The organism is Pseudomonas sp. AC252 (assembly GCF_979258105.1).
The window spans coordinates 5,481,561-5,536,629 of record NZ_OZ409837.1 but is presented as its reverse complement, the minus strand read 5'-3'; the positions used below and the strand labels follow the sequence as shown (position 1 = coordinate 5,536,629).

Below are 55,069 nucleotides of genomic sequence, written 5' to 3'. Positions count from 1 at the left end.
TTGCTCGCGAAGACGGCGGCACATCCAACATCTTTACCGACTGATTCACCGCTTTCGCGAGCAGGCTCACTCCTGCAATGTTCTGCGTTGACCATTGGTTTGGTGCTGCCACAAACCCCCAGTGGGAGCGGGCTTGCTCGCGAAGGCGGCGGCAAATCCAACATCTTTGCCGACTGATCCACCGCTTTCGCGAGCAAGCTCGCTCCCACAATGCTCTGTGTTGACCATTGGTTTGGTGCTGCCACAAACCCCCTGTGGGAGCGGGCTTGCTCGCGAAGACGGCGGCACATCCAACATCTTTACCGACTGATTCACCGCTTTCGCGAGCAAGCTCACTCCTGCAATGTTCTGCGTGGACCATTGGTTTGGTGCTGCCACAAATCCCCATTGAGACCGAGCTTGCTCGCGAAGGCGGCGGCACATCCAACATCTTTACCGACTGATCCACCGCTTTCGCGAGCAAGCTCGCTCCCACAATGCTCTGTGTTGACCATTGGTTTGGTGCTGCCACAAATCCCCATTGGGAGCGGGCTTGCTCGCGAAGGCGTCGGCACATCCAACATCTTTGCCGACTGATCCACCGCTTTCGCGAGCAAGCTCGCTCCCACAATGCTCTGTGTTGACCATTGGTTTGGTGCTGCCACAAACCCCCTGTGGGAGCGGGCTTGCTCGCGAAGGCGTCGGCACATCCAATATCTGTGTTGACTGATCCACCGCTTTCGCGAGCAAGCTCGCTCCCACAATTTTCGTGCTGACCATTGATTTGGTGGCGCCACAAATCCCCATTGAGACCGAGCTTGCTCGCGAAGGCGGCGGCACATCCCAACATCTTTGCCGACTGATCCACCGCTTTCGCGAGCAAGCTCACTCCTGCAATGTTCTGCGTTGACCATTGGTTTGGTGCTGCCACAAACCCCCAGTGGGAGCGGGCTTGCTCGCGAAGACGGCGGCACATCCAACATCTTTGCCGACTGATCCACCGCTTTCGCGAGCAAGCTGGTTCCCACAGATTGACTTCTGGTCTCAGTAGGGGCTGGCGGTAGGACGTACGATCAATTCGCTGACGTCGACATCTGCCGGTTGTTCAACGGCGTAGGCAATTGCACGGGCGATGGCTTCGGCGGGGATGGCGATTTTGCGGAAGGATTTCATCTCGGCGCGGCCACCTTCATCGGAGATGCTGTCGGCCAGTTCCGATTCGGTCACGCCCGGTGCGATGACGGTAACGCGGATATCGCCGCCGACTTCCTGGCGCAAGCCTTCGGAAATCGCCCGTACGGCGTATTTGGTCGCGCAGTACACCGCTGCGGTGGGGCTGACGGCGTAGGCGCCGATCGAGGCGATGTTGATGATCTGCCCGGCGCGCTGGCGCTGCATCAACGGCAGGCTGGCGGCGATGCCGTGGAGTACGCCACGGATGTTGACGTCGATCATGCGGTTCCACTCATCGACCTTCAGCGCGTCCAGCCGCGACAACGGCATGACCCCGGCGTTGTTGACCAGCACATCGACACGGCCGTAATGCTCCACGGCAAAATCGACGAAGCGCTGCACATCCTGCTGATCGGTGACGTCCAGTGCGCGGAACTGCGCATGGCCACCGGCGCTGTTGATCTCTTCGGCAATCACTGCCAGACGCTCGGTGCGCCGTGCGCCCAACACCACTTTGGCGCCACGTTCGGCGAGCAGGCGTGCGGTGGCTTCGCCGATGCCGCTGCTGGCGCCGGTAATCACGATCACTTTGTCTTGAATGTTCAGCATGATGTCGTCCTCTTCTGTGTGCCCGTGAGTGGGCTTGGAAGAAGATTAAGTGCGGGGGCTCATGGGCTATTAATCGATTCCTCCACGGGATTTGCCCAATTCTGCTGCATCGCTTTTCGACAGGTTTCAGGCCCCGCGTGGCGCGTCGCGGTAGGCGCTCGGAGTGACGCCAACTTCACGGCGGAACACTTGGGAAAAATGGCTGGGACTGGAGTAGCCAACCTCGAGGCCGATGTCGATCACGCTGCGTGCGGTCTCGAGCAACAGATGACGCGCGCGACTCATGCGCAGGCGGATGAAGTATTGCGAGGGCGATAAACCGGTGGCGCGCTTGAAGGTGCGGCTGAAGTGGTAGTCGCTCAGCCCGGCAATGTCGGCCAGGTGACTGAGGCTGAAATCCTCCGCGAGATTCGCATTCATGGCTTCGATCACCCGGCGCAGTTTGTAGGCGGGCAGGGCGCTGTCGCGGCGCGGGTTGCTGTCCGGGTCGAGATAGTGCCGCAGCAAATGGATCGCCAATGCCTGAGCCAGGCTGTGTACCAGCAGTGCACTGGGCTGGCGCTGTTCGGTCAGTTCGATGCGCAGTTGCTCAAGGATGAAGCTGACCTGCTCGTCACGCGCACCGGACACATCGACAAACGTCACTGCACCGGCCTGTTCGCCGAACGCTTCGCGCGCCGCTTGTTCGATCAGGCCCAGACCGAGGTAGAGGTGCATGACTTCGAAGACCTCGCAACCTTCGGTTTGCCAGCGCATTTCATAAGGTTCGCGGGTGTTGGTCAGGAAGAAATCGCCCGCCGTGACCTGGCTCGCCTGCCATTCTCCGCCCAACGAACGTTCTTCGACCCGGGCAGTGCCGGCCAATACCAGCACCAGCAGCGGTTCGGCCACGCACGGCACGCGGATCGGCTCAAGCAGGGTTTGATGGCGGAAGAGCTGCACCACCCCATCCTTGGTCTGCGGCCGCGGCGTGGTCGTTTCCGCAACACCGGGCAGATGCTCCGGCATGGCTTCGGCGGCGATGCGCGCGGGCTGGCTGATTGTCGGTGTAGCGGGGCTGGTAGAGGGCACAGGACGCTCCATCAAAAGCTTCGGCTGTGAATGATTTTGCAGGTTAGGGCGGGCGGGCAGGAAATTCCAGCGCAAAACTCCGACAGTCCCGGCAATCGCCCGAAAGCCCGGCGGCGGAGAGTGCGCGACAGTGAAGCCGTGTTTACGACCGCGCCATCAGGCGCAACACCGATTCGCTATCGAGGAGTTAAAACCATGACTGATTTCAACCACACCCTGCCACAAGAAGTCGCCGGTAAAGTTGCACTGGTCACTGGCGCGGCCAGTGGCATCGGCAAGGCGATTGCGCTGATGCTGCACGCTCGCGGCGCCAAGGTGATTGCCGAAGACCTCAACCCGGCTGTCGAAGAACTGGCTCGTCCCGATCTGGTGCCGCTGGTGGCGGACATCACCAAGGACGGCGCCGCCGAACGCGCAGTCGGCCTTGCCGTCGAGCAGTTCGGGCGCTTGGATATTCTGGTCAACAACGCCGGGATCATTATCAACAAAGCAGTGATCGACATGAGCCGCGACGACTGGGAAAAGATCCAGGCAGTGAATGCCACGGCCGCCTTCCTGCACTGCCGCGAAGCGGTCAAGGCGATGATCCCGAACAAGTCCGGCGCGATCGTCAATATCGCTTCCTATGCGTCGTACTTTGCCTTTCCGACCATTGCCGCCTACACCGCTTCCAAAGGCGCGCTGGCACAACTGACCCGTACGCTGGCCCTGGAAGTCATCGAGCACGGCATTCGCGTCAACGCCATCGGCGTCGGCGATGTGGTGACTAATATCCTCAATGACGTGGTCGAGGACGGCCCGGGCTTCCTCGCGCAGCACGGCGAAGCGGCGCCAATCGGTCGGGCGGCGCAGCCGGAAGAGATCGCCGAGATCGTGACCTTCCTGGCCTCCGAGCGCGCCAGTTTCATGGTCGGCTCGGTGGTCATGGCCGATGGCGGCATGACGGTAACAGCGGGCTGATAACGGTACAGCCATGGGCGCGCGCGATCGCGCGTCCATGGTTTTACTCCGGTCCAAGCGACGCAGAATCAGGCAAATCTGCAGCATCTTTGATCTAGTCGCCGCTGGGTAAAACTGGCTAATCTTCCTCCGCAGTTGACCGACCTTCGTCTGCTTTCGAGGCCCTTTGCATGGATAACCACGATGCTTCCATCCTCCACGACACGGCGGTGTATCGCGCCGAGCTGGTGCGCTTGCTCACCCAGCGCTTCGATGCGCCGGGCACCTACGAAACCGCGATTGCGCCGCTGCACGTGATCCGTCTCGATGGACCGTCCGAGCTGATCCACGTCGTGCATCGGCCGGCGCTGTGCCTGATCGTGCAGGGGCGCAAGGAAGTCGGGCTGGGTGACGAACGCTTCATCTACGACCCGCTGAATTATCTGGTGGTGTCAGTGACGATGCCGGTGTCTGGACGGGTGATCGAAGCCTCGCCCGAGGCGCCGTATTTTTGCGTACGGCTGGATTTCGATCCGGCGCAACTGACGCAACTGATAGCCGAATCGCCGCTGACCGGCATGCCACAGGACGTCGGTCGCGGGATGTTTCTCGACAAGATCGACGTGACCCTGCTCGACACCATGCTGCGTCTGGTGCGTCTGCTGGATAGCCCGCGCGACATCGGCATGCTCGCGCCGATGGCGTTGCGCGAGCTGTATTACCGTCTGCTGCGCGGCCAGCACGGGCATCTGCTGTATGAGATCGCCGTCAGCGATTCGCAGACCCACCGGGTCACGCGCGCCATCGACTGGCTGAACAGGAATTTCACCGAGCCATTGCGCATCGACGCGTTGGCGCAGGTGGCCAATCTGAGCAATTCGGCGCTGCATCACCGCTTCAAAGCCGTCACCGCGATGAGCCCGCTGCAATATCAAAAACAGCTGCGCCTGCAAGAGGCGCGGCGGCTGATCATCAATGAAGGGCTGGACGTGTCCAGCGCCTGTTACCGCGTCGGCTACGAAAGCGCTTCGCAGTTCAGCCGCGAATACAACCGCCAGTTCGGCTGCCCGCCGTCGAAGGAACTCAGCCGCCTGCGCCAGACCGGTTGATTACCGCGGGGGTCCCGCCCAGTCCTCACGAAACCCCAACAGAAAATCCACAAACGCCCGCACCCGCTGCGGCACATAGCGGCCGTGCGGGTAGAGCAGGGTGTAGGGGCGCGAACGTCCGGCGTACGGTTGCAGCACTTCAATCAGGCGTCCATCCGCCAGTTCCTGCTCGACGATGAAGCGGTAAGTCTGAAACAGCCCGGCGCCGTGCTTGGCCAGTGTCACACCGCCGAGCACATCGTCGGAACAGGAATAGCCACCGTCGGAAATCACTTCCAGGTCCCGGCCGTTTTCCTGAAACAACCAGGAAATCCGCCGCCCGCTGCTGGGCAATTCGAACTGGATGCACTCATGCGCGATGAGATCGTCGAGGGTCTGCGGCGTGCCGGCTCTATGCAGGTATTCGGGGGCGGCGACCACCACCAGGGCGGCGTCTTCCAGCAGGCGCGCGATCAGGGTCGAGTCCGGTTGTGCGCGCACGCGTATCGCCAGGTCGTAGCCCTCTTCAACGAAGTCGATATTGCGGTTGCCCAAGTGTACGTCGACCGTAACCTCGGGGTACAACGCGCGAAATTTCGGTAGCAGCGGCAGGATGCGGTGATGCCCGTAGGTGGTCGGCAGGCTGATGCGCAGTCGACCCGATGGCGAAGTCTGCGCGCCCATGACTTCCTGCTGCGCTTCAACCAGTTGCGTCAGCGCCTGGCTGCATTGTTCGAAGAAGCTCCGTCCGGCGTCGGTGAGGCGGATGCTGCGCGTGGTCCGCGCAAACAGACGTGAACCCAGGCGTTGCTCCAGACGCAGAATCGACCGGCTCACCGCTGCGGGCGTGACCCCGGCCAGTTGCGCGGCGGCGGTGAAGCTGCCGGCTTCGGCAGCCAGGCAGAACAGTTCGATACTGCCTAACTGCAAATCTTCAAAATGGCGTTTCATTGTGGCTCGCACCGAGGATCGACGGACGTTCATCCTCTGTGTACCACAACCAACGACGCCGCCGGTATCCACCGGCGGCGTTGCAGGGGTTCGATCAATGGCCGGCGCTCTGGCCACCGTCGACATGCAGGATCTCGCCAGTGACGAAATTTGCCCCGTCGAGGTAGAGGATCGCTTGCACGATGTCGTCGATTTCGCCCATGTGGCCGACCGGGTGCAGGCTGCCCAGCGCCTGATGGGTTTCCTCAGCGTGCATCGGCGTTTTGATGATGCCCGGCGACACGGCGTTGACCCGAATCCCGCGCTTGGCGTACTCGATGGCCAGGGATTTGGTCGCGGCGTTGATGCCGCCCTTGGTCAGCGACGCCAATACCGAAGGCACGCCATCGATTGCATGATCGACCAGGCTGGTGGTGACGCTGACGACGTGGCCGCTGCCGTGTTTTTCCATCTCGGCGATGGCCAGTTGCGAGATGTAGAAGAAGCCGCTCATGTTGGTCGCCACGACCTGGGCATAGTCCGCCCGGCTGTAAGCGGTGAACGGCTTGGCCAGAAAGATCCCGGCATTGTTGACCAGCGTATCGACGCGACCGAAGCGGGCAACAGCGGCGCGAATCACGCGCTCGGCGGTTTGCGGATCGGCAATATCGCCGGCGACGGTCAGGACATCCGGGTCGCTCGACTCTTTGATCGAGCGCGAGGTTGCGACCACTTGATGGCCAAGGGCGCGAAAGGCTTCGACCAGACCTGCGCCGATGCCTTGCGAGGCGCCGGTGATGACAACTACTTTTTTCGATGTGCTCATGATGAGTTCCTCTGTCGCTGGCCCGTCGGAATGGCGGGTGGCTGTTGGAGGAGACTTTAGGAAGTTGTGCCGAGTTGATAAATGGGGGCTGAGGTACATCATTTGTACTGTGGTGTATCTAATCAGAGCGGGCCTCGAATGATTGTCCCGTTTGAGTGGACGGTGAAACGCTTTTCAGCCGATTTATCCCTTTGCTGTGCGTCAGTAATCTGTACCCAACTTGAACGCAACAACAAAACTTCAAACTTGAAAAGGGACGTACACCATGACCACTCCAACCTACAACCGCCTGAACAAAGACGACGCTATCGTGCTGCTGGTTGACCACCAGACCGGTCTGATCTCGCTGGTGCAGGACTTCTCGCCGAACGAGTTCAAGAACAACGTGCTGGCGCTGGCGGATCTGGCCAAGTTCTTTGACCTGCCGACGATCCTCACCACCAGCTTCGAACAAGGCCCGAACGGCCCGCTGGTACCGGAGCTGAAAGAGATGTTCCCGGACGCGCCTTACATAGCTCGCCCAGGTCAGATCAACGCCTGGGACAACGAAGACTTCGTCAAGGCAATCAAGGCCACCGGGCGCAAGCAGATCATCATTGCCGGCGTGGTGACCGATGTGTGTGTAGCGTTCCCGACCCTGTCGGCACTGGCGGAAGGCTTTGATGTGTTCGTGGTCACTGATGCCTCCGGCACCTTCAACACCACCGTGCAGCAAGCCGCGTGGAGCCGCATGACTCAGGCTGGCGCGCAGATGATGAACTGGTTCTCGGTGGCCTGCGAGCTGCACCGCGACTGGCGCAACGACATCGAAGGCCTGGGCAACCTGCTGTCGCAGCGGATTCCCAACTACCGCAACCTGATGAACAGCTACTCGGCGCTGACGCAGCAGAAGTAAGTTCACCACCCACGAAAAAGCCTGCTTTTAACAGCAGGCTTGTTGTTTTTCCGACGGCTGCGGCCAACTTGGTTGCTCTGTAGCTTGACCCACCGCTTTCGCGAGCAGGCTCGCTCCCACAGTTGACCGTGTTTTCCTCAGGAGAAATGCAATTTCCTGTGGCAGCGAGCCTGCTCGCGAAGGCGGCGGCACAGTCACCCGAGCAAGTCGCTGATCCACTGCATCTCTTGCCTCAGCGCCCGAATTTTGTCCTCCGGCAACGTCTGTTGTGCTCGCGCAAACTGCCCCAACGTCTTCTGCCGCTGCTTCAGCCTGCGTTGCCATTTATGCAGAAATGCCGGGCAGCGTGCCCGCAGATGCAGCGGTCCGAAAAACAGCTCCCTGGCATCGTAAGTCACCGGATCAGAGGCACGTTCGGCAACGATAATTTCGTAGTCGAAGCGGTTCTCGTGCAGCACTTCTTCGCAAACGATCCGGTAGCCGTTATCCATCAACCACTGGCGCAACGCTTGCTCGCCGCCGTTGGGTTGCAGGACCAAGCGTTCGTGGCCGCTGAGATGGGCTTTGCCATTGTCGAAAATATCGCGAATGGTTTCGCCACCCATGCCGCACAGGGTGATGGCGCTGATCGCATCGTCAGGTTTGATTGCCGCCAGGCCATCGGCCAGGCGCACGCTGATCTGGCCGTGCAGGTCGTTGTCCTTAACGGTGCGTTGCGCCGCGTGAAATGGCGTCAACGCGACCTCGCCAGCCACCGCCGCTGTAATAAGTCCGCGGCGCAGCAAGGCCACCGGCAGGTAACCGTGATCGGAGCCGATATCGGCCAGTCGCGCCCCCACTGGCACATGGGCGGCGACGCGTTCAAGGCGCATGGACAATGTCTGTTGGTTCAACGGCGACCCCTGTTCACCCAACGGTGGAAAAAGGGGTGCGACTGTGGCGAGCAACGTGGGCGCTGTCAAATCGCGCCGATGGATTCCCCGAGCCATCGGCAGCATGTCGCTGCCGATGGACGTTGGCGCTTAGCCGGCGAGGGTTGCGTTGTCGATGACGAAGCGGTATTTCACATCGCCCTTGAGCATGCGCTCGTAGGACTCATTGATCTGGTCGGCACGGATCAATTCGATGTCGGAAACGATGCCGTGCTCGGCGCAGAAATCCAGCATCTCCTGAGTCTCGGGAATGCCGCCGATCATTGAGCCGGCAATGGTCCGCCGCTTGGTGATCAGGTTGAACACGTTCGGCGATGGATGCGGCGAGGCAGGCGCACCGACCAGGGTCAACGCGCCATCGCGCTTGAGCAGCACGAGGAAGGCGTCGAGATCGTGCGGCGCTGCGACGGTATTGAGGATGAAGTCGAAGCTCTTGGCGTGTGCCGCCATTTCCTCGGCATTGCGCGACACCACCACTTCGTCCGCGCCCAGTGCCTTGGCCGCTTCACGCTTGGATTCGGAAGTAGTGAATGCGACGACATGCGCGCCCATGGCGTGGGCCAGTTTGATGCCCATGTGGCCGAGGCCACCGATGCCGACCACGCCGACTTTCTTGCCGGGGCCGGCGTTCCAGTGGCGCAGCGGCGAATAAGTGGTGATGCCAGCGCAGAGCAGCGGCGCGACGGCGGCCAGTTGCGTTTCGGGATGACGAATGCGCAACACGTAGCGCTCGTGCACGACGATGTTTTGCGAGTAACCGCCGAGGGTCCAGCCCGGTGCGTCCGGGGTCGGGAAGTTGTAGGTGCCGATCATGCCGTCGCAGTAATTTTCCAGGCCGGAGTCGCAGTCATCGCAGTGCTGGCAGCTGTCGACGATGCACCCGACGCCAACCAGATCGCCGACCTTGTAGTGCTTGACGTGGTCGCCGACGGCCGAGACGCGGCCAACGATTTCATGGCCGGGGACGCAAGGGAATTGCGTGCCAGCCCATTCGGCGCGCACCTGATGCAAGTCGGAATGGCAGATGCCGCAGAAGGCGATATCGATCTGTACGTCGTGCGCCGCCGGGGCGCGGCGGTTGATCTGCATGGGCTCAAGGGGTTTGTCGCCAGCGTGGGCGCCGTAGGCTTGCACAAGCATGTGAGCATCCTCCATGGGGGAATCGGACGCCCATTGTTGCGCCTGGGGCCGGGCGTGAAGTAGTGCATTTCTGTGCAATGCTTGCCTGATTCTGCCGTTGATAGCGAAGCGAAAGGCAACCGTAGGGACGGCTGCCTTTCAAGGCTCAACGCGGATTGGGCTGGTCGTCCATCTCGGCGTTATCGGTTTCCTGACGTACGCGCTCCGGATCCAGGCCGGTACTGTCATCATCCAGCGGGATTTCGCCTTCGTTGTCGGGTAGCTCATCGATGCCGCGCTCCTTCATCGGATCGACCTCGGTACGCCCCGGACTGAGCGGGTCGGGCGTGGTTGGGAGCGGATCGTCACCTTGCTTGCCTTGATCGTTATTCATCTCACACCTCGTCATGGCCGTTTTCTATGGCTTGTGCAAGTTGGAGGTGCGGGCGATATTCGCCGTTCGATTTTTTTGCCTGCCTTCGGTCGCCTCGCAAAAATGCGGAATTTCTGCAACGCGCGCAGCTCCATAAACCAACAAGCCAGAGCGAGGACGCAATGATGAGCAGCTCATTCAAGGTCGGCGATGCGGTGCGCTGGAATTCCGAGGCCGGCGAGATTCACGGCAAAGTGGTCAAGGTGCACACCCGCGACACCGAGTTCATGGGCCTCCACCGCCCGGCCTCGAAAGACGCGCCGCAGTACGAGGTCCAGAGCGACAAGACCGGCCATTTGGCCATGCATCACGGCGATGCGCTGAAGCACGCTTAGAAACGCGCCAGTCGATAGGGCTCGGTGTCGGGCAGCGCGACGGTCGCGCCTGAGAGCATTTGCCCGATCATCTCCGCCGTCACCGCCGCCTGGGTCAACCCCAGATGTTGATGACCGAAGGCGAGCAACACCTTGCCGTCGCACACCTGATCGATCACCGGCAGCGAATCCGGCAGCGACGGGCGAAAGCCCATCCATGGAGTTGCGCCATCAGCGTTCAGGTCCTTGCGAAACAGACCTTGGCTCAAACGCTGCAACTGCCAGGCGCGCGCCATGTTCGCCGGCCGCTCCAGCCCGGCGAACTCGACTGTGCCGGCCAGGCGCAGGCCTTCGCGCATTGGCGTCATGATGAATTTGCGTTCCAGCGAGGTGACGGGGAAGGGCAAGCGATCATGCTCATGCGGCAGCATCAGGTGATAGCCGCGTTCGGTGTCCAGCGGCACCTGCTTGCCGGTCAGCGCGGCGGTAAGTTTCGCCGAGTGTGCACCGCAGGCCAGTAAAACGCGGCTGGCCGTCACACCGCCGTTGCCCGTCACCAGTAAAACGCCGTTTTCCTGCACGTAGCCGCCCTGAACCCGCTGCTGGAGAAAACTCACGCCGCTGCTGCGAGCCGCCTCGACCAGTGCACACACTACGCGATAGGGATCGAGGAAATGGCCAGTGCGTGGGAAAAATAGTCCGCCACGAATCTGCTCGTTGAGCTGCGGCGCGGTTTCGCGGATCGCGCCGGTTGGCCAGTAATCCACCGGCACTTGCTGCTGCTTCAGGCGTGCCTGCAACGCTTCGATGGCCTGTCGGGATTCAGGTTTTTCGAAGACCAGTAACGAGCCGTCAACCTTGAGCAGATCGGTGCGCTGGATATCGCTGAGCAAGCGCTGCCACGCGTCGAGACTGCTTTCATTCAGCGCACGCAAGCCGGCGACGGTTTTCTGAAAAGGCTCAGGCCGCAGATTCAGCAGCAGCCGGGTGAACCATGGCAGGGCCCTCGGCAGATATTTCCAGTCCAGGCGCAGCGGTCCCATCGGGTCCATGAGCATGGCCGGCAAACGCTTGAGGATCGACACGTCTGCAATCGGAAATACCTGCTCAGTGGCCAGATGTCCGGCATTGCCGAACGAAGCGCCATGCCCCGGTTCCTGCTGATCGATGACCACCACGCGCAAACCCTGGCGCGCCAGGCGCAGTGCGCAAGCCACGCCGATGATCCCGGCGCCGACCACGGCGATGTCGTGCGAAGGGTTATTCGTCATGGCGTGTCGCTTCCCGTTGGCCACCGAGCAAGCGCCGAAGGTTGAGCGGATTGGCCTGTTGCAGCGCCGTCGGCAGCAAGCTGTCAGGGAAATCCTGATAGCACACCGGCCGCAGGAAACGCAGGATCGCCGCAGTGCCGACCGAAGTGCTGCGCGCATCCGAGGTCGCCGGGTAAGGCCCGCCATGCACCATCGCCTCGCAGACTTCCACGCCGGTCGGCCAGCCATTGACCAGCAAGCGCCCGGCCTTGCGCTCCAGGGTCGGCAGCAACGTACGCGCCATTGCAAGGTCTGCGTCATCCATGTGCAGGGTCGCGGTGAGTTGGCCTTCGAGGTGTGCGCAGACCTGACGGATTTCCTCGTCAGTGCTGCATTGCACGATCAGCGATGCAGCGCCGAAGACCTCAGCTTGCAAACGCTGATCGGCAAGAAAATTCGCCGCCTCGGTGCTGAAGACATGCGTCTGACACTGATTCGCGCCGCTGCCGACTTGGCCAACCGCTACCGCGCGTGCACGGGGATTGCCTTGCAGAGCCGTCACGCCTGCTTGATAGGCGCCGAAAATGCCGGGCGTGAGCATGGTTTGCGCCGCGCTGCGCAGGATCAGTTCAGCCACCGCGCTGAGGAACCCGTCGAGCGCCGGGCCTTTGCGGGCAATCAACAATCCCGGGTTGGTGCAGAACTGCCCGGCGCCCAATGTCAGCGACGCGACAAACCCTTCGGCCAGCGCCTGCGCGCGATTTTCCAGCGCGGCGGGAAACAGCAAAACCGGGTTGATCGAGCTCATTTCCGCATACACCGGGATCGGCTCGGGCCGCGCTTGCGCAGCTTTCATCAAGGCCAGACCGCCAGTGCGCGAGCCAGTGAAACCAGCGGCTTTGATGCGCCAGTCGCTGACCAGTGCGATGCCGACTTCGTAGCCAGAATCGAACAATAAGGAAAACACGCCCTCGGGCAGAGCGCAGGCTTTGACCGCTTGCGCGACTGCGCGGCCGACCAGTTCGCTGATGCCCGGATGCGCGCTGTGCGCCTTGACGATCACCGGGCAACCAGCCGCCAACGCCGCAGCGGTGTCGCCACCGGCCACGGAAAATGCCAGCGGAAAGTTGCTCGCACCAAACACCGCGACCGGCCCCAAGGCAATCTGTCGTTGCCGCAGGTCGGAGCGCGGCAGTGGCTGGCGTTGTGGTTGCGCATGGTCGACGCGCACGTCCAGCCATTCACCGGCGCGCACCGTGCGGGCGAACAGGCGCAATTGCTGGCAGGTGCGCCCGCGTTCACCCTCAAGGCGCGCGCGCGGCAAACCGGTTTCGGCGTGGGCGCGTTCGATCAGTTCATCGCCAAGGTTGTCGATGTGCTCGGCAATGCTTTCTAGAAATGCCGCACGGGCGCTCAGGCTGGTTTCGCGGTACGCGTCTTGCGCCGCCCAAGCCAAAGCGCAGGCCTGTTCCACCTGTTCGGCTGACGCCCCGGCGAACTGCGGTTCAAGTGCCTGGTTGGTCGCCGGATCGATCCCGCGAAAGGCCGGACGCGTACCCGCCACGGATTGTTGGCCGATCAGCATGTTGCCCGTCAGAGTCATAGTGTCTTCCTGTGAAATGAGCGAGGCCTGCCGCGAATCGTTTTGACTCGCGGCAGGTAGAAGTCAGGCGAAGTTCTGCTCGGCGGACCAGTTTTCGTACCAGTGACGGAACAGCGAATACTGCTTCTCGGCATAGCGCCGTTGCGAGTCGCTCAGCACATCGGTTTCATTGAAGTGCAGGGTGTATTCCTTGTCGCCGTTGAGCACCATCAGGTGCTTGTAATACAGCACCAGATCGCAACCTTCGTCGAACGATGACAGCACCGCCAGCGCCGACTCCAGCTCCCGCGCCTGACGCCGGGCCTTGGCATCGCCTTGCGCGGCCTGCTTGCTCAGCGCCACCAGTTGCAGCACTTCGCGGGGCAGGGCGTTGCCGATGCCGGTAATGGCGCCGGTGGCGTTGCAGTTGACGAAACCGTGCACCACCTGCGTGTCGACGCCGACCATCAGCGTCACGTCGTCATCCTTGGAGGTGATGTTCTCGGCTGCGTAGCGCAGGTCCGCGCCGCCGCCGAATTCCTTGAAGCCGATCAGGTTCGGGTATTCGCGGCGCAGTTCGAAAAACAGATCAGCGCGGGTGGCGAAGCCGTAGTAGGGACTGTTGTAGATCACCGCCGGCAAGTTCGGCGCGGCTTGCAGAATCGCGGCGAAGTGCGCCTTTTGCGCCGTCGCCGAGGCGCCACGGGAGAGCACGCGCGGGATGACCATCAAGCCTTGCGCGCCGACTTTCGCCGCATGCGCTGCGTGGGAGACTGCTTCACGGGTATTCACTGCGCCAGTGCCGACGATGGTCGGCACCCCGGCGGCGACCAGACGCGCCACGCCTTCCTGGCGCTCGGCTTCGGTGAGCAGCGGCCAGTCGCCCATTGAGCCGCAATAAACCACGGCGCTCATGCCGATATCGATCAGCTCGCGACCCTTGGCCACCAGCGCTTCGAAATCCGGTTTGCGCTGGGCGGTGCACGGGGTCATCAGGGCCGGCATGCAGCCGGTGAAGATGTTGTCGCTCATGGTTCAACTCCTTGGCATTTCGTTTGATTCGAGGTGAAAAATCGGCGTGACGGCTCAGATGCCCCACGCGAACGGGTCGGTGTCGTCGATCAGCAAGGTGCTGTCGGCGGTCATGTAGGCGCGGCCGGTGATGAACGGGCGAATGCGTTCGCCCTCCCATTCGAAGCGGCCTTCGAACTGGCTGCCAGTGATGCTCGCCTGAACCCATAGCGCGCCGGGCTGCAGCTTGTCGTCGGCGGCCAGACAGGCGAGTTTGGCGCTGGTGCCGGTGCCGCACGGCGAGCGGTCATAGGCTTTGCCGGGGCACATAACGAAGTTGCGGCTGTCGGCGTTGTCGTCGTCGGCGAACAGTTCGATGTGGTCGATGAGCGCGCCGTCTTCGCCATAGATGCCCTGATCTTCCAGCGCTTTGAGCATCGCCCAGGTGTACTCCGTCAGGTGTTCGACGTTGTCCATGGTCAGCGTCTGGCCATGCTCGGAGACGAGGTAAAACCAGTTGCCGCCGTAGGCGATATCGCCGACAACGCGACCGAAACCGGGTACGTCCACCGGCACCTGTTTGCGATAACGGTAAGCGGGCACGTTGCCCAGGGTGACCGAACCATCGTCGTGCAGCGTCGCGCTGACTTGCCCCACCGGTGTGTCGATCCCGTGCACGCCCGGCTGGATTTTCCCCAGATGCTGCAACGAGTTGATCAGGCCGATGGTGCCGTGGCCGCACATGCCCAGGTATCCGGCGTTGTTGAAGAAGATCACCCCGCAGGTCGCGTCCGGCGAGACCGGCGGGCAATACAGCGCGCCGACCAGCACATCGTTGCCACGCGGTTCGAGCAGACAGGCGCGGCGCCACTGATCGTGCTGGCTGCGCAGGGCGTCGCGTTTCTCGACCATGCTGTTGCCGGACAAATCGGGGAAGCCGCTCATCACCAGTCGCGTCGGTTCGCCGCCGGTGTGGGAATCAATGACGTGTACTCGTTTCATGAAGAGATCCCGTTGTATGATTTCAGTAGGCGCCGGCAGGGCGGGCGTTGACGGTGGGCGAGGGCGCAGGGCTTTCGCTTTCTTCGTCCTCGTCGTCCAGACGCAGCAGATGGGCAGGCACGCCGGTCGCTGCGCCCCAGTAGTAAATGCCGGTGGCGCAAGCGGCGACGACAATGGTGTCGAACGGATGGGCGAGGATGCCCAGGCCACCGAAGGTGCCGAGTTTCGACAGCACGATGGTCACCGCGTAGAAGGCGATCAGCCACGCCGAAGAACGCACCTGACGCGCCAGGCTCAGGTGTGCGGTCGGCACAAAGCGGCCGCAGAACAGGTAGATGACAAACATCAGAATCTGCAGGCCAAGCAGCCAAGACACGGTGTTCCAGCCCGACCAGTAGACGATGAGCGCGGCGATGATGAACGACACCGGCCCGAGCAGGCCCATGCTCTTGACCCGGAACGGGCGCGGCATGTCCGGCGCATTGCGCCGCAGCGCCGCGACCGACACTGGCGCCACCGCATAGCTCAACACCAGCGCGGCGGAGACCACGTTGATCAGCGCTTCCCACGATGGAAACGGCAAGGTCCAGAACACCGACAGGGCGAAGGTCAGCCACAGCGCCGGACGCGGGATGCCGGACTTTTCATCGATGTGAGTGAAGACCTTGAAGAAGGTGCCAGTCTGCGCCCAGCCGTAGATCACTCGCGGGGTGGCGTTCATGTAGATGTTGCCGCAGCCGCTCGGCGAGATCACCGCATCGGCAACCACCAGATACGCCAGCCAGCCCACACCGAGCGCCAGGGCGATGTCGCGATAGGGCAGGGCGAATTCCTTGCTGATACCGGCCCAGCCGTTGGCGAGCATGTCCGTCGGGATGCTGCCGAGAAAGGCCATTTGCAGCAGCACGTAAATCAGGGTCGACAGCAGCACCGAGAGAATCAGCGCGATGGGAATGGTGCGCTGTGGATTTTTTACTTCGCTGGCCACGGAAATGATCGGCGTCAGGCCCAGATAGGCAAAGATGATCCCGCCAGCGGAGACCGCCATTTCCACGCCGGACAGTCCGAATGGGGCGAATCCCTGAACCTGGAAATTCTCCGGTTTGAAGAAGGTGAAGAGCACGCCGATCACCAGCAACGGCACGATGAATTTGAACACGCTGACCAGATTATTGGCCTTGGCGAAGGTCTTCACGCTGCGGTAGTTGAGCAGGAAAAACACGCACAGCAGGCCGAACTGCACCAGCCAGCCGAGGATGGTCGGATCGCCACTGCCAGCCTTGGTCAGGCCCGGAAACCACGCCGCCGCGTATTGGCGCGAGGCGACCACTTCGATCGCCACCAGACTGGAAAACGCAATCAGGGTGATGAAGCCCATCAGGTAGCCGAGCAGCGGGCCGTGGGAGTAAACCGGGTAGCGCACCACGCCGCCGGCCCGGGGCAGTGCGGCGCCCAGTTCGCAGTACACGATACCGAGCAGCAACACGGCGAAACCGCCCAGCAACCAGGAGAATATCCCCGCCGGCCCGGCAATCGCCGAGACATGGCTGGCGGCAAACAACCAGCCGGAACCGAAGATCGCTCCGAGTCCGATAAAGGTGAGGTCGATCAATGAAAGCTGTTTTTTGAACTTGCCTTGGCCTGACATGGCATCGCCTTCTTGTGAGTTATTGGATAGGCAGTTGTGTCACGGGGACGAGCAGACTTTGCACCGCTCGGCAGTGGCGGCGATTGATGTTTTATGCCGGGATCGATGACGAATTCAGCACAATGGCGCCGATGAATGCGCGGCCTCGACAGGGCCGCGACGTTGCTGCAATCTGCTCGCGAGTGGCATTTATGGTGGTTCAGCTCGAGGGGAAGTCTTTGATGCAGTCAGCGTTTTCGATCCTGTGCCAGGGCACTGACGGCTTGCGTGCGCAGACCCTCGAAGAGATGGTCGCCAGTGCGGCGCAGCTGTTGCCGATACTCGATGTGATCCCCAATGCGGCGATCTTCATCAAGGACCTGCAAGCGCGCTATGTGCTGGCCAACCGCACGCTGGTGCAACGTTGTGGTTTGAAGGATTTGCGCCCGTTGCTCGGCAAAACCAGTGCGCAGGTGTTCCCGGCGCAGTTGGGCCCCGGTTATACCGAGCAGGATCGCAAGGTGCTGGAGGAAGGATTTGTGCTGGAGGATCAGCTCGAACTGCACCTGTATGGTAGTCGCGAGCCTGGGTGGTGCCTCACCCACAAGCGGCCGATCTACAACCGTGACGGGACGATCATCGGCCTGGTGGGGATCTCGGTGGATCTGCAATCAGCCAGTGAAACCCATCCGGCGTTCGAGCGTTTGGCGGCGGTCGATGAATACATTCGCGGCAACTTCAACCGGCGGGTGACGCTGGGTGAACTGACACGGATCGCCGGGATTTCCGTGGCGCAACTTGAGCGCTATTGCAAACGCGTTTTTCACCTGACACCACGGCAGATGATTCAGAAAGTCCGCCTGGAACACGCGCATCGATTGCTGCACAGCGACTTGCCGATCACCGAGGTTGCGCTGCAATGCGGCTACACCGATCACAGCGCTTTCACCCGTCAGTTCAAGGCCTCGACCGGATTCACCCCGCGTGAATACCGGCAAGCCACCGGGCTTTAGACCAACACGGCCAGCCACGCCGAGAGCAGCAGAAGGAGGGCCAGCGCCGCGTTCATTCGTTTGAACGCTTGCGGTGAGCTGAGCAAGCGTGCGCTGCCAACGCCGAGCAATGCCCAGAGCGTCATACACGGCAGCGATACCAGCAGAAACGCCAGCGACAACACCAGCAGGCGCAGCGTCTTGTCGCCGCCGCCAACAAATACGCTGACCACGGCCACAGCCATCATCCACACCTTAGGGTTGACCAGTTGCAGCAGCGCCGCGCCGAATACGCTCAAACCTTGTTCCTGCGCGGCATTCGGGTCCAGCGATGGCGGCGGGCTGCGAAAGATCTGCCACGCCAGCCAACTCAGCCAGAGCACACCGCCCCACGCCATCGCTTGTTGCACGCGCGGAAAGCGCAACAGGGTTTCGCCAGCACCGAGCCCGACCACCAGCACAATCAGCGCCGCCGCCGCACAGGCGCCAAAAATGATCGGCAACGTGGCAATCAATCCGCGCCGGGAACTGTGGCTCAGCACCAGAATATTGGTCGGCCCCGGGGTGATCGAGGCAACGAAAGCAAACAGCAGAAAGGGCAGTAAAGACGCCATGGTGCAAATTCCTGAATGTCGAAACAGGACACCATGATCGTCAGCGCGAAGGCCTCAGTCTGGACGATTTGAGCAGCGTCTGCGGTAGTCCGCCGGGGTCAGTTGGTAGGCGCGGCGGAACCAGCGACCGAGATGACTCTGATCGGCAAAACCGAGCACGCTGGCCACCTGCGCTGGCGTCTCGCCGCGTGCGAGCAATTGCCGCGCCTTGGCCAGGCGCAGCTGGATCAGGTAGGCGTGGGGTGCCAGACCGAAAGCGGCTTTGAAGGCGCGGGTCAGGCGAAAACGATCGACGCCACAGGCTTGCGCAAGGTCGTCGAGGCCGATGTCTTCATAGGTGTGGGCATGCAGATAGTCCCGCGCGACCTGCGCAACCAGTGGCAGGCGCGGATCGAAGTCCTGACGCTTGCGCCAGTCGAGATGGCGGGTGAGGGACGCCAGCAGGCCATCCAGCGCAGTCTGCCGGACGATGCGCAGATCGCCGTCATGTAACGCGTGGAAGGCTTGCACGATCGCCGCCGACAGGCGCGGATCGTGGCTCAGGGTGTCGGCAAAGCCTGGCTGACTGTCGGCGGGCGCCTCTTCGAACAGCGCGTGCAGTTCGCGCTCCAGCCAGTGCGGATCGAGATACAGCATGGAGTAGGTAAAGCCATCCTCCGTCGGCGCATGGCCGTCGTGGATTTCACCCGGCTCGAGCAGAAACACGTGCCCCGGCGTACTGCGATGACGCACCCGGCGGCAGTTGAATTGCTGGACGCCTTGCTCGGTCACTCCGACGAGAAAACTGTCATGCCAGTGTGGATCGTAGGCATGCCCACGGAAATGCGCACGAATCGACTCGATCCCGGTATCGTCATCCTGGGAGAGCGAGATCCAGTTGCGTTTGTCCATGGGAGGACTCCATAGGGCGGTTGAGCAGGGGCGTTTCCAAAATACCGCGTGGAGGAGGAGATTGTTTAGAAGATTTGTGCAGGTGCGCAGGGGGGATCGGGTCAGGCAATGTGCCTTGGATGGGACCAGAAAACGCAGACGAAAAAAACCGCCTTCGCGGGGCGGTTTTTCATGCCTCGGTTTGGAGCCGAGGCCGTGTGCATCACTAGCCACACCAACATGTCCGCGCATGGTATTGAGTTTCTCCCGTCAGTGCAACGAAGGTTTAGCGTGGTGTGCGAGGTTTTTTCGGAACGTCCAGCGCATAAAACTGAATTCAGGTTTGTCAATAAACATTGTCAGAAATACGATTTTACAAAGGTTCTGTCGTAGCCGCAGGATAACCTTGGCTACTCGGGTTTTCTCTTCTGATTTCTGCGTTAAGATGCCCGCGCTCATCTTGTTGGTAGAGCAGTGAGGTTTGGCTGGGGGCGCAAAAGGTTTTACGCCCTCTGACGCGGATTCGCACCCGCGCCGGAATGATGTCTCGGAGGGATTTCAACCGGCCGCCTCACTAGCTACACCAACATGTAGGCTGAAGGCACGCATGGTCCGGTAAGTTTGCTGGAGGTTTGGCCGCCAGCCCTGGAGGCCAAAACGTATGAAGCTTTTGCTGCGTACGCTGAGCCTTGTATGGAGATTGTTGAAAGCCTTGCGCTTTTACGAGTTCCTGCGAGATCACTTTGACGACTTGAAATAAGGTCGTCTAAGTGGGAAAAGACCCGTTTCGGTTTCGACTGATACGGGTCTTTTTTTGTGTGAATAATACTGTCAAAAATGAGATTGTCGGCTTTATGCTTTCGACTTTGTAGGGCGTTTCGCTTGGTGACGTAAGCAATAGCACCAAGATCGACCCAATAGCGGCTGATGCTCGACCAGCTATTGATTGCGTCAATAACAACCATTAAGTCAATGAAGTTCTCATATCCATGGTGCGGCGTAAGATCGGCTCCATACCCAACCACTGCAACTCGGAGCACATCATCATGAAACGCCAGACTATCCTCGGTATCGCTTTCTCGGTTTTTGCACTGAATGCCTTCGCCGCCACCGAAACCGACCCGCTGTTCAGTGATGCGGTCGCGGCCGCCACTCAAACAGACCGCTTGTTCAGCGACGCGGTAGCCGCCACCGAAACCGACCCGCTGTTCAGCGATGCAGTCGCTGCGACCGAAACTGACCCACTGTTCAGCGATGCGGTCGCTTCTGACGGTTCCGATCATCTGCAAGGTAATCGGGTCGCCGAAGGTGACGCTGACCGTCTGCTCGAACGTCGCACCGCTTGAGCTCAACGATGAGCATCGATAAAGAATGCCGCCTCAACCACAGGCGGCATTCGCTCTATTCACGGTTTACAACTCTGCTCTAAACCGCACTCGGCAGCACGGCCTTGTCGCGATCGCGGCTCTTGAATGTCGCCCAGAAGCACAGCAATACCACCACGGAAAAACCGGCGGGGAACAGCCAGATGCTTCTCCAGTCATGCCCCGCGCTTGATGTGAAGTGATCGGTAATCCGTCCCGCAATCCAGAACCCAATCAACATGCCCAACCCGTATGTGGCCAAGGTGATCAAACCTTGCGCCGAGCTGCGGAAGCGTTCCGGTGCCTTGGCATCGGTGTAGATTTGCCCGGACACGAAGAAGAAGTCATAGCACACGCCATGCAGGGCAATGCCGATCAGCAACATGAATGCCTGATCGTCGTTATTGCCGAAGGCAAACAGCACGTAGCGCAACGCCCAGGCAGCCATGCCGACCAGGAGTGCGATCTTGATGCCGAAGCGATGGATGAACAGCGGCAACAGCAACATGAACAGCACTTCCGACACCTGACCGATCGCCATCTTCGCCGTCGGGTTGGTCACGCCGATCTCGGCCAGAAACGGATTGGCATTCTGGTAATAGAACGCCAGCGGAATGCAGATCAGGATCGAGGCAAGGAAGAACACCAGATAGCTGCGATCCTTGAGCAAACCCAACGCATCCACGCCGAGCATCTGCTTGAGGCTTGATGAGCCCGCTGCGGTTTTCAGCGGCGCAGTGTTCGGCAGACTGAAGCTGTAAAGCCCCAATAGCAGCGACGCGACGGCGGACATCAGGAACGTATTGCGCAAGCCCCCGGCCGCTATGCTTTGCTGCGAGTCCCAGGCGAATACGAAGCTGATCACCACCCCAGCGACGATCCAGCCCACGGTGCCCCACACGCGAATGCGCGAGAACTCCAGGGCCGGGTCTTTGATCTGGCGGAACGCCACGGCGTTCACCAGCGCCAATGTCGGCATGTAGACCATCATGTAGGCGAGCACGTAGGGATAGAACGCGCTGAAATCCGCCGCGCGATAAAGCTGATAGAGCAACACTGCGCCAAGCAGATGCAGCACCGCCAGAATGCGTTCGGCATTGAAGAAACGGTCGGCGATCAGCCCAATGACAAACGGTGCCAGAATCGCGCCCCAGGACTGTGTGGCGAAGGCCATGCCGACCTGACCACCGCTGGCGGCCAGCGTTGTCGCGAGAAAAGTACCGAGGGTGACGAACCAGCCACCCCAGATGAAAAACTGCAAAAACATCATCACGCTGAGTCGCGCATTCATTACGTCCATTTCAGATCACCGTATTGTTTTTATGTCGGTAACGCGGATGAATCAGTCGTCAGTCAGGCCGAGCAAGCGCCGGTTGGAAGCGGCGTCAGCGCTGACCCCGGCGAAATCGTCGAAAGCCTTGGCGGTCTTGCGGATCATGTGCCGCTCGATGAAGGCCGCGCCTTCCGCCGCGCCCTGTGCGGAGTCTTTCAGGCAGCATTCCCACTCGAGCACGGCCCAGCCGTTGAAGTCGTATTGGCACAATTTGCTGAAGATCGATTTGAAATCGATCTGGCCGTCGCCCAGCGAGCGAAAGCGTCCGGGACGCTCGACCCAACCCTGATAACCGCCGTAGACGCCGGAGCGCGCATCGGGGCGGAACTCGGCATCCTTGACGTGGAACATGCGGATGCGTTGGTGGTAACGATCGATGAAGCCGAGGTAGTCCATTTGCTGCAGCAGCAGATGACTCGGGTCATACAGAATTGCGGCACGAGGGTGGTGGTTCACCGCTTCGAGAAACTGCTCGAACGACGCGCCGTCATGCAAGTCTTCGCCGGGATGGATTTCGTAGCACAGATCAACGCCTGCCTCTTCGAAGCAGTCGAGAATCGGCAGCCAGCGCTTGCCCAGTTCGGCGAAACCTTGCTCGACCAAGCCAGCCGGACGTTGCGGCCACGGATAGACGTAGGGCCAGAGCAGGGCGCCGGAGAAGGTCGCGTGGGCTGTAAGTCCCAAACGCTGGCTGGCACGGGCGGCCAGTTTCAACTGTTCGATGGCCCAGTCGGTGCGCTCGCGGGGTTTGCCGCGCAGTACTTGCGGGGCGAAGTCGTCGAACAGGCTGTCAAACGCCGGATGCACCGCGACCAATTGCCCCTGCAGGTGCGTCGACAGCTCACTGATTACCACGCCGGCGCGGGCGCAGACAGCGATAAGCTCGTCGCAGTAATCCTGGCTCTCAGCGGCGCGCTGCAGATCGATGAAGCGTGTGCCGAGGGTCGGTACCTGGATGGCTTTGTAGCCTTGCGAGGCCGCCCATTCGGCGATGTTGGCGAGCGAGTCGAAAGGCGCTTCGTCAGCGATGAACTGCGCGAGGAAGATACCGGGGCCTTTCAAACCTGCGGCGTTCTGCTGATTACTGTTCATTGTGCGGGGCTCCTGTCAGTTGGCCGGGGATCTCGCTCCACTTCTCGTTGCCAAGATGATTGGCGATGGCGGTTTCGATAAACGCCATGCCGCGCAGGCCGGTTTCAATGCCCGGAACGCCCGGCGCTTGATGTTCCTCAGTGCCTTGTAGAATCGCTTCGGCGAGGTCGCCGTACAGATTGGCCATGGCTTCCAGATAACCTTCGGGATGCCCGGCGGGCAGGCGCATGCGCTGGGTTGCGGCGGCGCACAGCCACGGTTGTCCGACGCCGGAACGCAGAACGCGCATCGGCTCGTCCAATGGTCGATGAATCAGGCTGGCCGGTTCTTCCTGCCGCCATTCAAGTCCACCCTTGTCCCCGTAGACGCGAATCTTCAGCGGGTTCTCTTCACCGGCGCAGACCTGGCTGGCAAGCAATACACCACTGGCGCCGTCGCTCATTTTGAATAGCATCGCCACATCGTCATCCAGTTGCCGAGCCTCGACATGCGCGCCGAGCATCGCGCTGATGAACTGGATCGATTGGCCGGCAACGAACTCCGCCAGGGAAAACGCATGAGTGCCGATATCGCCGATGCAGCCGCCGATCCCGGACTGCGCCGGGTCGTCGCGCCAGCCGGCCTGCTTGTTGCCTTGCCCGGCGACATCTGTGCTGAGCCAGCCTTGCGGGTATTCGACGAGGACTTTGCGCACGCGCCCGAGCACGCCGCTGACGACCATTTCGCGGGCCTGCCAGACCATCGCGTAACCGAGGTAGGTGTGCGCCAGCCCGTAAATTCGCTGGCTGTTGATGACCACCGAGCGCAGCGCCTGCACCTCGGCGAGGTTCAGCGCCGCGGGTTTCTCGCTGAACACGTGAAAACCGGCGCTCAATGCTTCGCGGGCAATCGGGGCGTGCAGATGATTGGGGGTGACGATGACCAGCAGTTGCATGCGCTGCTCGGCGGGCAGGGCGGCCTCGCGGGCGAGCAGGGTTTGCCAGTCGTCATAACAACGCTCGGCAGCAACACCCAAGGCCGCAGCGGTGCGCTGATTATTCGCCGAGTCCCGGCTGAACGCGCCACAGACCAGTTCGAAGCGTCCGTCGAGGCCGGCGGCTTGCCGGTGGGCACGGGCGATGAAGGAGCCTTCACCGCCGCCGACGAAACCCATTCTTATTTTTTTGCGGCAGCGTACATGGCAGTCGTCTCGGTAGCTTGATGCAAGTTTGATAATGATGTAACCGGTTACATCGTGGGCGAAATCTAGGCGTGAATTAGCCGAGTGTCAAATGCCAACGGATGATCGACAGCGTTTCGATCGCTCGTCGCCTGCGGTAAGCTCCGCGCCTGATCGGCATGAATCAACGAGGTGGTTTTGTCCAATATTCGCGAAGTGGCTCGGCTGGCCGGCGTTTCCGTGGCGACGGTGTCTCGTACGTTGAAATCGCCCGAGCGCGTCCTCGCGCCAACCCGTGAGCGCGTCATGGCCGCCGTGGAGCAGGCCGGCTATCGGCCGAATCTGATGGCCGTGCAGTTCCGCTCGCGGCGTACCGGCAATCTGGTGATTCTGGTGCCGACCATCGCCAACACCTTTTTTGCCCGGGTCATCAGCGGCGCCCAGCAAGCGGCGCAGGCCGCCGGCTATCGCTTGCTGCTCTGCGACACCCAGGGCCGGGAAGAACTGGAGCGGCAATTCGCCGAGCTGGTATACGCCTATCAGGCCGACGGGGTGATCCAGTTGCGCGCCTACGACCCGTTCGAACACGCTCCGGCCGACGCCGATCTACCGCCCATCGTCAACGCTTGCGAAGTGGTCAAGGCCGGGCGTTATCCGACCATCAGCCTCGACAACGTCGGCGCTGCCAAAGCCATGACCGATCACCTGATTGCATTGGGACACCGACGCATCGGCCTGATCAAAGGCTCGAAAAACAGCCCGCTGACCCGCGATCGACTGGCAGGCTACGAAGCGGCATTGCGCGAGGCCGGAATCGCCTTTGACGAGGCACTGATTTGCCATGGCAACTTCACCCTTGAAGCCGGCTTCGCAGGAGCGGAAAGGATGCTGGCAATGGTCAATAGACCCACCGCGCTGTTCTGTGAAAACGATGAAATGGCCATCGGTGCGCTCAAGCGCATCCGCCAAGCGGGACTGCGTGTGCCCGAGGACATTTCACTGGTCGGTTTCGACGACATTCCCATGGCTGCCTACTGCGATCCGCCGCTGACTACTATTTCGCAACCGGCCGAAGTCTTCGGGACCAAAGCGGTCGAGATGCTGATTGCCCTGATCGAAAAACTGCCGCTGTCAGAAAGGCATGCCGTTCTGCCGTTCGAGCTGACGCCACGCAGCAGTACGGCCAGCGTCGACAACTCGGGCAAGCGGTAGCCGAGTCACGCCGCTGGCGGTTTCGCCAGCGCAATGCCCGCCGCGCCCAAGCGCTTGAGCACTTCGAACAACAGATCACTTTTGGTCAGTCCTACGATCCTCGGGCTACCGACATAACCGGTGACCGTGAGGGTTATGCCGTCCGGCGACAACTTGCTGAAACGCACGAACGGCACCGGTTTATCGAGGATGGTTTCGTTCTCGTGATACGCATCCAGCAGCAGCTGTTTGACCTGCTCAGGATCGATATCCAGCGGGAACACCAGCTCCAGCGATGCCACGCCCTGAGCACTGCCGCCGAGGGTAACGTTACGCAGGTTCTGCGAGATCAGCTGCGAGTTGGGCACGATCACGATCGAGCGGTCGCTGAGCTGGATTTCCGTGGCGCGCACGTTGATGCGGCGGATGTCGCCCTCGACGCCGCTGATGCTGATCAGGTCGCCGACCTTCACCGGGCGCTCGGTGAGCAGGATCAGGCCGGAGACGAAATTCTTGACGATCTCCTGCAAACCAAAGCCAATGCCCACCGACAGCGCACTGACGATCCACGCCAGGTTCGTCCACTGCACACCCAGCGACGACAGTGTCAGCAGAATCACAAAGGCGTAGCCGATATTGGAGAACAGTGTGCTCAGCGACGCGCACATGCCTGGGTCCATGTCGGTCTTGGGCAGGAACTCGTTATCGAGCCAGCGGCTCAATGCGCGGATCAGCCAGATGCCTATCAGCAGCGCCAATAGCGCATTGAGCAGGTGTGCCGGGACGATGTTCAGCTTGCGCAAACCGGCGCCGCCGAGGGTCGACATGATATTGGTGATCAGTTGGCCGAACGTGGTGCCGATGCCGCCGACAAACAATGAAATCAGCGCCATCAACATCAATCCGGCGCGGCTGAAGCCGGACAGCAGAATAGAAATCTGATCGAGGCGCCGATCACTGATCCCCAGCAGTTGCTTGAGCGCCTGGCCGCTCGCGTGCTTCGGCGAAAACAGGTGCTCACAGGCATCCTTGACCAACTGAATCAGCAAGTAAAACCCCGACAACACGATGTAGCCCCACACCAGCTCATAACTGATGAACCGCGCCAACGATACATATCCCGCCAGCAAGGCGATGGCCGAGGCAAACATCGAGAGGCTGGCGACGCTGTAGATCAGCCCGGCGAACACGCTGTTCGTCGCCGAGGGGTCATTGGCCGCGACCAGCGCCTTGCGCACTTTGCCGACGCGCAACAGCATCGTGCCGATGATTGCCAGTACCACCAGCGAAATCACACCGCGCCCGGCCATAACGATATTGCTGCTCATGCCTGTGGCGTTGGCGACTTGCACCAGCGTCACCAGAACCAGCAAGGTGCAGGCAAGAATCCGCGGATAAGGCTTGAGCGCCATCGCCAGCGGATCGGCAATCGCCGGCAGGCGCCACGACGGATGTTCGGTTGACAGCAATGCGCGGCTGAGTCCCGTGATCAGCACGCAGGCGTACACGACTTTTTCGAACTCTTCGGAAAACGTCTCCAGCACTGGCGGCAGGGCGTCGTGGCGGGTACAGGCGCAGAACAGCAGTTTCAGGGCGATGGCGGTGGTTATGAACGTCGCGATGGCTGACGCGAAGGCCAAGGCACTGCGCCGCAGTCGGCCCTCCGCCACGCGATGAATGCAGAACCAGGTCAGCCCGCGCTCAGCCAGACGCCGGCCGAACGTCCAGATCAGCAGGGCCAGCAGCACCAGCACGCAGGTGAAGAAACGCTCGCCCGGCGCCCAGACCGTGGCCCAGACGTCACCGACCTGTGCCACGAACAGGCGTAGCCGCTGGCGGTCGTCCTCGCTTGGACTGACCAGCGGCGCCCAGAAGTGCGGACTCAATACGCTACGGGTGCTCAGGGTCAGTTCACTTTCCAGCAGGGTGCGGCGGATGCCGGCGATTTGCGTGATCAGGTCGGCGGCATTCTGTTTCAGTGCGGCGAGGCTTTTCAGCGTCCCGTCGACCTTGCTTTTCTGCTCCGCCAGCGTCGCCCGCTGCGCGACGATATCGGCTTGCTCGGCGGCCACCTCCGCGTCGGGCGCTGTGCCGAGCACACCCAGTTGCACTGCCAGTTGCGCCTGTTGTGGCAACAGCGCTGCCGACAGCCGGTCGACATCGAGAATGAACGCCTGCACCCGGTCCTGCGGACCTTCGAGCTGGTTGTAATTGTTCGCTGCCGAAATCTGCTGCTTGAGCCCGTCGAGGCGTTGTTGCAGGGCTTGCAGATCGCTTTGCGAAATCACCGGCAGCGGCGCTGCGCTTGAGTTCGCCGGCGCCGCAAGGTCGGCCGCCCACAGTGCAGCGCTGCCCGGCATCAGCAGCAGCAACAGAATCAAAAACAACGACTTGGATGAACAGCGCATGGGGGCGGCAGGCTCGAGTGGATCGCACAGTCTATGAGGGTAGGTGATCGCACCGAATGGGGCGGAAAACTTTCCGGGAAAAGGCCTTTGGCACGCTCAGCAGATCCAGCGGAATGATCAGCGCAACGCATGGTCAACCGGCAACAAAGGCTTCGAGAGCACACCATGTCCATTGCCAAGGAAACGATTGAATATCTGCGTCACCATTCACTGATGATCACCACCGCTGAGTCCTGTACGGCGGGAGAAATCGTCATGCTTTTATCGGAAGTGCCCGGCAGCGGCGAGTTGATCGAATGCGGCTATGTGGTCTACTCGCCGCAGGCCAAGCAGCGCTTGCTCCACGTCAGCCCGGCGACCATGGAAACCTTCAATCTGACCAGCGTCGAAGTCGCCAGTGAAATGGCGATCGGCGCGCTGCGCGACAGCACCGCCAACGTCGCGGTCGCCACCACCGGCATTCTCGGCCCCGACGACATGGATGGGATAAAAGCCGGAACCGTGTGTTTCGCCTGGGCGTTCCAGTTCGATGACGGACATTTTCTGTTCAGCACCCAGCAGTGGTTTCCCGGCGCGCGCAGCGAAGTGCAGACCCGCGCTTCGGAGTTCGCCTTGCAGCAGATGGCGGTTTTTCATCGTCGCGCTTTGCAGGGTGAAGGGCGGTGGAGCCGATGAAGCCTGACGCTGAGCATCCCGATTTAAAGAGCCGACAATTCCCGGTGCAGGAGGACATGGCCTATCAGTTGAAGGTCTGGCGCTTTGAGCACATCGGTTGGTATCTGCTGGTGCTATGCATGGTGCTCGGTCTGTTGGGCCTGTTTTCCCGTGGCGTGCTCAGTTCGCAGGACGCCCGCAGCGACGACGGCAAAGTCCAGGTTGAATACGAGATGTTCCATCGCAACGGCTCGACCAACCCATTGAAACTCAGCGTGCACGCGACGCCTGAAGCCACTGTCGAACTGGACATCGGCGGTGAGCTGCTCGATGGCTTCAGCATTGAAACGATGCAGCCGGCGCCGGTGCGTATGCGCAGCTCAGCGCAGGGCATGCGCTTGTGGTTGCAGGCGGACGCGCAGGGCCAGGCGACGCTTTACCTGACCCTGCGCGGCGACGGATTGGGCCTGTTTCGCAGCCATATCCGCGCGCCGGGCTCGAGCGAAGTCAGGCTCACTCAATTCATTTATCCATAGGTGACCCATGGACTCGGTGTTGCGCGCACTCGCGATGTATCTGGCACTGATGGTGCTGTTCAAAATTGCCGGCCGGCGTTCGCTGGCAGAGCTGACGACGTTTGATTTCGTGCTGCTGATGATCATCGGTGAAGCCACCCAGCAGGCCTTGCTGGGCGACGATTTCTCCCTGACCAATGCGTTTCTGGTGATCATCACCCTGATCGCCATCGACGTTGGGTTTTCCTTGCTCAAGCAGCGTTCCGGTGGGTCTCGCGATTGATCGATGGCGAGCCGACAATCATCGTCGAGAACGGCAAGCTGCTGCATCGACGTCTGCGTCATGCGCGCCTGGTCGAGGCGGATGTCATGGAGGCGGCGCGCTCCAGCCAAGGCATTGAAACCATCGACCAGATCAAATTCGCGATCATTGAGCGCAACGGCAAGATTTCCGTGATCCGCCAGGATCCGGAAGGTGGCTGAACCCTTGGCGCCGCTCGCGGGCAATTTTTTTGAACGCTGAAAATCCCGCGTAGCCCAATGCTTACCAGTCATTGGAGGATTGCGAAATGAACGAGGCAGCGAGTTATTTTTCCATCGCCGTGGCGGTGATCATTCTGCTGGTCGACCTGTGGGCGATTGTCAGCGTGTTTCGCAGCAACAAGAGTGTTGGCGTCAAAGCCGCTTGGGCGATCGGTCTGATCGTGTTCCCGGTGCTCGGCCTGATCGTGTGGGGCATCGCCGGCCCGCGCGGTGTCAAGGAAGGGCCTTCGTCGCCAGAGCACAGCAAGGGCTGAGCATTGATGCAACCTGACCACTGTTTAAGGAGATCGTCATGAAAAAAATCTGTGTATGCCTGGGCTTCTGCTCAATGTTTCTGTTGCATGGCTGTTTCGATTCGAACAAGGCGACCAGCCAGGACGAAGACAAGAGCAAGGCATCAGTACAAATGCAGCAGAAGAAGGCAGATTAGCCCGGTAAGGTTCTCAGGGTTATTGGCACACGGCGCCGCTTTTCTTCGAACAGACTCGCTTCCACCTTTCGCAAATCCTGTGGGAGCGAGCCTGCTCGCGAAGGCTTTCGATAGTGAACAGCCAGCGGTTCACGCGTCAGTCCATTCCAGCCATGCCCAATAAGCCATAGCCGCAGCACTGATAGTCGCTCCCAGCAGACAAACGCCAACCCAGCCAAAATGCGCATAGGTGTACGTCGCTGCGATCGCGCCCAGGCCACTGCCCATCGAGTAAAAACACATATACGCACCGACCAGTCGGCTTTGCGCATCGGGTCGTGCGGCAAAGATCAGACTCTGATTGGTAACCTGCACCGCTTGCACGGCGAAGTCGAGCAGGACTACGCCCACAGCCATCGCCAACAGCGAACGCTCGACAAACGCGATGGGCAACCACGACAGGGTCAACAGTGCCAAGGCGATGCCGGTAGTGCGATTGCCCAAACCGCGATCGGCAAGGCGTCCGGCCCGTGCGGCGGCAAGTGCGCCCGCCACCCCGGCCAGGCCGAACAGGCCGATCTGCGTATGCGAGAGCGACAGCGGCGGCGCGCTGAGCGGCAGCACCATAGACGTCCACAACACGCTGAATGCAGCAAAGACGAGCAGCGCGAACATGCCTCGGATCCGCAATACGCGCTCAGTCATAAACAACTGGAAGACCGAACGCAGCAATTGCCAGTAATTGCCCTGTGCGGGCGGTTTCGCCGAAGCGGGCAGGGTGCGCGACAACATGATCGCAACACCGATCATCATCATTGCCGAGACGAAATAGACGCTGCGCCAGCCCGCCACGTCGGCAACTACGCCGGAGACGAAACGCGCCAGCAGGATGCCAAGCACGACGCCGCTGGTGACGGTGCCCACGGCTGCACCGCGCTGATCCGGGCTCGCCAGGCTGGCGGTGCAGGCGACCACCACTTGCACGACAACCGCTAACAAGCCTACCAACACCATGGCTGCGAGCAGCATGCCCCAGCTTTCGGCGAAGCCGACTGCGCACAGCGCCACCGCCGACAAAAGCAACTGGCTGATGATGAGCTTCTTGCGATCGAGCAAATCACCCAGCGGCACGATGAACAACAGGCCGACGGCATACCCGGCTTGGGTGGCGGTCACTACAACGCCGATGGCACCAGACGAAACGCCCAGGCTGACGGCCATGGATTCGAGCAACGGCTGGGCGAAGTAAACGTTGGCCACCGCCATGGCGCAGGTGATCGCAAAAAGGAAAGTCTGTAAGCGACTCAAACCAGCCGACGAGGTGTGAGCCGCATCGTCTGGATCGAGCAGGGTTTGCGTGGGGCAGGGCATCCTTGCGTCCTCGTATTGTGGTTTTGAATTGAAACCTGGCGTTGATCTTTGTCTATTCAGGTTGTTAAATGCAACCACATTCAGCCGCTGACACAGTTCAGGAACAACATGGCCCGACAGCAATTTTTGGCGCAGAGCGAATGCCCTGTGGCCCGGACCCTTGAGGCCATTGGCGATCGCTGGGCCTTGATGATTATCCGCGATGCATTCGATGACGTGCGCCGTTTCAGCGAATTCCAGAAACGGCTGGGGCTGGCGAAGAACATACTCTCGGCCAAGCTGAAAAGGCTGGTCGAACTTGGCGTGCTGGAGATTCAACCGGCGTCCGACGGCAGTGCCTACAAGGAATACGTGCTCACTGACATGGGCCGCGCGGTGTTTCCCATCGTTGTCAGTCTGCGTCAGTGGGGCGAGCGCTTTCTGTTCGCGCAAGGCGAGGAGCATTCGGTATTGCTCGACAATGAGCGGGCCGAGCCTGTTGAGACTATCGTCGTCCGTTCGACCGCCGGCGCGCTGCTGACTCCGGCCGATTGCCATCGAAAACTGGTGACACGCGGGCGATGATGCGCGCTGGCTGTGAATTGTCTGTCAGAGTTTGTTGAGGGGGATTTTCAGGTAGACCACGCCATTGTCTTCCGCCGCCGGCAGATTTCCCGCCCGCACATTCACTTGTATGGCCGGCAGCAACAACGTCGGCATGCCCAGCCCGGCATCACGCTGAGTGCGCATTTCGACGAACGCCGCTTCATCGATTCCGTCGTGCACGTGGATATTGCTTTTGCGCTGTTCGCCAACGGTGGTCTGGCAGTGCGAGGCGCGGCCCTCGGGCGGGTAATCGTGGCAGACGTAGAGCTTCACGCTGGCCGGAAACGCCAACAGCTTCTGGATCGACTTGAATAATTGCTGCGCATTGCCGCCGGGGAAATCGCAGCGCGCGGTGCCGACGTCGGGCATGAACAGCGTGTCGCCGACGAGGATCTGTTCGGCGTCGATCAGGTAGGCCATGTCCGCCGGCGTATGGCCGGGAACATGCAGGGCGGTGGCCTTGAGATTGCCGATCATGAACGACTCGTCCGGCGCGAACAGGTGATCGAACTGCGAGCCATCGACGCGAAATTCCGGCTCAAGGTTGAACAGCGCCTTGAACACGTTCTGCACTTTACTGATCGATTCGCCGATGGCGATCTTGCCGCCCAATTCACGACGCAGATAAGGCGCGGCGGACAGGTGATCGGCGTGTGCATGGGTTTCCAGCAACCATTGCACTTGCAAGCGATGCGCACGTACGAAGGCGATGATCTTGTCCGCCTGTGCCGTGCCGGTGCGTCCGGCGGCACCGTCGTAATCGAGCACCGGGTCGACGATTGCGCACTGGCCACCGTCGGCTTCATAGACCACGTAGCTGTAGGTCGAAGAGGCGGGGTCGAGAAACGCTTCAATCAGGGCGGGCATGGCTAAAACCTGTGTTGGGGAATTTCGGGTTGCAACACTTTATGTAAAAACATAATGTTCTCAGCTTAAGTGACCTTCAAGGCCTCGTGCAAATGCAATCCAGTCTGACCGAATGTGAAGTCGCCCAACTGCGCGCCTCGGCGTCCAAAGCCTGCGCGCTGCTCAAGGCTCTGGCCAATGAGGATCGCCTGTTGATTCTCTGCCAGCTGACGCAAGGCGAACGCAACGTCGGCGAGCTGGAAACCATGACCGGCGTACGCCAGCCGACGCTGTCGCAGCAACTCGGCATCCTCCGCGACGAAGGGCTGGTCGCGACCCGTCGCGAAGGCAAATACATTTTCTACGGCCTGGCCAGCCACGAAGTGATCCAGGTGATGAAGACCCTCTCGGGGCTGTATTGCGGAGCGGTACTCAAGAGCTGGGAACAGCCATAAATGCCAGCCTTCACACCTGCCAATTGTGGGAGCGAGCAAGCCCGCTCCCACATTTTTTATGGGTGTGAAGACTGAAATCCTTGCGTGCAGCAAAAGGAACAAGCAATGAACGATCAACACTGGGGCCCATCCATCAGTGCGGACATCGTGGTCATCGGCGGGGGGACGGCCGGCATCGCTTTTGTCGCCAGCCTGCTCAAGCGTGACCCGCATCTCAACATCACCGTAATCGAACCGAGTTCAGAGCATTACTATCAACCGGCGTGGACGCTGGTCGGCGGTGGCGCGTTTGACGTGAAAGACACGGTCAGACCGATGAGCAAAGTCATGCCGCGTCAGGCAACGTGGATTCAGGCCAGCGTCAGCGCCATCGATCCGGATCACCACCAACTCACCCTCGACGACCAGCGCACCGTCAGCTATCAGAACCTGATCGTCTGCCCCGGCCTGCGCCTGGCCTGGGAGAAAATCGAAGGCTTGCAGGAAAGCCTCGGCCAGCACGGCGTCACCTCCAACTACAGCTATCAACACGCCCGGTACACCTGGGATCAAGTGCAGAAACTGCGCGATGGCCGGGCGCTGTTCACCCAGCCGGCGATGCCGATCAAATGCGCCGGCGCGCCGCAAAAAGCCCTGTACCTGTCTTGCGACCATTGGCGCAAATCCGGAGTACTGCGCAACATCAACGTTGAGTTCAATCTGGCCGGCGCCGTGCTGTTTGGCGTGCCGACGTTCGTGCCGCCGCTGATGAAGTACATCGAACAGTACGACGCGCAACTGGCGTTCAACTCGAATCTGGTCAAGGTCGACGGCCCGACGAAAACCGCGTGGTTCGAAGTCAAGGACGCCGACGGCAACGTCAACCGCGTGGCGAAAACTTTCGATCTGCTCCACGTCGTGCCGCCACAAGTCTCGCCGGATTTCATCGCGCAAAGCCCGCTGGCCGATGCCGGCGGTTGGTGTGAAGTCGATCCGCACAGCCTGCAGCATCCGCGCTATCCCGACGTGTTCGCACTGGGCGATATCTGCGGCACCAGCAACGCGAAAACGGCGGCGGCGGTGCGCAAGCAGGTTGTCGTGGTTGCGCAAAACCTCTTGGCCGCGCGCAAGCAACAGCCGCTGCCGCTCAAATACGACGGCTACGGCTCGTGCCCGCTGACGGTGGAGAAGGGCAAGGTGATCCTCGCCGAGTTCGGCTATGGCGGCAAACTGCTGCCGACTTTCCCGCTGGACCCGACCGTGCCCCGGCGTTCGGCATGGTGGCTGAAGGCGACGCTGCTGCCGTGGTTTTACTGGCACGGCATGCTCAAGGGCCGCGAGTGGCTGACGCGCCTGTCCAAGGTCGACTGAGAAAACCCTATGTTGCTGGCAAGTCTGTTTGGTGTGGTGATGGGGTTGGTGCTCGGCCTGACCGGTGCGGGCGGCGGGATCCTCGCGGTGCCGGCGCTGGTGCTCGGGCTCGGCTGGACAATGACGCAAGCGGCGCCTGTGGCGTTGTTTGCGGTCGGCAGCGCGGCAGCGGTCGGGGCGATCGATGGTTTGCGCCACGGCCTGGTGCGTTACCGCGCGGCGCTGTTGATTGCGGCACTGGGCGCGGTGTTTTCGCCGCTGGGGATCTACTTCGCGCACCAGTTGCCGGAAAGGGTTCTGATGATTCTGTTCAGCCTGCTGATGGTGCTGGTTGCCTGGCGAATGTTCAGAAAAGACCGTCAGCAAGCGGGGCCGAGCGATCACGGGCACGCCAGTTGGGGCCAGAAAAACTGCATGCTCAACGAGCAGACCGGGCGCTTCGACTGGACCGCCAAATGCACCGCCACCCTGGCTGCACTGGGAGCGGTTACTGGCGTGGTGTCGGGTTTACTTGGCGTCGGCGGCGGTTTTCTGATCGTGCCGGCGTTCAAGCAACTGACCGATGTGCAGATGCGCGGCATCGTTGCGACGTCGTTGATGGTGATCAGTCTGATTTCCGCGATCGGGGTGATCGGCGCGTTTCATGCGGGGGTGCGTATCGACAGCCAGGGCGCGGCGTTCATTGTCGCCAGCATCGTTGGCATGATCATCGGTCGCAGGCTGTGCGCACGGGTGCCGGCGCGGGCGTTGCAGGTGGGGTTTGCCAGTGTCTGTCTGGTGGTGGCGGGGTACATGTTGTTGCGGGCGTGAAGATCAGAAGATCGCAGCCTCGTTGCACTCGACAGCTCCTACAAGAGACTGCGGAGCTGCCGAAGGCTGCGATCTTTTCAGACGGTTACAACACCAGGTGCGGCAGCCACAGCGAAATCGCAGGCACGTAGGTCACCAGCAGCAGCACCAGGAACAGCACGGCGTAGAAAGGCAGCAGCGCTTTCACGGTGCTTTCGATACTGACCTTGCCCACCGCCGAGCCGACGAAGAGTACGGCCCCCACCGGCGGTGTTATCAATCCGATCCCCAGGTTGACCAGCATGATCATGCCGAACTGCACCGGGTCGACACCGATGCCCATAATTACCGGCATCAGAATCGGCGTCAGAATCAGGATCAGCGGCGCCATGTCCATCACTGTGCCGAGCAACAGCAGCATGACGTTGATGCACATGAGGATCACGTAGCGGTTGTCCGACAGGGTCAGGAACAGCGTGGTGATCTTTGCCGGGATCTGCATCAGCGTCATGATGTAGCCGAAGCTGGCGGCAAAACCGATGAGGATCATCACGATCGAAATCGTCCGCACGGTGCGGTGCATCAGTTTTGGCAATTCGCTCCACTTGTAGTCGCGGTAGATGAACATGGTCACGAAGAATGACCACAGCACCGCGATGGCCGCCGATTCAGTGGCGGTGAAGATTCCCGAGAGGATGCCGCCGAGGATGATCACCATCGCCATCATGCCCCAGAGGGCTTCGCCGACGATTTTCAGCGCCTGGCGCATCGGGATCACTTCGCCCTTGGGGTAATTGCGCTTTTTCGCGAAGATCAGGCACAGCACCATCAGGCAGGCGCTCATCAGCAGGCCCGGGACGATGCCGGCCATGAACAGCGAAGCGATCGAAACGGTACCGCCGGCGGCCAGCGAGTAGAGCACTGAGTTATGACTTGGCGGGGTCAGCAGGGCTTGCACCGAACCGCTGACGGTCACAGCGGTGGAGAAGTCCCGTGGATAGCCCTTGCGTTCCATTTCCGGGATCAGTACCGAGCCTACCGACGCGGTGTCGGCCACTGACGAACCGGAGATCGCACCGAAGAAGGTCGATGCCACGATGTTGACCAGTGACAGGCCACCACGGACGAAACCTACCAGCACGCCGGCACACGCCACCAACCGCCGGGACATGCCGCCCTCGGCCATGATCGCACCGGCGAGGACGAAGAACGGAATGGCCAGCAGCGAGAATTTGTTCACCCCCGAGGCGACCTGGATCATCACCGCCTGGAAGGGAATGTCGATCCACCAAGCGCCGATCAGCGCAGCGGCGCCCAACGCGTATGCGACCGGCATGCCGATCAGGATCAATACGATAAAACTGCCCAGCAGGATCAGAGCGTCCATTAAACGGCACCTTCACTTTCTTCAACCAGGTCGAACTGCACGACCCGACGTTTGCTCTGGTCACCGAGCAAGAGTTTTTCCACGACAAAAATCAATGTCAGCAAACCGCCCACGGGGATCGGCAGATAGGTCACGCCAACCCGCAGATCGGGCAGGGCGGCCATGAACTGGTTCCAGGTGGACATGCACAGCTTGGTGCCCCAGATGGTCATGAAGATGCAGATGGCCGCCATCAGCAGTTGCGAAAAAATCGCCGCTGCGGCTTTCATTTGCGCCGGCATGCGGTCGGTGAGCATGGCCACGGCCATGTGCGCACCAGCGCGATAACTGGCGGCGGCGCCGATGAAGGTGAACACCATCATCAGCAGGATCGCCGTCGGCTCAGGCCAGCTCGAACCGGTGCCGAGCACGTAACGGGCGAAGACGCCCCAGGGAATCATCAGGGAAATCGCCAGGACAGAAAGGCCGGCGACCCAGATGCACGTCATGTAGATCTTGTCGTTGATACGCAGCAGCAGATTCTTCATCGGGTTCCACCGTAACCGGGCGCGCCTGAGTCATCAGGCGCGCCGGGCCTTGTTCATGAGTACGGAGCGGGGGGCGTTACTGAACGGCTTCGATTTTTTTGATCAGGTCGGCGTACTTCGCACCGTACTTTTCCCGTACCGGAGCGGTGGCGTCGTAGAAGGGTTTTTTGTCAACGGTGATGAACTCGACCCCAGCGGCCTTGAGTTTTTCTTCACTGGCGGCGGACTTCTTGTCCCACAACACGCGTTCTTCGGCCTGGGCAGCCTTGGCGGCTTTCTTCACCAGTTCCTGTTGATCCGGGGTCAGTTTTTCCCAAGTGATTTTCGACATCACGATCGGCTCTGGCAGGATCAGGTGACCGGTCAGGCTGTAGAACTTGGCATTCTGGAAGTGGTTGTGTTCGAGCAGGGTCGGCGGGTTGTTTTCCGCGCCGTCGATCACACCGGTCTGCAGGGCACTGAAGATTTCCCCGGTGTCCATGGCGATACCGTTACCGCCCATGGCGTTCATCATGTCGATGAACATCGGGTTGCCCTGTACGCGGATTTTCATGCCCTTGAGGTCTTCAAGCTTGCGCACCGGTTTCTTGGTGTAGATGTTGCGCGTGCCGCCGTCCATCCACGCCAGGGCCACCAGGCCGAATTCGGAGTTGGTGATCTTGTCGAGGATCTCGTCGCCCACCGGGCCATCGATGACATTACGCATATGTTGCTGGTCGCGGAAGATGAACGGCATGTTGAACACGTTCACATCCGGTACCACAGGGCCGACGATGCCCAGGCTGACCCGCGACAGTTGTACCGCGCCGACCTGCATCTGCTCGATGACTTCCTTTTCGGAACCCAGCACACCGCCGGGGAAGTACTGAAAGGTCAGTTCGCCGTTGGTTTCCTTGGTCAGGGTATCGCCCATGGATTTTTCAGCTACCACGGTTGGGTAACCTGCGGGGTGAATGTCGGCAAATTTGAGTTTCATTTCCGCCTGGGCGGCACCGGCGAAGGTGAACATCAGTGGAAGTGCAGCGGCGAGCAAGGTGCGTTTGAAGTTCATGGGGGTGAGTCTCCAGTCTTGTTATTTTTGTGTTCAAGGCGCAGCGGTGCAGCAGAGGGGCTAAAGCAGATCGTTGAATTCAGGTTCGGCGAGGCCTTTGACGCCCGGCTTCAAAGCGAATAAGCCGCCGGCCAGGGATTGCGGGTCGAGGTCGTCGCCGGGGCGAATCGAGGCGACAAAAAGAGTGTCGAAGTTGCTGCCGCCGAAAGCGCACATGGTCGGTTTTTTCACCGGCACTTCCAGTGAGAAGTCGAGGCGGCCATCCGGCGCGAAGCGGTGAATCAGGCCGGCGTCGTTGGCACAGATCCAGTAGCAACCTTCGGCATCCACGGCGGCGCCGTCAGGGCGGCCGGGGAAGTGATTCATGTCGACGAAGATTCGCCGGTTCGATGGTGTGCCGGTCTCGGTGTCGTAATCGAAGGCCCAGATCAGCTGCACGTTGGGGTGCGAATCCGACAGGTACATGGTTTTGCCGTCAGGGCTGAAGGCGAGGCCGTTGGGCACGATGAAGCCATCCAGCTGCGCTTCGATCACGCCAGTCTGCCCGGCGCTGTAGCGATAGAGTCGGCCTTCAGGTGCGTTTAGGCCCATGTTCAAGACCATGCTCCCTGCCCAGAAACGCCCTTGGCGATCGCAGCGACCGTCGTTGAGGCGCATGTCGGGGCGGCTGTGCTCGACGGTGGCGAGCAATTCGCTGTCGAGGCTGCCGTCGCTGTGCGGGTGCAGGCGAAAGAAACCGCTTTCCATGCCGGCGACCCAGCCGCCACTGCGGTGGCGGGTGATGCAGGCGAGCATTTCCGGGGCCTTCCAAGAGGCGACATGCCCGGTGTCGGCGCTCCAGCATTGCAGCCCGCCGTTGGGAATATCGACCCAGTAAAGCGCGTTTTCCTGAGGCACCCAGACCGGGCTTTCACCGACCGCGTTGCGGGCGTCGACGATCAATTCGGCTTGCATACTCATTCCCATGGTTTTTATTAAAGGGGATCAAGTCGAACGGTCAGTCGCCGAACGGGCCTGCTGCGACGAAAGCGCCGCCCTGATAGATCCGCGCCGGATCATCGTCGGCTGGCATCGGTTGCGCTTCGACCTTGTCGCGGAAGATTTCCGAGCTGTCCCCGGCTTCGAAGCCGAGGTGGCTGGCGTAGCGGTTGTCCCACCAGACGTCCTTGTTGGCGGACATGCCGTAGACCACGGTGTGGCCGACATTCGGCGTGTACAGCGAGCGTTCGAGCAGTTGCGTGAGGTCGTCGAAGCTCAGCCAGGTATGCATCATCCGGCGGTTCTGGGGCTCGGGGAACGAGGAGCCGATGCGGATGCTGACGGTTTCGATGCCGTAGCGATCGAAATAGAAACTGGCCATGTCTTCGCCGTAAGACTTGGAGAGACCGTAGTAACCGTCAGGACGGCGGGGAGAGGTGGCGTCGAGTCTTTCGTCCTGCTTGTAGAAGCCGATCACGTGGTTGGAGCTGGCGAAAATCACTCGCTTCACACCGTGCTTGCGGGCCGCTTCGTAAATGTGGAACACGCCGCTGATGTTGGCGCCGAGGATTTCTTCGAACGGCCGCTCAACCGAAACGCCGCCGAAATGCAGAATCGCATCGACGCCTTCGACCAGTTGATGCACGGCTTGCTTGTCGGCGAGGTCGCAGAGCACGACTTCTTCGTGTTCATCGACGGCCGGGGCGAGGGCGGCGATGTCGGACAGGCGCAGCACATTGGCGTAAGGGCGCAGGCGTTCGCGCAGGACTTTGCCCAGGCCTCCGGCGGCACCGGTCAGCAGCAGGCGGTTGAAAGGAGCGCGGGGGTAGATGTAGACGTCATGGCAATCCCTGAACACATTGTTATTAGGTTTGTTGTAGGTTGTCGTATGACTGCGCTGAAGTATCGGTAGGGTTTCCGGATCTTGTCAACGCGACTTTTGGTGTAGATGACGGAAGGGGCGATTCATTTTCTCAACACCCTATACCTGACTTGCAATGCAATCCCCTTGTGGGAGCGAGCCTGCTCGCGAATGCGGTGTGCCAGTCAGAACAAATCGACTGGTCCGGCGCTTTCGCGAGCAGGCTCGCTCCCACAGGGTAAACCGCCAACCGTTACAACAACGAAATCGGATAGCTGATAAAGATCCGGTTTTCGTCGAACTCATTGGTGCTGAAGTCCCGGCGAATGGTCGCGTTGCGCCATTTTACGTTGAGGTTTTTCAGCGGGCCGCTCTGCACGGTGTAGGCCAGTTCCGACTCGCGGCCCCATTCCTTGCCATCGTTGGTGCTGGCGGTGTGTACGTTATCGCCGCTGATGTAGCGGTTCATCAGGGTCAGGCCGGGAATGCCGAGGGCGACGAAGTTGTAGTCGTGGCGCAGCTGCCAGGAGCGTTCCTTGGCGTTGTCGTAACTGGCGTTGTAACTGTCGTTGGCCAACGTGCCGCCGCTGGTGCCGTTGACCCGCATCCAGGCATCGTCACCGGTGAGTTTCTGCAGGCCGACGTAGAAGGTGTTGCCGCCGTACTTGGCCGAGAGCATGGCGAACGCGGTTTTGTTGTCGAGGTCGCCGGCCTGGGCGCTGCCGTCTTCCTTGCCGGTGAAGAAACCGAGGTTGGCGCCCAGCGTCCAGTCGCCGAGCGGCTGGCTGTGGCTGAGGTTAAAATACTGCTGCTGATAGATGTCAGTGAGCTCGGCGTACCACACGCCGACCATGGTGCGTTTTTCGTTGAAGGTGTATTCGCCGCCGCCGAAGTTGAAGCGATCGGAGGTGAATGCACCGCGGCCGTTCATCGACATGTCTTCCATGCTCGCGTCGTTGCGCGGGCTGTTGCCACGGAACTGGCCGCCGTAGACAGTCAGGCCGTTGATCTCGGTGGAGGTGATCTGGCCGCCGCGAAAGGTCTGCGGCAGGGAACGGCCGTCATCGGAGCGCAGGATCGGCAGCACCGGCATCCATTCGCCGACCTTCAATTCGGTCTTCGAAACTTTGGCTTTCAGCGCCACGCCGAGGCGGCCGAAATTATCCGCCGGGCGACCATCATCGTGGATCGGTAACAACTGCGTACCGCCAGTGCCTTTGCCACCATCGAGCTTCTGCGAGTACAGGCCAAGGATGTCGAGGCCGAAGCCGACGGTACCTTGGGTGAAACCGGATTTGGCATCGAGGATGAAGTTCTGCGTCCACTCTTCAGCCTTGCCTTGCGAGTTGGCCGGGTTGACGAAGTTGCGGTTGAAGTAGGCGTTGCGCAGGTTCAGCGTGGCTTTGCTGTCTTCCAGAAAGCCTTCGGCATCGGCGCTCATCGGCAACGCCAGGGCGAGGCTGCTGCAGCCGATCAGGCTCAGGGTCGAACGCGGTTTGAAATGGGCAAAGCGTGAAGGGCGGACGGAATTGCGGGCGAGTGGGCTCACTGTGACGCTCCCTGAATCGTTTGTTGTTTTTATTATTTGTCATACGTCGTCGTACAACATCGATGCGAATATTTCCCAGATTTTCGGGGCTTGTCAACTGGAAGTTATACGATGACCCTCCATGCGACGCAGAACCCCTGTGGGAGCGAGCCTGCTCGCGAATGCGGACTTTCCTTCAATGAAGTTGTCGACTGACACAGCGCTTTCGCGAGCAGGCTCGCTCCCACAGGGTTCCTTGGTGTACGTCGAGTCGTGTATTGCCCGTCAAATTGCGGCAAACTTCCTTCACCCCCAGCACCAGGCCGATCCATGGATAAATACGCCCCGCGCAACTGGCAGCCCCACGAAAAACCCAGCCTGCCCGGATCCCCCTCGACTCCATTGCACTCCACGCCCAAGCGCTTGGCATACGCGGCGGTCGGTGTGCTGGTCGCGGTGACCGGTGGGCTGGGGAATTCACTGGTGGTTGCCAACCTGCCTTATCTGCAAGGTTCGCTCGGCGCGACCACGGCGGAGATGGCCTGGCTGCCGGCGGCGTATGTGATGACCAACGTGTCGATGAACCTGCTGCTGGTGAAGTTTCGCCAGCAGTTTGGCTTGCGTGCGTTCACCGAGGTGTTTCTGGTGCTGTATGCGCTGGTGACCTTCGGCCATTTGTTCGTCAACGATCTGAATTCGGCGGTGGCGGTGCGTGCTGCCCACGGCATGGTCGGTGCAGCGCTGAGCTCGCTGGGCCTGTATTACATGGTCCAGGCGTTTCCGGCGAAGTGGCGGCTGAAGGCGCTGGTGCTCGGCCTCGGCACTTCACAACTGGCATTACCGCTGGCGCGGCTGTTTTCCGAAGACCTGTTGCAGATTGCCGAATGGCGCGGCCTCTATCTATTCGAATTGGGCATGGCGCTGCTGTCACTTGGCTGTGTATTGCTGCTCAAACTGCCACCCGGCGACCGCTTCAAAACCTTTGAAAAACTCGATTTCCTCACCTTCGCCATCCTTGCCACTGGTGTGGCGTTTTTGTGCGCGGTGCTGTCGCTCGGGCGGATCGACTGGTGGCTGGAGGCAGGCTGGATCGGTGTGGCTCTCGCATGCTCGATTGCGCTGATCATCATGGGCCTGGCCATCGAGCACAACCGCAGCAACCCGATGCTGATGACCCGCTGGCTCGGCAGCGGAACGATGATTCGCCTAGCGCTGGCGGTAACCCTGATTCGCATGGTCACTTCGGAGCAATCCACCGGCGCGGTCGGGTTCATGCAGAACCTCAACATGGGCTATGAGCAACTGCACAGTCTTTACGTGGTGATGCTGATCGGCAGCATCGCCGGCCTTGCCACCAGCGCGTTGACCATCGACCCCAAACACCTGCTGATGCCATTGATCATCTCGCTGGCACTAATGGCCACCGGTTCGGTGATGGACAGCTTCTCGAATAACCTGACCCGCCCCGGAAACATGTATTTCAGCCAGTTCCTGCTGGCGTTCGGCAGTACGTTTTTTCTCGGCCCGACCATGGTCTTCGGTACGCGCAACGTGCTGACCAATCCGCGCAATCTGGTGAGTTTTTCCGTGCTGTTCGGGATCTGCAACAACCTCGGCGGACTGCTCGGCGCGGCGTTGCTTGGCACCTTTCAGATCGTGCGGGAGAAGTACCATTCCAGCCACATCGTCGAGCAATTGGTGATGTCCGATCCGCTGGTGGCGGCGCGCGTGCAGAGCGGCGGTGCGGCTTACGGCGGGTTTTTCGCCGATCCGGGCCTGCGCAACCTCGTCGGCATCCGCGCCCTCGCCAACGCGGCGACACGCGAAGCGAACGTGCTGGCCTATAACGATGTCTTCATGCTGATCGCGGTCATTGCCGTCCTGACCATGATCTGGCTTTCGATTCGCGCGTTGTGGCTGATGAGCACCACCAAAGCCATTGAGCCGACACCTTCCGTACCACCCAGCGGTGCCACTTCTTCATGACCGAACCGACCACCACAACCACCAACGCCATCGCCGCCACGCCTGAAGGGGAGGCGCCGCCGTCATCACCCAACACTGCGCCGCGTTCGCTGCGGGTGCGGATCATTTCTTCACTGGGCTTTGCCGCAATCGCCATCGTCGGCGTGTTGATCGTGTTGTACGCCTGGCAATTGCCACCGTTCAGCAGCGCCGTCGAAACCACGGAAAACGCCTTGATCCGCGGGCAGGTGACGATCATCGGCCCGCAGCTCAGCGGCTATGTATTCGAAGTGCCAGTGCAGGACTTCCAGTACGTCAAGGCCGGCGATTTGCTGGTGCGTCTGGACGACCGCATTTATCAGCAACGCCTCGACCAGTCGCTGGCACAACTGGCGGTGCAGAAAGCCGGATTGGCCAATGTCGTGCAGCAGCGCAACAGCGCCGAGGCGACGATCAAATTACGTCAGGCAGTGCTCGCCGACAGCCAGGCGCAGTTGCGCAAGAGCGAGGCTGATCTGCGCCGCAATCAGGAACTGGTGCGTGACGGCTCGGTGTCCAAGCGCGAGTTTGACGTGACCCTCGCCGCCAACGCGCAGAGCACCGCGGCGGTAGCGCAGGCCAAGGCCAATCTGGAAATCGCCCGCCAGGATCTGCAAACGGTGATCGTCAATCGCGGCTCGCTGGAAGCCGCCGTGGCCAGTGCCGAAGCGGCGGTGCAACTGGCGCGGATCGATCTGTCGAACACGCGGATTGTTGCACCGCGAGATGGCCAGCTCGGGCAGATCGGCGTGCGCCTCGGCGCCTATGTCAACTCCGGCGCACAGTTGATGGCATTGGTGCCGGATCAGAAATGGGTGATCGCCAACATGAAGGAAACCCAGATGGCCAATGTGCGTGTCGGGCAACCGGTGCGCTTCACCGTCGACGCTTTGAACCACCGCAGATTCACCGGCCATGTGCAGCATATTTCGCCGGGCACCGGGTCGGAATTTGCCTTGCTGCAGGCCGACAACGCCACCGGCAACTTCGTCAAGATTGCTCAGCGGGTGCCGGTACGGATCACGATTGACCCGGATCAGCAGGAAGAAGAGCGGCTCAGGCCGGGGATGTCAGTGGTTGTCAGTATTGATACTGCAGCGGGTGATACTCAGCATCACTGATTAGCCGCGACGTCTGCTTGCGAAAGCCGTGTATCAGTGACAAATACTCCAGCCGACTCACCGCTTCGCGAGCAGGCTCGCTCCCGCAAGGGGCAGTGGTTTTCCGGGTGTCGCACGATCCTGAGCCGCTGCGGTCGTACTTTTCACCTAGCCGCATCACAGTGTGGAGATCCAATGAGCCAGGAAGTCCTGACTACCGAAACCAACCGTCGCCAGTTGCAGCAGATCATCGCCGGGCTGTCGGACGGGGTGATTCTGCTGGAGCTCGACAAAAGCATTCTCTGGGCCAACGAAGCGGCGCTGACCATGCACGGTGTCAGCACCATCGGTGATCTGGGCACCAACGCTGACGAGTATGCCAAGCGCTTTACGCTGCGCTACCGCAATAATCATGTCTTGCCACCCGAGAACTACCCGATCAGCCGCGTGGCGCGTTGTGAGGCGTTCAGTGATGTGCTGATCGAAGTCTCCTCCGTGGACGACCCCGAGCATATCTGGGTGCACAGCGTGCGCAGCATGGTGCTGACCGACCGCGTCGGCCAGCCCGAGTCGCTGGTGCTGATCATGAGCGACGTCACCGATTGGGCCAACGCCGAGTTGCGCTTCGAAAAAACCTTCAACGCCAACCCTGCGCCGGCAGTGATCTGTCGTCTGAGCGATTTGCGTTACATCAAGGTCAATCCGGGATTTCTGGAAATGACCGGCTACACCCGCGATCAAGTGATCGGCACCTCGGCTTACGAAATCGATATCTTCGAGCAGGCCGATCAGCGCGATCTGGCCGTTCAGCGCTTGCGTGATGTCGCGACCATCCCGCAGATGCAGGCGGAATTGCGCCTTCCGGATGGGGGCAGCAAGCAGGTGATCGTCGCCGGTCAGCCGCTGCTGCTCAATGACGAGAATTGCATGCTGTTCTCTTTCGTCGACATGGAGCCCCGGCGCCGCGTGGAAGTTGCCTTGCGTCAGAGCGAGGAGCGCTTTGCAAAGGCGTTTCGTCTGACACCGGTACCGATTCTGATCTGCACCGCTGACAAGCAGGAGGTCATCGACGTTAATCAGGCATTCCTCGATACCCTGGCCTATGACAGCGATGATGTACTCGGGAAAACCGTGACGCAATTGAGCTTCATCCACGATGACGGCGCGCGCACGCGGCTGTTGTCGGCGCTGGCGAAGAACGGTCGGGTGGATCGCGTCGACGTGCCGGTGCGCAAGAAGGATGAGGAGTTGCTGGAGTGTGCAGTTTCCGCTGACACCGTAAATATTCACGATGTTTCCTGTTATCTGCTGGTGCTGATGGACATGACCGAGCGCAAGCGCACTGAGCTTGAGTTGGTGGCGGCGATTGAAGAGGTGATGAAGGATGCTTCGTGGTTCAGCCGAACGCTGATCGAGAAGCTGGCCAACGTGAAGAAAATCAACTCGCCGCAACTGCCCAGCGCTTCGTTCACTGATCTGACGGCGCGTGAGCGCGATGTACTGGGTTTGATCTGCGAAGGTCTGGCGGACAAGGAGATTGCCCTGCGGTTGAAATTGGCGCCTAACACTGTGCGCAATCATGTCGCCACTGTGTATTCGAAAATTGATGTGCACAGCCGCAGCGAGGCGATTGTCTGGGCTCGGGAGCGAGGCTTGTTTTCGGGAGAGTGGGGCACCAAGGGCCAGCGTTGAGGGGTGCAAATGCACTAGTTACAAGGGTGCAAATTCATGTATTGGCGAGGGCGTTGTGTTCTTAGGCTGGTGGGGTGCGGTGTGGGCCATTTCGGGCCTGCGATCGTGCCCCTTTTGAAACAGTCATAGGAACGACGTCAATGATGAATCTTGCGCAGTTGCGCGCTCGGCTCGAGCACAGTTTTGCGCCGCTGGCTTGTGAGTGTTCGGTGGATGGTGATCATTCGCTGACGGTCAAGTTGTATCACCGGGATTCGGGGCAGGTGGATCTGGTGATCAGCGGTCTGGATCTGGCTTCGCTGCGTACGCCTGGGGCGGTTGAGGCGTTGGTGGATGAGTTGCGGTATGAGCTTGAGAGCAACTCTTTGCGCTCGTCTCGGGATCCGGATTTGGCTTAACGCGCTTTGGTCTTGGCGGCCTTTGGGCCGGCCATGCTGTGGGGGGTGGGTGTATATTCGTTTCTGCGGGTGTTGCTGGTTACGGTTCCGCCCTTACGGCGGGTCACTTTTGGCAAACGCCGGAATGCCGGCCCAGCCCAAAGTAACCAAAGGTCTTCGCCCTGACGTTCGGCCCGCTCGCTGAGGCTCGGGGTTCCTTCGCTCCGGGATCGATCCTGGCGCAGCGGCTACGGTTTGCTTCGCTGCACCTCCTTCCGCTGTGCACGACTGCGTCGTACGGTCGCTGCGCTCCCACGCCCGGATCAATCCCTCCACTCAGCCTGCCGACGGGCTCCAGGATCAAAAGCTTTACTCGAGCTAACGCTCATCGTGTTGGATGTGAGTGGTGGGGCGGCTTGCTTGTTTGATTTTGCTTTTCTGTGGGAGCGAGCCTGCTCGCGATGAGGCCCTCGCCGGCAACGATGATCTCAATCCAGCCCACTGCCGGAAAATCCGCGCAAAACCGACAGCCAATCCCAGCCAATCTCCCCAATCCACTGGCGCCAACAAGGCGCTCAGCTATAAATAACGAGTGGTCAGGTCTTCCGCGGCCGGTTGGGTTGCGGGAGTTTGTCTCTCTTTACCGCGGGTCGCCCTATGAATAATCCTGGGAAACGCGTATTGCCGTTGGCTTTTCTTGCAGTGTTGTTGGCCGGTTGTGCCAGTCCTCCACCGCCTGCGCCTGTCGCGCCGCCACCACCGCCGGAACGTCGGTGTGAGGTGCTGGAGAATACAGAGGTTGCCGGGGATATGTATGTGGATGGGCAGGTGACGCGCCACATCACCACTACCCGTTGCATAACCCAATAAGACTCGCGATTCCTCGATTGCACGAGGCCTGGAATCCTGCAGTGACCCTGTGGGAGCGAGCCTGCTCGCGAAGGCGTGGTATCAGTCAAGACATAGCTGACTGACCCAACGCTTTCGCGAGCAGGCTCGCTCCCACAAGGGTCAGGTATCCGCCCTGAAAATCAGGACAGGAACCCGCCATCCACATTCAGCGCCACACCAGTGGTGTAGCTCGACGCATCGCTGGCCAGGTACAACACTGCTCCAGCCATTTCGCTTGGGTCGGCTACGCGTTTGAGCGGGATCTGCGTGAGCGCCTGTTTCAGAATCGCGTCGTTTTTCACCAGGGCCGAGGCGAATTTGGTGTCTGTCAGGCCGGGGAGCAGGGCGTTACAGCGGATGCCGAATTGCGCGCATTCCTTGGCGAAGACCTTGGTCATGTTGATGACCGCCGCCTTGGTCACCGAATAAATGCCTTGGAAAATCCCCGGAGAGATGCCGTTGATCGAGGCGACGTTGATGATGCTGCCGCCACCGTTTTCGCGCATGAGCTTGCCGGCTTCGACCGACATGAAGAAGTAGCCGCGAATGTTCACGTCGACGGTCTTCTGGAACGCACCGAGATCGGTGTCGAGCACGTTGCAGAATTGCGGGTTGGTAGCGGCGTTGTTGACCAGAATGTCGAGGCGGCCGAACTGTTCCTTGATCCCGGCAAACACTTGGCTGATCTGCTCCATCTCACCGATGTGACAGGCCACGGCCGTGGCCTTGCCGCCGGCGGCGGTGATAGCGTCGGCGACGTGCTGGCAGCCTTCGAGCTTGCGGCTTGAGACGATCACGTGGGCGCCTTGCTGGGCCAGCAGTTTGGCGATGGCTTCGCCGATGCCACGGCTGGCGCCGGAGACGAAAGCGATTTTGCCGTCGAGGTCGAACAACTGAGTCTTGGACATGGGGTTCCCTTGTTGAAGGTCTTGTTATTGGCCCGGATCAGAGGCTGGATTTCTGGATGACCTGCAGGCTCATCTGCTCGAGCAGTTTGTTCATGTGAATGAACTGCGCGAAGCGTTTGTCCTGCGTCTGGCCATGGTAGAAGCGGTAGTAGATCTGCTGCACGATGCCGGCCAGGCGGAACAGGCCGTAGGTGTAGTAGAAGTCGAAATTGTCGATGCGGATGCCCGAGCGCTCGGCGTAGTAGTCGACGAATTCGCGGCGGGTGAGCATGCCCGGCGCGTGGCTTGGCTGGCGGCGCATCAGTTGCACCGGTGCCGGGTCGCCGGCTTCGATCCAATAGGCGAGGGTGTTGCCCAGATCCATCAGCGGATCGCCGAGGGTGGTCAGTTCCCAGTCGAGCACGCCGATGATCTGCATCGGATTGGCCGGGTCGAGGATGACGTTGTCGAAGCGATAGTCGTTGTGGACGATGCTTGAGGTCGGGTGGTCGGCCGGCATCTTGTCGTTAAGCCAGGCTTTCACAGCTTCCCAGTGCGGCGCGTCCGGGGTCAGGGCTTTTTCGTAACGCTCGCTCCAGCCTTTGATCTGCCGCGCGACGTAGCCTTCAGGCTTGCCCAGATCGCCAAGTCCGCAGGCGTTGTAATCAACGCGGTGCAGTTCAACGAAACGGTCAATGAAGCTTTTGCACAGTGCTTCGGTTTTCGCCGAATCGAGACCCAGCTCCGGTGGCAGCTCGGCGCGCAGGATGATGCCCTTGACCCGTTCCATTACATAGAACTCGGCGCCGATCACCGTTTCATCGGTGCAGTGCACGTAGGCCTTTGGGCAATACGGGAAGCCGTCGCGCAGTTGGTTAAGGATGCGGAATTCACGGCCCATGTCGTGCGCGGATTTGGCCTTGTGGCCGAACGGCGGGCGGCGCAGGACAAATTCTTGTTCCGGGTATTCCAGCAAATAGGTCAGGTTCGACGCACCGCCGGGGAACTGGCTGATCTGCGGGCTGCCGGTCAGGCCGGGGATGTGCGCCTTGAGGTACGGATCGATCAGGCTGGCATCGAGTTCTTCGCCCGCGCGGATCCGGGTGGACTGGTCAGTAAGCGCCATGCTTATCCCTTCTGCTTATTTTGGAGGCCAGACATCATTGGCTAATCTAATGGCGCGCTCGAATGCTCACAAGCGCGGGTCGGTCTTATAGGTTAGCGTGTTGCTGGATGATCAACTTTGAGAATGGGGGCGATGAACACTGCAGACCGAGGATCCCGAGCGCCTTAATGCACACGCTGGTTAATCAGTTTCGGTGGCAGCGCGACGGGAGTCAGCACCGGTTGTCCGGAAAAAAATGCCATCAGATTTTTGCCCACCAGCTCAACCGTGCCTTGTGTAGCCTCAGGGGAAAGCCCGGCTACGTGCGGAGTCAGCACAACATTGCTGAGGCTTTTCAGGGCATCGGGCACTTCCGGTTCGTGATCGAATACGTCCAGTGCGGCGCCAGCGATGCGCCGTTGCTCCAGTGCGGTAATCAGGTCCGCCGTAGCGATCACGCTGGCTCTGGCGATATTGACGATGAATCCATTCGGTCCGAGCGCGTCAAGCACCGTTCGTGTGACCAAATGCTGCGTTGTAATGCCACCGGGCGTGGCAACCACCAGAAAGTCCGAAACTCTCGCCAGATCGGTCGGAGTCGAGCAGAACGCGTAAGCCACATCGCTGCGCACCTGGCGGTTGTGGTAGCTGATCTGCATGTCGAAACCCAATTCCGCGCGCTTGGCAATCGCCATGCCCACCGCGCCCAGCCCAAGAATTCCCAGGTGCTTGCCGGCCAGTGACGGGCGCATGATTTTCGGCCATTCACCGCGGCGCACCGCTGCATCACAGCGCGGAATGTCGCGGACCAATGCCAGCAACAGCGCCATCGCATGATCGGCAACTGAGGAGGCGTTGACCCCGGCACCATTGGTGACGGTGATCCCGCGGTCGCTGGCCGCTTGCAGGTCGACCTGTTCATAGCCCGCGCCGATCACCGTGATGATTTTCAGGGCGGGCAGGGCGCTGATCTCTTGGGCGGTCAGGCCCAGCGGGCCGCGAGTCAGCACGGCATCGATACGACTGCCATGGGTGATGATGGCTTGCGCACGTTCGGCCGGCGTTGGTGCAAGGATCAGGTGGAATCCCTGGTGTTCGAGAATCGGCAGATAGTCATTGATCGTTTCAACCAGTACCAGAACGGTTGCGGGCATTGCGCGGCTCCTGTGATGGGCGGCGGGTGGGTCGCGAAAGTCGACTCAGAGTGCTGAATCCGCAGCGGCTTGGCAATCGTTGCATTCACGCAGTGGTGCTTTGATTCTGGACGGGTTCGTGGAACAAGCAAGCACCCATGGCGTACGGCCAATCAGGTGACGTATTGCGCAATGCCATTGCCGAACGACCAGTTCTCTTTTTTCACCTCCACGAGATTGATAAACACATCCTCCGGGCGTATCCCCACGTGCGCATGCAGGCTTTCGGCGATGGTTTTGAACATCAATTGTTTCTTCTCCACAGTGCGGCCTTCACTGATGGTGATTTGAATGAACACCACGCCGTCGCTGCGCTGGATGCCGAGATATTGCGGGTCATATACGAAGTGCTGGCCGTCGTGCTCGTTGAGAATCTGGAAATTGTCGTGCTCGGGCACATCGATGCAGCTGCGCAGGGCGGCGTAGATTTGTTCGCCGATGCGCCTGGCGAAAGTAGGGTCGGGGTTTTGCTGGATGTCGACGCGAACCAGTGGCATGGGAGGCTCCTTGGGTTATGGCTCCTCACACGCTAGATCAAGGGCAGGGTTCTGGCAGGTAATTGGTCTGGAATATCGCAAATTCCGTGTATGAGGCGGCTTACGTGACTCGCGGATTTTCCCTACGGGAATGGCAGATGCGTCTGCTGGTCAGCGTGAATGGAACAGTTTGATGATAAGGGCATGACGATAGCCGTCGATGTGTATGCAAATGCTGACCCCGATCCGCCAGCAGCCAAGGAGGGCAAATGTTCCATAACGATCGCGAAAATCTGGAGCTCGACAGGCTGGAAAACGAATCAAGGAAACTCGTGGCTGAATGGAAAAAGCTTCAGGCTGAAGAGAAAAAGTTATCAAGGGAGACGAAGCTCTATCCAATTGCAGTGTTTGGTGGAGTCTTGACTGCAATCACCGCAGTGGCAGGGTTGTTCTTCAAGTTGTGAATCTTCATGCTTCACGACCGTCAGGCGCATTATTCAAAGGTTAATCAGTATGAGCACATATGACCGTAAGGCACGACTGGAGCAAATTGAGCGAGAGTTCGCAGAATATGACGAAGCGGTGCGCAATAGGGACAAGCGCGAAAATGGCAAGCTCTGGTTGCTTTTCGGCTTCGGGCTGTACTGCGTTTTATTGGGTTTCATGCTCGGCATATCGCTCTAGGCGCATTCGATGACGCATGGGTGGGTGCAAAACGTATCCGTTTGCGGCATCTGACGTATCCATGAACGACCTTGTTTTTTCCATAAACGACCATCCTTGGATCTGCTCCGCACAACCATTCCTCAGCTAAGTCTTTGCTTGCATTGATTTATCACGGAGAATCGCGCCCCTGTTTCGGCCGGAGCATGTCTGTCGGTTTTTTCCGACGCATCCTGACCGAGTGGCAAGTGACCGGAAAGCGGAGATCCGACCGGATGAATGATCAGGCCAATAGCCTCGAAAAGCGTTTCGACGCAGCAGCACCCGCTGAACTTTCGAGCTGGAATCGCCAGGACACCACCTGGATGCTGGGACTGTTTGGGACGGCCATTGGCGCCGGCACCCTGTTTTTGCCGATCAACGCAGGATTGGGTGGCTTCTGGCCGCTCGTAATCCTCGCGCTGCTGGCATTCCCGATGACGTTTTACGCTCACCGTGGCCTGACCCGTTTTGTGCTGTCCGGTCGCGAAGGCGCCGATATCACCGAAGTGGTCGAGCAGCATTTCGGCATCAAGGCTGGTGCCCTGATTACGCTGTTGTACTTCTTCGCCATCTTCCCGATCCTGTTGATCTACAGCGTCGGCCTGACCAACACGGTCGCCAGTTTCCTCGAACATCAACTGCACATCACGCCGCCACCGCGCGCGTTGCTGTCGTTCGTGCTGATTCTTGGCCTGCTGGCCGTCGTGCGTTGCGGTGAGCAGGCAATCGTCAAGGCCATGAGCCTGATGGTCTATCCGTTCATCGTCGCGCTGCTGTTCCTCGCCGTGTACCTGATTCCGCACTGGAACGGCGGCATCCTCGCCACTGCCTCGCAAGTGCCGGCGCCGTCAGCGCTGTTGCACACGCTGTGGCTGGCGATTCCGGTGATGGTGTTTTCGTTCAACCATTCGCCGATCATCTCGGCGTTTGCGGTCGATCAGAAGCGCCGCTACGGCGTGCATGCCGAAGAGCGCAGTGCGCAGATTCTCTCCCGCGCTCACGCACTGATGGTGCTGATGGTGCTGTTCTTCGTATTCAGCTGCGTGCTGACCCTGTCGCCGGAGCAACTGGCTGAGGCCAAAGATCAGAACCTGTCGATCCTGTCGTACCTGGCCAACCACTTCAGCAACCCGACCATCGCCTTCGCGGCGCCGTTGATTGCGTTCGTGGCGATCTCCAAGTCGTTCCTCGGCCATTACATCGGGGCCAGCGAAGGCCTCAAGGGCTTGATCGTCAAGAGCGGCAAACGCCCGGGCGCCAAGGCGCTGGATCGCATCGTGGCGGCGTTGATGCTGGTGATCTGCTGGATCGTAGCGACGCTGAACCCGAGCATCCTCGGCATGATCGAAACCATCGGTGGTCCGGTGATTGCGGCGATTCTGTTCCTGATGCCGATGTATGCGATTCGCAAGGTGCCAGCGATGGCGCGTTATCGCGGTCAGGCGTCGAACGTGTTTGTTACTGCAGTTGGGCTGGTAGCGATTTCGGCATTGGTTTACAAGCTGTCTGTGTAACGACTGATCGTTCCCACGCTCTGCGTGGGAACGCCTCTTGTGATGCTCTGCGTCACGCTTGGGGACGCAGAGCGTCCGGGGCTGCATTCCCACGCGGAGCGTGGGAGCGATCAAAAAAACGCCGCTCATCTCACGATGGGCGGCGTTTTTTATTGCCTTGCAGCGTTAGGCTTGAACGACCGGGATCTTGGCGTTCGCAGCCGCTTCACGGAACTCGGCGATCTGGTCGAAGGACAGGTAGCGGTAGACATCGGCCGCCATGCTGTCGATCTTGCCAGCGTATTCCATGTACTCCTCGACGGTCGGCAGGCGACCCAGGATCGAAGCAACGGACGCCAGCTCGGCCGAGGCCAGGTAGACGTTCGCGCCGTCGCCCAGACGGTTCGGGAAGTTACGGGTCGACGTCGAGACCACGGTGCTGTTCGGCTCAACGCGTGCCTGGTTACCCATGCACAGTGAGCAGCCTGGCATTTCCATGCGTGCGCCAGCCTTGCCGTAGATGCCGTAGTAGCCTTCTTCGGTCAGTTGGTGAGCATCCATCTTGGTCGGCGGCGACAGCCACAGACGGGTTGGCAGCTGACCCTTGACCTGATCCAGCAGTTTACCGGCAGCGCGGAAGTGACCGATGTTGGTCATGCACGAACCGATGAACACTTCGTCGATCTTCTCGCCAGCAACGCTGGACAGCAGACGGGCGTCGTCCGGATCGTTTGGCGCGCAGAGCACAGGCTCGTTGATCTCGGCCAGATCGATTTCGATGACTTCGGCGTATTCGGCGTCGGCATCGGCTTCCATCAGTTCCGGGTTGGCGATCCAGGCTTCCATCGCTTGAGCGCGGCGTTCCAGAGTGCGGGCATCGCCGTAGCCTTCGCCGATCATCCAGCGCAGCAGGGTGATGTTGGACTGCAGGTACTCGGTGATCGACTCTTTCGACAGCTTGATGGTGCAACCGGCAGCCGAACGTTCGGCCGAGGCGTCGGACAGTTCGAACGCCTGCTCCAGGGTCAGACCTTCCAGGCCTTCGATTTCCAGGATGCGGCCGGAGAAGGCGTTTTTCTTGCCTTTCTTCTCAACGGTCAGCAGACCGTTCTGGATGGCGAAGTACGGAATGGCATGAACCAGGTCACGCAGGGTGATGCCAGGTTTCATCTTGCCTTTGAAGCGCACCAGGATCGATTCCGGCATGTCCAGCGGCATTACGCCGGTAGCAGCGGCGAACGCGACCAGACCCGAACCGGCCGGGAACGAGATGCCCATCGGGAAACGGGTGTGCGAGTCACCACCGGTACCAACGGTGTCCGGCAGCAGCATGCGGTTCAGCCACGAGTGGATGATGCCGTCACCCGGACGCAGGGAAACGCCGCCGCGGGTCATGATGAAGTCAGGCAGGGTGTGGTGGGTGGTCACGTCGATAGGCTTTGGATAAGCCGCGGTGTGGCAGAACGACTGCATCACCAGATCAGCGGAGAAGC

General features: G+C 60.4%; 53 protein-coding genes and 1 pseudogene (1 of these 54 running past the window's edge). 23 read left to right on the top strand and 31 right to left on the bottom strand.

Features of this window, described 5'->3' with window-relative positions:
• Positions 1 to 1,023: 1,023 nt before the first annotated feature.
• The gene (locus ACZZZ4_RS25135; RefSeq protein WP_415762132.1) at positions 1,024 to 1,761 is read right to left on the bottom strand and encodes an SDR family oxidoreductase; all 738 of its coding nucleotides are present in this window, start codon (positions 1,759 to 1,761) and stop codon (positions 1,024 to 1,026) included.
• Positions 1,762 to 1,887: 126 nt separating this feature from the next.
• Entirely contained in the window at positions 1,888 to 2,769 is an 882-nt protein-coding gene (locus ACZZZ4_RS25130) for a helix-turn-helix domain-containing protein (RefSeq protein ID WP_463549316.1), read from the bottom strand.
• A gap of 258 nt (positions 2,770 to 3,027) precedes the next feature.
• On the opposite strand from ACZZZ4_RS25130, the gene ACZZZ4_RS25125 reads away from it, so the two are divergent.
• Both ACZZZ4_RS25125 and ACZZZ4_RS25120 read left to right on the top strand, forming a co-directional pair.
• Positions 3,028 to 3,792, top strand: a complete 765-nt coding sequence (locus tag ACZZZ4_RS25125) for an SDR family NAD(P)-dependent oxidoreductase (RefSeq protein WP_039763211.1) — start codon at positions 3,028 to 3,030, stop codon at positions 3,790 to 3,792.
• 170 nt (positions 3,793 to 3,962) lie between these two features.
• A complete protein-coding gene (locus ACZZZ4_RS25120) occupies positions 3,963 to 4,880 on the top strand; it encodes an AraC family transcriptional regulator (protein ID WP_463549082.1) in 918 nt (305 codons plus the stop codon).
• On the opposite strand, the gene ACZZZ4_RS25115 is transcribed toward ACZZZ4_RS25120, so the two are convergent.
• Entirely contained in the window at positions 4,881 to 5,810 is a 930-nt protein-coding gene (locus tag ACZZZ4_RS25115; protein ID WP_463549081.1) for a LysR family transcriptional regulator, read from the bottom strand.
• Positions 5,811 to 5,904: 94 nt separating this feature from the next.
• Positions 5,905 to 6,615 carry an SDR family NAD(P)-dependent oxidoreductase gene (locus ACZZZ4_RS25110; protein WP_463549080.1) on the bottom strand — a complete coding sequence of 237 codons (711 nt, stop codon included), beginning with the start codon at positions 6,613 to 6,615 and terminating at the stop codon, positions 5,905 to 5,907.
• A 265-nt stretch (positions 6,616 to 6,880) separates the two neighbouring features.
• On the opposite strand from ACZZZ4_RS25110, the gene ycaC reads away from it, so the two are divergent.
• The gene (ycaC, locus tag ACZZZ4_RS25105) at positions 6,881 to 7,510 is read left to right on the top strand and encodes an isochorismate family cysteine hydrolase YcaC (protein ID WP_016774235.1); all 630 of its coding nucleotides are present in this window, start codon (positions 6,881 to 6,883) and stop codon (positions 7,508 to 7,510) included.
• A gap of 194 nt (positions 7,511 to 7,704) precedes the next feature.
• Here ycaC and ACZZZ4_RS25100 read toward each other — a convergent pair whose 3' ends face one another.
• The 3 genes from ACZZZ4_RS25100 to ACZZZ4_RS25090 form a co-directional block, all read right to left on the bottom strand.
• Entirely contained in the window at positions 7,705 to 8,403 is a 699-nt protein-coding gene (locus ACZZZ4_RS25100; RefSeq protein ID WP_463549079.1) for a tRNA (adenine(22)-N(1))-methyltransferase, read from the bottom strand.
• A gap of 129 nt (positions 8,404 to 8,532) precedes the next feature.
• The gene (locus ACZZZ4_RS25095) at positions 8,533 to 9,582 is read right to left on the bottom strand and encodes an NAD(P)-dependent alcohol dehydrogenase (RefSeq protein ID WP_463549078.1); all 1,050 of its coding nucleotides are present in this window, start codon (positions 9,580 to 9,582) and stop codon (positions 8,533 to 8,535) included.
• 145 nt (positions 9,583 to 9,727) lie between these two features.
• Positions 9,728 to 9,955, bottom strand: coding sequence for a hypothetical protein (locus ACZZZ4_RS25090; RefSeq protein ID WP_056784730.1), 228 nt, complete (start codon positions 9,953 to 9,955; stop codon positions 9,728 to 9,730).
• Between the two features lie 164 nt (positions 9,956 to 10,119).
• Here ACZZZ4_RS25090 and ACZZZ4_RS25085 point away from each other — a divergent pair, with 164 nt between their 5' ends.
• Positions 10,120 to 10,329 carry a hypervirulence associated TUDOR domain-containing protein gene (locus ACZZZ4_RS25085; RefSeq protein WP_463549077.1) on the top strand — a complete coding sequence of 70 codons (210 nt, stop codon included), beginning with the start codon at positions 10,120 to 10,122 and terminating at the stop codon, positions 10,327 to 10,329.
• On the opposite strand, the gene ACZZZ4_RS25080 is transcribed toward ACZZZ4_RS25085, so the two are convergent.
• From ACZZZ4_RS25080 to ACZZZ4_RS25060, 5 genes are all read right to left on the bottom strand, one after another.
• A complete protein-coding gene (locus tag ACZZZ4_RS25080) occupies positions 10,326 to 11,579 on the bottom strand; it encodes an NAD(P)/FAD-dependent oxidoreductase (RefSeq protein ID WP_415762137.1) in 1,254 nt (417 codons plus the stop codon). The genes ACZZZ4_RS25085 and ACZZZ4_RS25080 overlap by 4 nt on opposite strands.
• Entirely contained in the window at positions 11,569 to 13,161 is a 1,593-nt protein-coding gene (locus ACZZZ4_RS25075) for an aldehyde dehydrogenase (NADP(+)) (RefSeq protein WP_463549076.1), read from the bottom strand. Before ACZZZ4_RS25075 ends, ACZZZ4_RS25080 begins: the two co-directional genes overlap by 11 nt.
• A gap of 63 nt (positions 13,162 to 13,224) precedes the next feature.
• Complete coding sequence (locus ACZZZ4_RS25070) at positions 13,225 to 14,172, bottom strand: dihydrodipicolinate synthase family protein (protein WP_415762139.1); 948 nt, start codon at positions 14,170 to 14,172, stop codon at positions 13,225 to 13,227.
• A gap of 54 nt (positions 14,173 to 14,226) precedes the next feature.
• The gene (locus ACZZZ4_RS25065; RefSeq protein ID WP_463549075.1) at positions 14,227 to 15,153 is read right to left on the bottom strand and encodes a 4-hydroxyproline epimerase; all 927 of its coding nucleotides are present in this window, start codon (positions 15,151 to 15,153) and stop codon (positions 14,227 to 14,229) included.
• A 22-nt stretch (positions 15,154 to 15,175) separates the two neighbouring features.
• Positions 15,176 to 16,801 carry an APC family permease gene (locus ACZZZ4_RS25060; protein ID WP_463549074.1) on the bottom strand — a complete coding sequence of 542 codons (1,626 nt, stop codon included), beginning with the start codon at positions 16,799 to 16,801 and terminating at the stop codon, positions 15,176 to 15,178.
• Between the two features lie 221 nt (positions 16,802 to 17,022).
• Between ACZZZ4_RS25060 and ACZZZ4_RS25055 the strand changes: the two genes are divergently transcribed.
• Positions 17,023 to 17,793: a PAS domain-containing protein gene (locus ACZZZ4_RS25055; RefSeq protein ID WP_463549073.1), complete on the top strand. Its 771-nt coding sequence runs from the start codon at positions 17,023 to 17,025 to the stop codon at positions 17,791 to 17,793.
• On the opposite strand, the gene ACZZZ4_RS25050 is transcribed toward ACZZZ4_RS25055, so the two are convergent.
• Together ACZZZ4_RS25050 and ACZZZ4_RS25045 are read right to left on the bottom strand one after the other, a co-directional pair.
• Positions 17,790 to 18,386 (bottom strand): LysE family translocator, encoded by a 597-nt coding sequence (locus tag ACZZZ4_RS25050; RefSeq protein ID WP_122746929.1) that lies wholly within the window; start codon positions 18,384 to 18,386, stop codon positions 17,790 to 17,792. The two genes, ACZZZ4_RS25055 and ACZZZ4_RS25050, sit on opposite strands and share 4 nt — an antisense overlap.
• Before the next feature lie 54 nt (positions 18,387 to 18,440).
• A complete protein-coding gene (locus ACZZZ4_RS25045) occupies positions 18,441 to 19,277 on the bottom strand; it encodes an AraC family transcriptional regulator (protein ID WP_463549072.1) in 837 nt (278 codons plus the stop codon).
• A gap of 1,025 nt (positions 19,278 to 20,302) precedes the next feature.
• On the opposite strand from ACZZZ4_RS25045, the gene ACZZZ4_RS25040 reads away from it, so the two are divergent.
• Positions 20,303 to 20,602: a hypothetical protein gene (locus tag ACZZZ4_RS25040; protein ID WP_463549071.1), complete on the top strand. Its 300-nt coding sequence runs from the start codon at positions 20,303 to 20,305 to the stop codon at positions 20,600 to 20,602.
• Between the two features lie 79 nt (positions 20,603 to 20,681).
• Here ACZZZ4_RS25040 and ACZZZ4_RS25035 read toward each other — a convergent pair whose 3' ends face one another.
• The 3 genes from ACZZZ4_RS25035 to ACZZZ4_RS25025 are packed head-to-tail and all read right to left on the bottom strand — an operon-like array spanning position 20,682 to position 24,198.
• Positions 20,682 to 21,920, bottom strand: a complete 1,239-nt coding sequence (locus ACZZZ4_RS25035) for a nucleoside permease (protein ID WP_463549070.1) — start codon at positions 21,918 to 21,920, stop codon at positions 20,682 to 20,684.
• 42 nt (positions 21,921 to 21,962) lie between these two features.
• Complete coding sequence (locus ACZZZ4_RS25030; protein ID WP_463549069.1) at positions 21,963 to 23,045, bottom strand: sugar phosphate isomerase/epimerase family protein; 1,083 nt, start codon at positions 23,043 to 23,045, stop codon at positions 21,963 to 21,965.
• The gene (locus ACZZZ4_RS25025) at positions 23,035 to 24,198 is read right to left on the bottom strand and encodes a Gfo/Idh/MocA family protein (protein WP_463549068.1); all 1,164 of its coding nucleotides are present in this window, start codon (positions 24,196 to 24,198) and stop codon (positions 23,035 to 23,037) included. The genes ACZZZ4_RS25030 and ACZZZ4_RS25025 overlap by 11 nt, the downstream gene beginning before the upstream one ends.
• Before the next feature lie 204 nt (positions 24,199 to 24,402).
• Here ACZZZ4_RS25025 and ACZZZ4_RS25020 point away from each other — a divergent pair, with 204 nt between their 5' ends.
• Positions 24,403 to 25,416: a LacI family DNA-binding transcriptional regulator gene (locus ACZZZ4_RS25020; RefSeq protein ID WP_463549067.1), complete on the top strand. Its 1,014-nt coding sequence runs from the start codon at positions 24,403 to 24,405 to the stop codon at positions 25,414 to 25,416.
• A 5-nt stretch (positions 25,417 to 25,421) separates the two neighbouring features.
• On the opposite strand, the gene ACZZZ4_RS25015 is transcribed toward ACZZZ4_RS25020, so the two are convergent.
• Positions 25,422 to 27,803: a DUF3772 domain-containing protein gene (locus ACZZZ4_RS25015; protein ID WP_463549066.1), complete on the bottom strand. Its 2,382-nt coding sequence runs from the start codon at positions 27,801 to 27,803 to the stop codon at positions 25,422 to 25,424.
• Between the two features lie 165 nt (positions 27,804 to 27,968).
• Between ACZZZ4_RS25015 and ACZZZ4_RS25010 the strand changes: the two genes are divergently transcribed.
• From ACZZZ4_RS25010 to ACZZZ4_RS24990, 5 genes and pseudogenes are all read left to right on the top strand, one after another.
• Positions 27,969 to 28,478, top strand: coding sequence for a CinA family protein (locus ACZZZ4_RS25010; RefSeq protein WP_463549065.1), 510 nt, complete (start codon positions 27,969 to 27,971; stop codon positions 28,476 to 28,478).
• Positions 28,475 to 28,993 carry a hypothetical protein gene (locus tag ACZZZ4_RS25005; protein ID WP_463549064.1) on the top strand — a complete coding sequence of 173 codons (519 nt, stop codon included), beginning with the start codon at positions 28,475 to 28,477 and terminating at the stop codon, positions 28,991 to 28,993. Before ACZZZ4_RS25010 ends, ACZZZ4_RS25005 begins: the two co-directional genes overlap by 4 nt.
• A 7-nt stretch (positions 28,994 to 29,000) precedes the next feature.
• Positions 29,001 to 29,455, top strand: a pseudogene (locus ACZZZ4_RS25000) (DUF421 domain-containing protein).
• A gap of 86 nt (positions 29,456 to 29,541) precedes the next feature.
• A complete protein-coding gene (locus ACZZZ4_RS24995) occupies positions 29,542 to 29,769 on the top strand; it encodes a PLD nuclease N-terminal domain-containing protein (protein ID WP_024012535.1) in 228 nt (75 codons plus the stop codon).
• Between the two features lie 38 nt (positions 29,770 to 29,807).
• Complete coding sequence (locus tag ACZZZ4_RS24990) at positions 29,808 to 29,945, top strand: hypothetical protein (RefSeq protein ID WP_165368439.1); 138 nt, start codon at positions 29,808 to 29,810, stop codon at positions 29,943 to 29,945.
• Between the two features lie 129 nt (positions 29,946 to 30,074).
• Here ACZZZ4_RS24990 and ACZZZ4_RS24985 read toward each other — a convergent pair whose 3' ends face one another.
• Entirely contained in the window at positions 30,075 to 31,295 is a 1,221-nt protein-coding gene (locus tag ACZZZ4_RS24985) for an MFS transporter (RefSeq protein WP_039763177.1), read from the bottom strand.
• Positions 31,296 to 31,403: 108 nt separating this feature from the next.
• Here ACZZZ4_RS24985 and ACZZZ4_RS24980 point away from each other — a divergent pair, with 108 nt between their 5' ends.
• A complete protein-coding gene (locus ACZZZ4_RS24980) occupies positions 31,404 to 31,859 on the top strand; it encodes a winged helix-turn-helix transcriptional regulator (protein ID WP_463549063.1) in 456 nt (151 codons plus the stop codon).
• 24 nt (positions 31,860 to 31,883) lie between these two features.
• On the opposite strand, the gene ACZZZ4_RS24975 is transcribed toward ACZZZ4_RS24980, so the two are convergent.
• Positions 31,884 to 32,747 carry an MBL fold metallo-hydrolase gene (locus ACZZZ4_RS24975; RefSeq protein WP_463549062.1) on the bottom strand — a complete coding sequence of 288 codons (864 nt, stop codon included), beginning with the start codon at positions 32,745 to 32,747 and terminating at the stop codon, positions 31,884 to 31,886.
• Positions 32,748 to 32,839: 92 nt separating this feature from the next.
• Between ACZZZ4_RS24975 and ACZZZ4_RS24970 the strand changes: the two genes are divergently transcribed.
• The 3 genes from ACZZZ4_RS24970 to ACZZZ4_RS24960 all read left to right on the top strand — a co-directional run bounded on the left by ACZZZ4_RS24970 (position 32,840) and on the right by ACZZZ4_RS24960 (position 35,341).
• The gene (locus ACZZZ4_RS24970; protein ID WP_008086967.1) at positions 32,840 to 33,181 is read left to right on the top strand and encodes an ArsR/SmtB family transcription factor; all 342 of its coding nucleotides are present in this window, start codon (positions 32,840 to 32,842) and stop codon (positions 33,179 to 33,181) included.
• A 105-nt stretch (positions 33,182 to 33,286) separates the two neighbouring features.
• Entirely contained in the window at positions 33,287 to 34,531 is a 1,245-nt protein-coding gene (locus ACZZZ4_RS24965; RefSeq protein WP_463549061.1) for an NAD(P)/FAD-dependent oxidoreductase, read from the top strand.
• A gap of 9 nt (positions 34,532 to 34,540) precedes the next feature.
• A complete protein-coding gene (locus tag ACZZZ4_RS24960) occupies positions 34,541 to 35,341 on the top strand; it encodes a sulfite exporter TauE/SafE family protein (RefSeq protein ID WP_463549060.1) in 801 nt (266 codons plus the stop codon).
• Between the two features lie 85 nt (positions 35,342 to 35,426).
• Here ACZZZ4_RS24960 and ACZZZ4_RS24955 read toward each other — a convergent pair whose 3' ends face one another.
• The 6 genes from ACZZZ4_RS24955 to ACZZZ4_RS24930 all read right to left on the bottom strand — a co-directional run bounded on the left by ACZZZ4_RS24955 (position 35,427) and on the right by ACZZZ4_RS24930 (position 41,674).
• Positions 35,427 to 36,707, bottom strand: a complete 1,281-nt coding sequence (locus tag ACZZZ4_RS24955; RefSeq protein ID WP_197891844.1) for a TRAP transporter large permease — start codon at positions 36,705 to 36,707, stop codon at positions 35,427 to 35,429.
• On the bottom strand, positions 36,707 to 37,234 hold the full coding sequence (locus ACZZZ4_RS24950) for a TRAP transporter small permease (protein WP_122700614.1): 528 nt from the start codon (positions 37,232 to 37,234) through the stop codon (positions 36,707 to 36,709). The genes ACZZZ4_RS24955 and ACZZZ4_RS24950 overlap by 1 nt, the downstream gene beginning before the upstream one ends.
• A 76-nt stretch (positions 37,235 to 37,310) precedes the next feature.
• Entirely contained in the window at positions 37,311 to 38,285 is a 975-nt protein-coding gene (locus tag ACZZZ4_RS24945; protein ID WP_415762156.1) for a TRAP transporter substrate-binding protein, read from the bottom strand.
• Positions 38,286 to 38,345: 60 nt separating this feature from the next.
• Positions 38,346 to 39,239 carry an SMP-30/gluconolactonase/LRE family protein gene (locus ACZZZ4_RS24940; protein WP_463549059.1) on the bottom strand — a complete coding sequence of 298 codons (894 nt, stop codon included), beginning with the start codon at positions 39,237 to 39,239 and terminating at the stop codon, positions 38,346 to 38,348.
• 43 nt (positions 39,240 to 39,282) lie between these two features.
• Complete coding sequence (locus ACZZZ4_RS24935; RefSeq protein WP_463549058.1) at positions 39,283 to 40,122, bottom strand: NAD-dependent epimerase/dehydratase family protein; 840 nt, start codon at positions 40,120 to 40,122, stop codon at positions 39,283 to 39,285.
• Between the two features lie 256 nt (positions 40,123 to 40,378).
• Entirely contained in the window at positions 40,379 to 41,674 is a 1,296-nt protein-coding gene (locus ACZZZ4_RS24930; RefSeq protein ID WP_463549057.1) for an OprD family porin, read from the bottom strand.
• A gap of 309 nt (positions 41,675 to 41,983) precedes the next feature.
• On the opposite strand from ACZZZ4_RS24930, the gene ACZZZ4_RS24925 reads away from it, so the two are divergent.
• From ACZZZ4_RS24925 to ACZZZ4_RS24910, 4 genes are all read left to right on the top strand, one after another.
• Positions 41,984 to 43,639, top strand: coding sequence for an MFS transporter (locus ACZZZ4_RS24925; protein WP_463549056.1), 1,656 nt, complete (start codon positions 41,984 to 41,986; stop codon positions 43,637 to 43,639).
• On the top strand, positions 43,636 to 44,778 hold the full coding sequence (locus tag ACZZZ4_RS24920) for an HlyD family secretion protein (RefSeq protein ID WP_039763160.1): 1,143 nt from the start codon (positions 43,636 to 43,638) through the stop codon (positions 44,776 to 44,778). Before ACZZZ4_RS24925 ends, ACZZZ4_RS24920 begins: the two co-directional genes overlap by 4 nt.
• Positions 44,779 to 44,952: 174 nt before the next feature.
• A complete protein-coding gene (locus tag ACZZZ4_RS24915; protein WP_463549055.1) occupies positions 44,953 to 46,449 on the top strand; it encodes a helix-turn-helix transcriptional regulator in 1,497 nt (498 codons plus the stop codon).
• Positions 46,450 to 46,589: 140 nt separating this feature from the next.
• Positions 46,590 to 46,847 (top strand): DUF1652 domain-containing protein, encoded by a 258-nt coding sequence (locus tag ACZZZ4_RS24910; protein ID WP_024013284.1) that lies wholly within the window; start codon positions 46,590 to 46,592, stop codon positions 46,845 to 46,847.
• 1,010 nt (positions 46,848 to 47,857) lie between these two features.
• Here ACZZZ4_RS24910 and ACZZZ4_RS24905 read toward each other — a convergent pair.
• From ACZZZ4_RS24905 to ACZZZ4_RS24890, 4 genes are all read right to left on the bottom strand, one after another.
• Positions 47,858 to 48,625, bottom strand: a complete 768-nt coding sequence (locus ACZZZ4_RS24905) for an SDR family oxidoreductase (protein WP_024013283.1) — start codon at positions 48,623 to 48,625, stop codon at positions 47,858 to 47,860.
• A gap of 37 nt (positions 48,626 to 48,662) precedes the next feature.
• A complete protein-coding gene (locus tag ACZZZ4_RS24900) occupies positions 48,663 to 49,730 on the bottom strand; it encodes a phosphotransferase family protein (RefSeq protein WP_415762164.1) in 1,068 nt (355 codons plus the stop codon).
• 164 nt (positions 49,731 to 49,894) lie between these two features.
• Positions 49,895 to 50,863, bottom strand: a complete 969-nt coding sequence (locus ACZZZ4_RS24895; protein ID WP_415762165.1) for a 2-hydroxyacid dehydrogenase — start codon at positions 50,861 to 50,863, stop codon at positions 49,895 to 49,897.
• 152 nt (positions 50,864 to 51,015) lie between these two features.
• Complete coding sequence (locus tag ACZZZ4_RS24890) at positions 51,016 to 51,399, bottom strand: tautomerase family protein (RefSeq protein WP_130000008.1); 384 nt, start codon at positions 51,397 to 51,399, stop codon at positions 51,016 to 51,018.
• 248 nt (positions 51,400 to 51,647) lie between these two features.
• Between ACZZZ4_RS24890 and ACZZZ4_RS24885 the strand changes: the two genes are divergently transcribed.
• From ACZZZ4_RS24885 to ACZZZ4_RS24875, 3 genes are all read left to right on the top strand, one after another.
• Positions 51,648 to 51,842, top strand: a complete 195-nt coding sequence (locus ACZZZ4_RS24885) for an FtsB/FtsL family cell division protein (protein WP_463549054.1) — start codon at positions 51,648 to 51,650, stop codon at positions 51,840 to 51,842.
• A gap of 49 nt (positions 51,843 to 51,891) precedes the next feature.
• Entirely contained in the window at positions 51,892 to 52,062 is a 171-nt protein-coding gene (locus tag ACZZZ4_RS24880) for a hypothetical protein (RefSeq protein WP_163032915.1), read from the top strand.
• A 254-nt stretch (positions 52,063 to 52,316) separates the two neighbouring features.
• Positions 52,317 to 53,597, top strand: a complete 1,281-nt coding sequence (locus ACZZZ4_RS24875; protein WP_130000007.1) for an HAAAP family serine/threonine permease — start codon at positions 52,317 to 52,319, stop codon at positions 53,595 to 53,597.
• A 165-nt stretch (positions 53,598 to 53,762) separates the two neighbouring features.
• On the opposite strand, the gene acnB is transcribed toward ACZZZ4_RS24875, so the two are convergent.
• Positions 53,763 to 55,069, bottom strand: the 3' portion of a protein-coding gene (acnB, locus tag ACZZZ4_RS24870; RefSeq protein ID WP_039763151.1) for a bifunctional aconitate hydratase 2/2-methylisocitrate dehydratase. 1,303 nt of this gene lie beyond the right edge of the window; only the last 1,307 of its 2,610 coding nucleotides appear in the window; its start codon lies off the right edge, out of view; the stop codon is at positions 53,763 to 53,765.

Bases quoted from the DNA above. Each gene is read 5' to 3' on its own strand.
- ACZZZ4_RS25135 (WP_415762132.1), bottom strand. From the start codon at position 1,761: ATGCTGAACATTCAAGACAAAGTGATCGTGATTACCGGCGCCAGCAGC.
- ACZZZ4_RS25130 (WP_463549316.1), bottom strand. From the start codon at position 2,769: ATGCCGGAGCATCTGCCCGGTGTTGCGGAAACGACCACGCCGCGGCCG.
- ACZZZ4_RS25125 (WP_039763211.1), top strand. From the start codon at position 3,028: ATGACTGATTTCAACCACACCCTGCCACAAGAAGTCGCCGGTAAAGTT.
- ACZZZ4_RS25120 (WP_463549082.1), top strand. From the start codon at position 3,963: ATGGATAACCACGATGCTTCCATCCTCCACGACACGGCGGTGTATCGC.
- ACZZZ4_RS25115 (WP_463549081.1), bottom strand. From the start codon at position 5,810: ATGAAACGCCATTTTGAAGATTTGCAGTTAGGCAGTATCGAACTGTTC.
- ACZZZ4_RS25110 (WP_463549080.1), bottom strand. From the start codon at position 6,615: ATGAGCACATCGAAAAAAGTAGTTGTCATCACCGGCGCCTCGCAAGGC.
- ycaC (WP_016774235.1), top strand. From the start codon at position 6,881: ATGACCACTCCAACCTACAACCGCCTGAACAAAGACGACGCTATCGTG.
- ACZZZ4_RS25095 (WP_463549078.1), bottom strand. From the start codon at position 9,582: ATGCTTGTGCAAGCCTACGGCGCCCACGCTGGCGACAAACCCCTTGAG.
- ACZZZ4_RS25090 (WP_056784730.1), bottom strand. From the start codon at position 9,955: ATGAATAACGATCAAGGCAAGCAAGGTGACGATCCGCTCCCAACCACG.
- ACZZZ4_RS25085 (WP_463549077.1), top strand. From the start codon at position 10,120: ATGAGCAGCTCATTCAAGGTCGGCGATGCGGTGCGCTGGAATTCCGAG.
- ACZZZ4_RS25080 (WP_415762137.1), bottom strand. From the start codon at position 11,579: ATGACGAATAACCCTTCGCACGACATCGCCGTGGTCGGCGCCGGGATC.
- ACZZZ4_RS25075 (WP_463549076.1), bottom strand. From the start codon at position 13,161: ATGACTCTGACGGGCAACATGCTGATCGGCCAACAATCCGTGGCGGGT.
- ACZZZ4_RS25070 (WP_415762139.1), bottom strand. From the start codon at position 14,172: ATGAGCGACAACATCTTCACCGGCTGCATGCCGGCCCTGATGACCCCG.
- ACZZZ4_RS25065 (WP_463549075.1), bottom strand. From the start codon at position 15,153: ATGAAACGAGTACACGTCATTGATTCCCACACCGGCGGCGAACCGACG.
- ACZZZ4_RS25060 (WP_463549074.1), bottom strand. From the start codon at position 16,801: ATGTCAGGCCAAGGCAAGTTCAAAAAACAGCTTTCATTGATCGACCTC.
- ACZZZ4_RS25055 (WP_463549073.1), top strand. From the start codon at position 17,023: ATGCAGTCAGCGTTTTCGATCCTGTGCCAGGGCACTGACGGCTTGCGT.
- ACZZZ4_RS25050 (WP_122746929.1), bottom strand. From the start codon at position 18,386: ATGGCGTCTTTACTGCCCTTTCTGCTGTTTGCTTTCGTTGCCTCGATC.
- ACZZZ4_RS25045 (WP_463549072.1), bottom strand. From the start codon at position 19,277: ATGGACAAACGCAACTGGATCTCGCTCTCCCAGGATGACGATACCGGG.
- ACZZZ4_RS25040 (WP_463549071.1), top strand. From the start codon at position 20,303: ATGAAACGCCAGACTATCCTCGGTATCGCTTTCTCGGTTTTTGCACTG.
- ACZZZ4_RS25035 (WP_463549070.1), bottom strand. From the start codon at position 21,920: ATGGACGTAATGAATGCGCGACTCAGCGTGATGATGTTTTTGCAGTTT.
- ACZZZ4_RS25030 (WP_463549069.1), bottom strand. From the start codon at position 23,045: ATGAACAGTAATCAGCAGAACGCCGCAGGTTTGAAAGGCCCCGGTATC.
- ACZZZ4_RS25025 (WP_463549068.1), bottom strand. From the start codon at position 24,198: ATGGGTTTCGTCGGCGGCGGTGAAGGCTCCTTCATCGCCCGTGCCCAC.
- ACZZZ4_RS25015 (WP_463549066.1), bottom strand. From the start codon at position 27,803: ATGCGCTGTTCATCCAAGTCGTTGTTTTTGATTCTGTTGCTGCTGCTG.
- ACZZZ4_RS25010 (WP_463549065.1), top strand. From the start codon at position 27,969: ATGTCCATTGCCAAGGAAACGATTGAATATCTGCGTCACCATTCACTG.
- ACZZZ4_RS25005 (WP_463549064.1), top strand. From the start codon at position 28,475: ATGAAGCCTGACGCTGAGCATCCCGATTTAAAGAGCCGACAATTCCCG.
- ACZZZ4_RS24995 (WP_024012535.1), top strand. From the start codon at position 29,542: ATGAACGAGGCAGCGAGTTATTTTTCCATCGCCGTGGCGGTGATCATT.
- ACZZZ4_RS24990 (WP_165368439.1), top strand. From the start codon at position 29,808: ATGAAAAAAATCTGTGTATGCCTGGGCTTCTGCTCAATGTTTCTGTTG.
- ACZZZ4_RS24985 (WP_039763177.1), bottom strand. From the start codon at position 31,295: ATGCCCTGCCCCACGCAAACCCTGCTCGATCCAGACGATGCGGCTCAC.
- ACZZZ4_RS24980 (WP_463549063.1), top strand. From the start codon at position 31,404: ATGGCCCGACAGCAATTTTTGGCGCAGAGCGAATGCCCTGTGGCCCGG.
- ACZZZ4_RS24975 (WP_463549062.1), bottom strand. From the start codon at position 32,747: ATGCCCGCCCTGATTGAAGCGTTTCTCGACCCCGCCTCTTCGACCTAC.
- ACZZZ4_RS24970 (WP_008086967.1), top strand. From the start codon at position 32,840: ATGCAATCCAGTCTGACCGAATGTGAAGTCGCCCAACTGCGCGCCTCG.
- ACZZZ4_RS24965 (WP_463549061.1), top strand. From the start codon at position 33,287: ATGAACGATCAACACTGGGGCCCATCCATCAGTGCGGACATCGTGGTC.
- ACZZZ4_RS24960 (WP_463549060.1), top strand. From the start codon at position 34,541: ATGTTGCTGGCAAGTCTGTTTGGTGTGGTGATGGGGTTGGTGCTCGGC.
- ACZZZ4_RS24955 (WP_197891844.1), bottom strand. From the start codon at position 36,707: ATGGACGCTCTGATCCTGCTGGGCAGTTTTATCGTATTGATCCTGATC.
- ACZZZ4_RS24950 (WP_122700614.1), bottom strand. From the start codon at position 37,234: ATGAAGAATCTGCTGCTGCGTATCAACGACAAGATCTACATGACGTGC.
- ACZZZ4_RS24945 (WP_415762156.1), bottom strand. From the start codon at position 38,285: ATGAACTTCAAACGCACCTTGCTCGCCGCTGCACTTCCACTGATGTTC.
- ACZZZ4_RS24940 (WP_463549059.1), bottom strand. From the start codon at position 39,239: ATGCAAGCCGAATTGATCGTCGACGCCCGCAACGCGGTCGGTGAAAGC.
- ACZZZ4_RS24925 (WP_463549056.1), top strand. From the start codon at position 41,984: ATGGATAAATACGCCCCGCGCAACTGGCAGCCCCACGAAAAACCCAGC.
- ACZZZ4_RS24920 (WP_039763160.1), top strand. From the start codon at position 43,636: ATGACCGAACCGACCACCACAACCACCAACGCCATCGCCGCCACGCCT.
- ACZZZ4_RS24915 (WP_463549055.1), top strand. From the start codon at position 44,953: ATGAGCCAGGAAGTCCTGACTACCGAAACCAACCGTCGCCAGTTGCAG.
- ACZZZ4_RS24910 (WP_024013284.1), top strand. From the start codon at position 46,590: ATGATGAATCTTGCGCAGTTGCGCGCTCGGCTCGAGCACAGTTTTGCG.
- ACZZZ4_RS24905 (WP_024013283.1), bottom strand. From the start codon at position 48,625: ATGTCCAAGACTCAGTTGTTCGACCTCGACGGCAAAATCGCTTTCGTC.
- ACZZZ4_RS24900 (WP_415762164.1), bottom strand. From the start codon at position 49,730: ATGGCGCTTACTGACCAGTCCACCCGGATCCGCGCGGGCGAAGAACTC.
- ACZZZ4_RS24895 (WP_415762165.1), bottom strand. From the start codon at position 50,863: ATGCCCGCAACCGTTCTGGTACTGGTTGAAACGATCAATGACTATCTG.
- ACZZZ4_RS24890 (WP_130000008.1), bottom strand. From the start codon at position 51,399: ATGCCACTGGTTCGCGTCGACATCCAGCAAAACCCCGACCCTACTTTC.
- ACZZZ4_RS24885 (WP_463549054.1), top strand. From the start codon at position 51,648: ATGTTCCATAACGATCGCGAAAATCTGGAGCTCGACAGGCTGGAAAAC.
- ACZZZ4_RS24880 (WP_163032915.1), top strand. From the start codon at position 51,892: ATGAGCACATATGACCGTAAGGCACGACTGGAGCAAATTGAGCGAGAG.
- ACZZZ4_RS24875 (WP_130000007.1), top strand. From the start codon at position 52,317: ATGAATGATCAGGCCAATAGCCTCGAAAAGCGTTTCGACGCAGCAGCA.